The organism is Nodosilinea sp. FACHB-131 (assembly GCF_014695395.1).
Classification (GTDB): Bacteria; Cyanobacteriota; Cyanobacteriia; order Phormidesmidales; family Phormidesmidaceae; genus Nodosilinea.
This window is the reverse complement of sequence record NZ_JACJOF010000044.1, coordinates 1-57671: the sequence shown is the minus strand read 5'-3', so window position 1 is coordinate 57671 and position 57671 is coordinate 1. Positions and strand designations below refer to the sequence as shown.

49 protein-coding genes and 1 pseudogene (1 of these 50 running past the window's edge) are annotated in these 57671 nt (G+C 50.3%); 24 read left to right on the top strand and 26 right to left on the bottom strand.

Features of this window, described 5'->3' with window-relative positions:
• The 4 genes and pseudogenes from H6F75_RS27615 to H6F75_RS27600 form a co-directional block, all read left to right on the top strand.
• Positions 1-587, top strand: partial view of a lipoxygenase family protein gene (locus H6F75_RS27615; protein WP_190756597.1) — the 3' portion only. It extends 1330 nt beyond the left edge of the window; only the last 587 of its 1917 coding nucleotides appear in the window; its start codon lies off the left edge, out of view; it ends in the stop codon at positions 585-587.
• 71 nt (positions 588-658) lie between these two features.
• Positions 659-2002 (top strand): cytochrome 450, encoded by a 1344-nt coding sequence (locus tag H6F75_RS27610; RefSeq protein WP_190756595.1) that lies wholly within the window; start codon positions 659-661, stop codon positions 2000-2002.
• A 45-nt stretch (positions 2003-2047) separates the two neighbouring features.
• A complete protein-coding gene (locus H6F75_RS27605; RefSeq protein ID WP_190756593.1) occupies positions 2048-2911 on the top strand; it encodes an alpha/beta fold hydrolase in 864 nt (287 codons plus the stop codon).
• 331 nt (positions 2912-3242) lie between these two features.
• Positions 3243-4239, top strand: a pseudogene (locus H6F75_RS27600) (IS1 family transposase).
• An 87-nt stretch (positions 4240-4326) separates the two neighbouring features.
• Here H6F75_RS27600 and H6F75_RS27595 read toward each other — a convergent pair.
• From H6F75_RS27595 to H6F75_RS27560, 8 genes are all read right to left on the bottom strand, one after another.
• Positions 4327-6657 carry an N-acetylmuramoyl-L-alanine amidase gene (locus H6F75_RS27595; RefSeq protein WP_190756591.1) on the bottom strand — a complete coding sequence of 777 codons (2331 nt, stop codon included), beginning with the start codon at positions 6655-6657 and terminating at the stop codon, positions 4327-4329.
• 144 nt (positions 6658-6801) lie between these two features.
• Positions 6802-7458 (bottom strand): hypothetical protein, encoded by a 657-nt coding sequence (locus tag H6F75_RS27590; protein ID WP_190756589.1) that lies wholly within the window; start codon positions 7456-7458, stop codon positions 6802-6804.
• Positions 7459-8051: 593 nt separating this feature from the next.
• On the bottom strand, positions 8052-9020 hold the full coding sequence (locus H6F75_RS28370) for a pentapeptide repeat-containing protein (protein ID WP_242020402.1): 969 nt from the start codon (positions 9018-9020) through the stop codon (positions 8052-8054).
• Positions 9021-9977: 957 nt separating this feature from the next.
• Entirely contained in the window at positions 9978-10220 is a 243-nt protein-coding gene (locus H6F75_RS27580) for a hypothetical protein (protein ID WP_190756585.1), read from the bottom strand.
• Between the two features lie 164 nt (positions 10221-10384).
• Positions 10385-11806, bottom strand: coding sequence for a hypothetical protein (locus H6F75_RS27575; RefSeq protein WP_190756583.1), 1422 nt, complete (start codon positions 11804-11806; stop codon positions 10385-10387).
• A gap of 53 nt (positions 11807-11859) precedes the next feature.
• Positions 11860-12525: a hypothetical protein gene (locus H6F75_RS27570; RefSeq protein ID WP_190756581.1), complete on the bottom strand. Its 666-nt coding sequence runs from the start codon at positions 12523-12525 to the stop codon at positions 11860-11862.
• Between the two features lie 28 nt (positions 12526-12553).
• On the bottom strand, positions 12554-13024 hold the full coding sequence (locus tag H6F75_RS27565; protein ID WP_190756579.1) for a hypothetical protein: 471 nt from the start codon (positions 13022-13024) through the stop codon (positions 12554-12556).
• Between the two features lie 130 nt (positions 13025-13154).
• Positions 13155-13778 (bottom strand): hypothetical protein, encoded by a 624-nt coding sequence (locus H6F75_RS27560; RefSeq protein ID WP_190756578.1) that lies wholly within the window; start codon positions 13776-13778, stop codon positions 13155-13157.
• A 158-nt stretch (positions 13779-13936) separates the two neighbouring features.
• Here H6F75_RS27560 and H6F75_RS27555 point away from each other — a divergent pair, with 158 nt between their 5' ends.
• The 3 genes from H6F75_RS27555 (at position 13937) to H6F75_RS27545 (ending at position 16410) form a co-directional block, all read left to right on the top strand.
• Positions 13937-14110, top strand: a complete 174-nt coding sequence (locus tag H6F75_RS27555; RefSeq protein ID WP_190756577.1) for a hypothetical protein — start codon at positions 13937-13939, stop codon at positions 14108-14110.
• On the top strand, positions 14107-14415 hold the full coding sequence (locus H6F75_RS27550; protein WP_190756576.1) for a hypothetical protein: 309 nt from the start codon (positions 14107-14109) through the stop codon (positions 14413-14415). Before H6F75_RS27555 ends, H6F75_RS27550 begins: the two co-directional genes overlap by 4 nt.
• Before the next feature lie 348 nt (positions 14416-14763).
• A complete protein-coding gene (locus H6F75_RS27545; protein ID WP_190756574.1) occupies positions 14764-16410 on the top strand; it encodes a hypothetical protein in 1647 nt (548 codons plus the stop codon).
• Between the two features lie 114 nt (positions 16411-16524).
• Here the strand turns inward: H6F75_RS27545 and H6F75_RS27540 are convergent, their stop codons facing one another.
• From H6F75_RS27540 to H6F75_RS27525, 4 genes are all read right to left on the bottom strand, one after another.
• On the bottom strand, positions 16525-17595 hold the full coding sequence (locus H6F75_RS27540) for a PDDEXK nuclease domain-containing protein (protein WP_190756572.1): 1071 nt from the start codon (positions 17593-17595) through the stop codon (positions 16525-16527).
• A 296-nt stretch (positions 17596-17891) separates the two neighbouring features.
• Positions 17892-18155: a hypothetical protein gene (locus tag H6F75_RS27535; protein ID WP_242020401.1), complete on the bottom strand. Its 264-nt coding sequence runs from the start codon at positions 18153-18155 to the stop codon at positions 17892-17894.
• Positions 18148-18744, bottom strand: a complete 597-nt coding sequence (locus H6F75_RS27530; RefSeq protein ID WP_190756570.1) for a ParA family protein — start codon at positions 18742-18744, stop codon at positions 18148-18150. The genes H6F75_RS27535 and H6F75_RS27530 overlap by 8 nt, the downstream gene beginning before the upstream one ends.
• An 873-nt stretch (positions 18745-19617) precedes the next feature.
• Positions 19618-19764, bottom strand: coding sequence for a hypothetical protein (locus H6F75_RS27525; protein ID WP_242020400.1), 147 nt, complete (start codon positions 19762-19764; stop codon positions 19618-19620).
• A gap of 232 nt (positions 19765-19996) precedes the next feature.
• Between H6F75_RS27525 and H6F75_RS27520 the strand changes: the two genes are divergently transcribed.
• Entirely contained in the window at positions 19997-20545 is a 549-nt protein-coding gene (locus H6F75_RS27520) for a tyrosine-type recombinase/integrase (RefSeq protein ID WP_190756568.1), read from the top strand.
• A gap of 563 nt (positions 20546-21108) precedes the next feature.
• Positions 21109-21411 (top strand): thermonuclease family protein, encoded by a 303-nt coding sequence (locus tag H6F75_RS27515; RefSeq protein WP_347710722.1) that lies wholly within the window; start codon positions 21109-21111, stop codon positions 21409-21411.
• 726 nt (positions 21412-22137) lie between these two features.
• Here the strand turns inward: H6F75_RS27515 and H6F75_RS27510 are convergent.
• Positions 22138-22371, bottom strand: coding sequence for an NfeD family protein (locus H6F75_RS27510; RefSeq protein WP_190756566.1), 234 nt, complete (start codon positions 22369-22371; stop codon positions 22138-22140).
• Between the two features lie 451 nt (positions 22372-22822).
• Positions 22823-23266 carry a hypothetical protein gene (locus H6F75_RS27505; RefSeq protein WP_190756565.1) on the bottom strand — a complete coding sequence of 148 codons (444 nt, stop codon included), beginning with the start codon at positions 23264-23266 and terminating at the stop codon, positions 22823-22825.
• A gap of 271 nt (positions 23267-23537) precedes the next feature.
• Between H6F75_RS27505 and H6F75_RS27500 the strand changes: the two genes are divergently transcribed.
• Positions 23538-24128 carry a sigma-70 family RNA polymerase sigma factor gene (locus tag H6F75_RS27500; protein WP_190756564.1) on the top strand — a complete coding sequence of 197 codons (591 nt, stop codon included), beginning with the start codon at positions 23538-23540 and terminating at the stop codon, positions 24126-24128.
• A 335-nt stretch (positions 24129-24463) separates the two neighbouring features.
• On the opposite strand, the gene H6F75_RS27495 is transcribed toward H6F75_RS27500, so the two are convergent.
• Positions 24464-24655: a hypothetical protein gene (locus tag H6F75_RS27495; RefSeq protein ID WP_190756563.1), complete on the bottom strand. Its 192-nt coding sequence runs from the start codon at positions 24653-24655 to the stop codon at positions 24464-24466.
• Positions 24656-24671: 16 nt separating this feature from the next.
• On the opposite strand from H6F75_RS27495, the gene H6F75_RS29130 reads away from it, so the two are divergent.
• Entirely contained in the window at positions 24672-25865 is a 1194-nt protein-coding gene (locus tag H6F75_RS29130; RefSeq protein ID WP_242020399.1) for an NERD domain-containing protein/DEAD/DEAH box helicase, read from the top strand.
• Positions 25866-25916: 51 nt separating this feature from the next.
• The gene (locus tag H6F75_RS29125) at positions 25917-26528 is read left to right on the top strand and encodes a 3'-5' exonuclease (RefSeq protein WP_347710721.1); all 612 of its coding nucleotides are present in this window, start codon (positions 25917-25919) and stop codon (positions 26526-26528) included.
• A 405-nt stretch (positions 26529-26933) separates the two neighbouring features.
• Here the strand turns inward: H6F75_RS29125 and H6F75_RS27485 are convergent, their stop codons facing one another.
• The 7 genes from H6F75_RS27485 to H6F75_RS27455 all read right to left on the bottom strand — a co-directional run bounded on the left by H6F75_RS27485 (position 26934) and on the right by H6F75_RS27455 (position 32711).
• Entirely contained in the window at positions 26934-28343 is a 1410-nt protein-coding gene (locus H6F75_RS27485; RefSeq protein ID WP_190756561.1) for a hypothetical protein, read from the bottom strand.
• Between the two features lie 47 nt (positions 28344-28390).
• Positions 28391-28903 carry a hypothetical protein gene (locus H6F75_RS27480; RefSeq protein ID WP_190756559.1) on the bottom strand — a complete coding sequence of 171 codons (513 nt, stop codon included), beginning with the start codon at positions 28901-28903 and terminating at the stop codon, positions 28391-28393.
• A 159-nt stretch (positions 28904-29062) separates the two neighbouring features.
• Entirely contained in the window at positions 29063-30487 is a 1425-nt protein-coding gene (locus tag H6F75_RS27475) for a hypothetical protein (RefSeq protein WP_190756557.1), read from the bottom strand.
• A gap of 168 nt (positions 30488-30655) precedes the next feature.
• Positions 30656-31105 carry a hypothetical protein gene (locus H6F75_RS27470; protein ID WP_190756555.1) on the bottom strand — a complete coding sequence of 150 codons (450 nt, stop codon included), beginning with the start codon at positions 31103-31105 and terminating at the stop codon, positions 30656-30658.
• A gap of 287 nt (positions 31106-31392) precedes the next feature.
• The gene (locus H6F75_RS27465) at positions 31393-32019 is read right to left on the bottom strand and encodes a tyrosine-type recombinase/integrase (protein ID WP_190756553.1); all 627 of its coding nucleotides are present in this window, start codon (positions 32017-32019) and stop codon (positions 31393-31395) included.
• Between the two features lie 299 nt (positions 32020-32318).
• A complete protein-coding gene (locus H6F75_RS27460) occupies positions 32319-32459 on the bottom strand; it encodes a hypothetical protein (protein ID WP_190756549.1) in 141 nt (46 codons plus the stop codon).
• Between the two features lie 3 nt (positions 32460-32462).
• Positions 32463-32711 (bottom strand): hypothetical protein, encoded by a 249-nt coding sequence (locus tag H6F75_RS27455; protein WP_190756547.1) that lies wholly within the window; start codon positions 32709-32711, stop codon positions 32463-32465.
• Positions 32712-32927: 216 nt separating this feature from the next.
• On the opposite strand from H6F75_RS27455, the gene H6F75_RS27450 reads away from it, so the two are divergent.
• The 8 genes from H6F75_RS27450 to H6F75_RS27415 all read left to right on the top strand — a co-directional run bounded on the left by H6F75_RS27450 (position 32928) and on the right by H6F75_RS27415 (position 42965).
• Entirely contained in the window at positions 32928-33245 is a 318-nt protein-coding gene (locus tag H6F75_RS27450; RefSeq protein ID WP_190756545.1) for a hypothetical protein, read from the top strand.
• A gap of 249 nt (positions 33246-33494) precedes the next feature.
• Positions 33495-35501 carry a pentapeptide repeat-containing protein gene (locus H6F75_RS27445; protein ID WP_242020403.1) on the top strand — a complete coding sequence of 669 codons (2007 nt, stop codon included), beginning with the start codon at positions 33495-33497 and terminating at the stop codon, positions 35499-35501.
• 180 nt (positions 35502-35681) lie between these two features.
• The gene (locus H6F75_RS27440; protein WP_190756541.1) at positions 35682-35963 is read left to right on the top strand and encodes a hypothetical protein; all 282 of its coding nucleotides are present in this window, start codon (positions 35682-35684) and stop codon (positions 35961-35963) included.
• Between the two features lie 125 nt (positions 35964-36088).
• Complete coding sequence (locus H6F75_RS27435) at positions 36089-36895, top strand: hypothetical protein (protein ID WP_190756539.1); 807 nt, start codon at positions 36089-36091, stop codon at positions 36893-36895.
• A gap of 72 nt (positions 36896-36967) precedes the next feature.
• Positions 36968-39265: a pentapeptide repeat-containing protein gene (locus H6F75_RS27430; protein ID WP_190756537.1), complete on the top strand. Its 2298-nt coding sequence runs from the start codon at positions 36968-36970 to the stop codon at positions 39263-39265.
• Positions 39266-39826: 561 nt separating this feature from the next.
• Positions 39827-40171: a translesion error-prone DNA polymerase V autoproteolytic subunit gene (gene umuD / locus H6F75_RS27425; protein WP_242020397.1), complete on the top strand. Its 345-nt coding sequence runs from the start codon at positions 39827-39829 to the stop codon at positions 40169-40171.
• A 25-nt stretch (positions 40172-40196) separates the two neighbouring features.
• A complete protein-coding gene (locus H6F75_RS27420) occupies positions 40197-41438 on the top strand; it encodes a Y-family DNA polymerase (RefSeq protein WP_190756535.1) in 1242 nt (413 codons plus the stop codon).
• 63 nt (positions 41439-41501) lie between these two features.
• On the top strand, positions 41502-42965 hold the full coding sequence (locus H6F75_RS27415) for a pentapeptide repeat-containing protein (protein WP_242020396.1): 1464 nt from the start codon (positions 41502-41504) through the stop codon (positions 42963-42965).
• A gap of 609 nt (positions 42966-43574) precedes the next feature.
• Here H6F75_RS27415 and H6F75_RS27410 read toward each other — a convergent pair.
• From H6F75_RS27410 to H6F75_RS27400, 3 genes are all read right to left on the bottom strand, one after another.
• Positions 43575-43826: a hypothetical protein gene (locus H6F75_RS27410; RefSeq protein ID WP_190756533.1), complete on the bottom strand. Its 252-nt coding sequence runs from the start codon at positions 43824-43826 to the stop codon at positions 43575-43577.
• 56 nt (positions 43827-43882) lie between these two features.
• Positions 43883-45739, bottom strand: a complete 1857-nt coding sequence (locus H6F75_RS27405) for a hypothetical protein (RefSeq protein WP_190756531.1) — start codon at positions 45737-45739, stop codon at positions 43883-43885.
• A gap of 434 nt (positions 45740-46173) precedes the next feature.
• The gene (locus tag H6F75_RS27400) at positions 46174-46635 is read right to left on the bottom strand and encodes a hypothetical protein (protein ID WP_190756529.1); all 462 of its coding nucleotides are present in this window, start codon (positions 46633-46635) and stop codon (positions 46174-46176) included.
• Between the two features lie 576 nt (positions 46636-47211).
• On the opposite strand from H6F75_RS27400, the gene H6F75_RS27395 reads away from it, so the two are divergent.
• From H6F75_RS27395 to H6F75_RS27385, 3 genes are all read left to right on the top strand, one after another.
• Positions 47212-49203 carry a hypothetical protein gene (locus tag H6F75_RS27395; protein WP_190756527.1) on the top strand — a complete coding sequence of 664 codons (1992 nt, stop codon included), beginning with the start codon at positions 47212-47214 and terminating at the stop codon, positions 49201-49203.
• Positions 49204-49916: 713 nt separating this feature from the next.
• A complete protein-coding gene (locus H6F75_RS27390; protein ID WP_190756525.1) occupies positions 49917-50435 on the top strand; it encodes a hypothetical protein in 519 nt (172 codons plus the stop codon).
• A gap of 31 nt (positions 50436-50466) precedes the next feature.
• Positions 50467-52233 carry an AAA family ATPase gene (locus H6F75_RS27385; protein ID WP_190756523.1) on the top strand — a complete coding sequence of 589 codons (1767 nt, stop codon included), beginning with the start codon at positions 50467-50469 and terminating at the stop codon, positions 52231-52233.
• Positions 52234-52886: 653 nt separating this feature from the next.
• On the opposite strand, the gene H6F75_RS27380 is transcribed toward H6F75_RS27385, so the two are convergent.
• Positions 52887-56495, bottom strand: coding sequence for a WD40 repeat domain-containing protein (locus tag H6F75_RS27380; protein ID WP_190756521.1), 3609 nt, complete (start codon positions 56493-56495; stop codon positions 52887-52889).
• Between the two features lie 752 nt (positions 56496-57247).
• Between H6F75_RS27380 and H6F75_RS27375 the strand changes: the two genes are divergently transcribed.
• Positions 57248-57671: RICIN domain-containing protein (locus H6F75_RS27375; RefSeq protein WP_190756519.1), on the top strand; the 424-nt coding region annotated here is incomplete at its 3' end.

Sequence of the window (57671 nt, the reverse complement as noted above, 5' to 3'; positions counted from 1 at the left end):
AGTGGGTATCAAGCTACTTAAGTCTATTCTATACTGATGATACTTCTGTGCAAAACGATGCAGCAATTCAATCTTGGATTCAAGACTTGACAGCTCCTAATGGTGGTCAAATGACAGGCATTGGAGAAAAATTAACTGATGATGGTTTAGTAAGAATTCAAACTTTAACTTACTTAATTGAAGCCGTAACTCTGATTATTTTTACAGCCAGTGCAAACCATGCAGCGGTCAACTTTCCACAGGCATCGTTCATGACTTACATGCCAAATATGCCGTTAGCTGGCTATCGAGAAGCACCTAAGACAACGGTAGGGATTAGTGAGAAAGACTATCTTGATTTGTTGCCTCCCCTATGCCAGGCCGAAAGCCAAATGAATATGACCTATTTGCTGGGGTCAGTCTACTACACAAGGCTAGGTAATTATGGTGATTCATACTTTTCTGATAATCGTGTGAAAGACATCTTAAAAGTATTCCACAAACAACTTCTTGCTATCGAGTTAGAAATTGTTGCGAGGAATGAATCTCGTTCGACGGAATACAATGTTCTACGCCCGTCTAAAATTCCTCAGAGCATTAACATCTAAATTCTTTAAAGCATCACTAATGAAGCCGCACTTGATTGATTTCTTATTGCTATGGAGATTTGGCCGTGGTAATGAACAACATTCTAAATAATTTTCAGACTTGGGCCATTCAATATCCGGAAAAGGGTCTGAGTAAAACTATCCTGCCGTTAATTAGCTTATTTGAGGGTTTACTAGCTACCACCAATGCAACTTACCTACACTCCAAACGACAAAAATTTGGTTCTAACTTTTGCTGCTCCGGGCAAGTCGTGTTAGGGGATTTTGAAACGTTGAAAATTGCGCTCACCTCACCCCAGGCAAGGACTTGGCGGCTTGGCACCACATTACTTGATGCCAAGCATTCTCCCAATCAAGATGTTGGCGGACGCAACGTTTTTCTCCTGTCTCTCTCTGATCAAGCAGCGGGTGGCAGCACCGACCATGCAGCATTCAAAAAATGTATGCAGGATTATCTCCTCAACGAGACGGCCTCAGCCCGTCAACGAGATCCCATTGCCCGAGGATTGCTGGAAAAATTGGCGGCAGATTACAAAGCAATGCCCCACAGTCCCGGTGGCACGTTCTTCACAGATGAACACCGGGGTTTAATGCAGTTTATGATTCGATACCTGCACTACGTCATCTTTGGCTTAAACCCCGATGATGATGACTCGATGCGCCATTTGACCGATTTGTACTACACCCGCCTCGGTCCGACACATTACATAGCAAAGGTGGGTCGTTTACTAAAACAATTGAAATTGAAGGGGCATGGGGATATTTCCGACCTCATAGAGAAGGTCGCAACTCTTTACGAGCAGTCCCCCGTGTTGGCAAATTTTCAAGAGGCTCGACCGGAATATAACCACATGACGCGCCGTGAACTGGCAAAACTGATGACATCCATCATGAGTATTGCTGCTCTGCAAGGCCCGCTCCACATCGCTTATACGAGTATGGGCTTTCGACCTCTTCCAGCTTATGGCGATCGTACAACTGCCAATATTGACCTCACGCAAGAATGGGATACCTTAGACCTGGAAGACCGCCATGCTGTACGGCTGTTTCTCCTAGAATGTGCCCGATTGTGGGCTCCAGTCAATGCCACTCATCGGATTGCGACCGAGGCTTTCACCGTAACGATAGCAGGCAAGGCACAGACCTTTCCTGCAGGCACCAATATTCTAATCCCAATTGGTTTGGGGTTATTGGACGAGAGTATTTGGGGTTCTACCACCTACGAATTCAACGCTAATCGCGAAAACCTCTGTCCCTTTCATATGGGGTTTCACTCGGTCGGCGATCACAGTGCCGAACGCATCTGTCCTGGCAAAGAGGTAGCACTAGACATGCTCGTAGATATTCTCATTACGGTGGGCAAGGTTCGCCGCACGTTACCCCCTGCAACTGCCACGACGGGTCATGCAGCCTAGCTACGTTGGCGCAGTGATGACCTGAACCTAAATTAGAGGCTGAGTATGGAACCCGCTCCAATTGAGATCAGAGAATTGCAAGCGAATGGATACACCTTTCGGTGCCGAACCTGTCGCATAGACGATGCTGGCGAACCCGTGGTGTTACTTCACGGTTTTCCTGAGACCTCACATATGTGGACAGAGGTGATGCATTCTCTCGCGGCGAAGGGGTATCGGTGTCTAGCGCCGGATCAGCGGGGGTATAGCCCTGGTGCTAGACCCGCAGAGGTAGCTGAGTATGCGATCGATAAAATCGCCTCGGATGTAATCGCGCTGGCAGACCAGGTTGGATTCAAAAAATTCCATCTCGTAGCCCACGACTGGGGTGCCGGATGTGGCTGGACTGTTGTGCAACTGCATCCCGATCGCGTCCAAAGTTGGACGGCGCTATCCATTCCACACATGGCAGCCTTTGAGCAGGCCAAAAAAAATGACCCCGAGCAAAAAGGCAAAAGCTGGTACATGAGATTTTTCCAGCTTCCTTTCATTCCTGAATTGGCGTTTGGCATCATTGCAAGCATGCCAGTTCTCTTCTGGGCCAAATCTAAATCTGAAGAAATAGTGGACTACCAAACTATTTTTAGCAAGTTTGAAGGTCGCAAAGCCACCTTGAATTGGTATCGCGCCAATCGTGAGATACCAATTCCATATGGGGATATAAAGTTGACTACGCGCCTGATCTGGGGCAATAAAGATATTGCCGTGGCACGGGCGGGTGTGGAAGCAACCCAAGCTTATATGAAAGGGGAATATTCCTTGATTGAGTTAGATGCAGGACATACCCTTGTCCAGGAGAAATTTGAGGACGTTGAGCATGTAATTCTGGAGCATATTCAACGGCATTCGATCAAAATGGAATCCGAATAGATTACAACTAGGGAGAACGTAATCTATTTAAGAGGATAATCCTTTAATATAAGCAGCGCGGTGGGCTAGAACTTAGGGCACATCCTCCATCTTCTACTGAGCACGGATATTTGCATTCAGCGATCAATTTGCATAATTGCAGACCTGACATCACCGATGCAATCGCCCGTGCTGTAGGCTAGGTTGACGGAAAGCCTATCAGTTGTGATGCAGAGGTAATCTGCGGCGGGTGATGGGCAACTTTAGCACTTGAATTGCGCCATAAAAGCATACGGCACTGGTCTGTTAATCGATGAGAGCTAGAATACTGGCAGTGCAACGAGGTCACGCGATGGATTGTCCTCACTGCCAGAGCCAACAGGTTAGCAAAAACGGTCGAGAGCCTCGTTTAGACGGTACTCTCATGCAGCGGTATCGCTGTCGAGATTGCGGCAAGTAATTCAATGAACGGACAGGTACCCCAATGGCTCGATTACGAGCCCCCAGCTCAGTCGTGGCCTTTGCGCTCAATGTTCGTAGCGAAGGGATGGGAGTGCGAGCGACGGCACGGTCCTTTGGTAAATCACACTCCACGCTTCTGCGCTGGGAACAACGTCTCGCCGATACGGTGGACGCTTGGTCACCGCCTGCGCTTGAGGGTTGTGATGTCACGCTAGAAGGCGACGAAGTGTACACTCGCGTTGCCGAGAACCTTCCCCCCCGAGAGGTCTGAAGGATGGACGATTCATTTCATCGAACGCAGCAGTCGCTATTGGGTAGCGGCTCATGCCGGACACAAGGATGCCATCCTGTTCCAACAAGGCACCCAACAAGCTTGGCGGTGGGCTCAAGCCTGCCCTTACATTCGGTGGTTCACCGACGGTGAGCGATGCTACGCCAAGGCGTTGTGGGACTTGGCCAGCGTCTGTCTAGCGCGTCGCGATTATCCAAGTGGCTACCTGACTCGAAAAGTCTGGCGAGAAGGACTGGAAGTGGCAGTGAAGATCAAAGGGTCTCAAGGTCAACGTCGTGTCGTCTGGCTCAAGACGGAGCATCCGTTTACCGCCATCAGCCCAGCGGCGGAGGTTCATGCCAATCATAACGAGGCTCAAAATGCCGCTCTGAGGCGACGGTGTAGCGCCTATCGTCGGCGTCAAAACTTGTACGCCAAGACACGAGTGGCCTTGCAAAGAGCCTTAGATGCGCAGCGAATCATTCACAACTGGGTCAGATCGCATTGGGGGTTAAAGAAACGCACTACTCCAGCCATGGCGATAGGTCTATGCTCTAGACCCTTATCAACTCAGGAAATCCTTTGCATAAGAGGGTTTCGATGCATCTCCTCTTAACAGACCAGTGCCCTTACAGCTCCTATCGCCTGTTAACAAGCTATTGTCCGATGGCGATCGAGCTGTCTTCAAATATAACTAAACAGTTCAACCTAACTGCTTATCAATGAGTTGAGGATTGATGGAAATACGCTCACCATTTTTGCGGATGTAAGTATCTAAATCTACATGTAGAGGATATGCGTCTTGAACTAGGACTAGCTTCCCCTCCCGGAACTTAGTAGAGGAGCCACCCATAACGCCAATCGTTTGCCCTTGGTTAATCTTTTCTCCACGGCTGACAGATATTGAACGAAGATGAGCATACGCTTGATAAATAGCATAACTGACTCCCTCAAAGTTAAACTCAATATCTAATAGAATATGAACCCGGTTTCCATATCCTTTCTCAACACCGCGTTGAGTCACCGTGCCAGCATACCAAGCCCTAACTTGAGAATCATTAATCACGTAGTCTATACCGATATTTCGATTGGCGGGCGGCAAAGTTTTCAACGAATTATCTAAATAAATAGCTTTCAGTTCTCCTTTTTTACTATGAGCGGATGACAACTCCATAAACCCACCTGTAATCTTACCAGCACCCAAAATGGGATTTGAAAAGAATTGGTGAGTACCGGCCTCTGCTGAAATGAATTTTTCTGCAATCTTGAAATCAAAACCAATATTTCCATCATCGCTTGCAGCATCACTAGATGAAGTAGAAACAATGATGGTTTGCCCAGGAAATATTTTGTCAATTTCTGAGATATTTGGATTAAGTGCTTTCAGTTCGTCAACTGACATACCGTGGATAGTAGCAATCCGAAAGAATGTATCCCCCGGTTTTACAATATAGATACTGCGAGTGTCTTCATTAACCTTATCTGCATCATCACCAGGAGTCATGGGACGTTCAAAATGTTTGGCAACCCAAGCATTGAACATCTTTAGTTTTGAACTACTTCCATCATCTCCGAATAATTCTCCCGGACATCGAGTTGTATTTCCTGGAGCTTCTTTGTGAGCCAAAATATTAGCAGCAGGGATTTTGTATTCGGTCATTAACCAGCGTATCAAGGCAATTGATGATTTTTCTTGAGCTTGGGTAAATTTATCGCCTTTCTTAGCCACATGCTCAATGCCAATACTTTTAAGATTAAAATTTCCTGCATGCCAGGCTTTATCAGTATCTCTTACCATTTGATAAATATCACCATTTTTGTCAATGATGTAGTGAGCAGATACAGGACATTTTTTTCTAGGATCTGCTGGACAAGGTGGGGCTGGATTAAGAAAATGATTTATCGTACTTTGAACATTGCTTGCCGTTGTATAGTGAAGAACAATTGAATCAATGCCAGCACCAGCGCGACTACTGAAGTTTGGGCTTTCGATAAACTTTTCAATACTTGGCTTTTTCGGTGTTTCTCTAGACCCGTGATCGGGCTTCTTATTATTGTTTTTATTGTTGAAATCCCGCAAAGCATTCCGTGCATTCTCTAATGCTTTACGTACCTCATGCACCTTTTGGGTAGCCCTGTTTCCTGCAGAATCACCATCATAACGTCCCCTACCATCGGGCATCGGCACTGAGGCCCACTCTTCGGCTAATTCAATCTGTGCCTCATCCAGATCGTTGTTCTTACCCTTCAGGTAAGCCGCCAATTTAGGCCGTTTACTACCGAGTAGTAGGGCTATTGCTAAACGATCCTGATTCTCAGCGTTGAAAAGATCTTTTTCCGTCAATTCGGAATCCTTTAGTGCAATTGGCAAGGTCGTAGGGATGAACTGGGCGGCACCAACGGCATAGACCTTTTTATCTTTCTGCAACTGCATGATTTCAGCAATCGTGAGTTTTTGAAGCCCACCACGCCATCCGCCAGGTGAATCTCCTGCTCTACCTCGGTTATAGGAGTCGTAGCCACCTTCACCTGAGTAAATAAACTCAAGTAGAGGTTTAAGTGCTTGCAGAACCGATCCGGAATCTCCTGGCTGGACATTGCCATATCCTAGACCTTTAAGAGGCATGTCCCCTCTTGGTCGATCGGGTAGTGGAAGTATTGGAATCTGACGAAGAAAGGCATCCAACAATCGCACGTCTCCCATACGCGGATCGCCATCCTTCGGCTTATTCTTGCGTAGTTGGTCAAGAAATTGTTGTGCCCGATCGCAGGCCTGATCAATCGCCAAGTTCAAATCGAAATCATCCCCTGGCTGGACATTGCCGAGGCCTAGACCTTTAAGAGGCATGGCCCTTAATGGTCGATCGGGTAGTGGAGTAATTGGAAGCTGGCGAAGAAAAGTATCCAACAACCGCACGTCTCCTATACGCGGATCGCCATCCCTCGGCTTGTCCTTGCGTAGTTTGTCAAGAAATTGTTGTGCCCGATCGCAGGCCTGATCAATCGCTAAGTCCAAATCGAAGTTAGAACTCATCTTTCAACCCTCTAAGTATGTTGTTGAGCCAGAGGAACGATAGGTCGTCACAGATCGGGAGTAACTGGCCTCATAGAATCAATTGGAGACGGTGAATTTGAAAAAATGACAATTAAGAGAAGGAGATGCATTGTATCGACATTCTTACTCATCCCTCCATGTCTTACGTGGGACTGTAGATGCTGTGGATGGGATTATTAAGGGGGGAGAGGGCGGAGGTGGTTCTACTTGAGTGCTTCGCGATTCGGGTGGCTGAGTTAATAAAGCTATGGTTTCATCTTTGTTTTTACTGCCTGAAGACGAACCGAAGTAGTAGCTTAAAACTGTACTATATCCTGCAGTCAAGGCTCCTACTAATATGTTGATAAGGGCTGACGTATTAGGATCTCTTTGCGACTCCGATCTTGTTGGTCTAAAGATCATTGAGCAGAGTACCAGTGTGAAGGCCAGAACAACGAAGACACCTAAACCTGCAGCAAACCAATCCCTTGAGCCCGTAGCATTTGTTATGGCAACTTCGCGTGCACGTGCGTTAGCCCTATCAGCATGTTCGGCTTGCTCTATCTGAAGCTTGAGACCGAGTAGATATTGCTGATTATTTAATTCAAGTTCTCTGAGCCTGCTTGCCGCCTCGGGATCAGCTTGAACCTCCTTGGTTATGTCCTGCACCGAGTAATTGCTCGGAAGGCCCAAGGCATTGATTATCAGACTAATCGCCCCAGCGGCGAGTCCAGGAGGGCCACCAAGAACAGCCCCAAAGAGTGGCGCCCCAATCGATACGAGTTCCTGGATTGTTGCCATTCTTACCTCAAATCTTTAATGTATTGAACGTATGCTTGAACATGATGTCAATTGTGATGAATCTCTGCGTGGTTTTCCTATGCATGAAAAAGCTTTGCAGAGACTCAATATGTAAAGATGATTAATTCAGAAAGAGTTCAGCGGCCAGCTATCGTGGATAAAGAAAGATTGTAGGAGCGAGGGCCAAGGAGACAATTGTTTTGCACATCAATGTATTAACTTGTTCATTGAAAATATCATTTTTCCCCCTTTCATAAATTTTTGGTAGCAGATCTTTACGAATCTGTCAGATCTCAAACCTTAGGGGGAGGCGTTTGGTTTGCTGGGCTGGTACCCCCCTACTGGGCCATCAGCTTCTTTCATTAGTTACCCGGTGCGATCGAGCTTGCTGTAAAGTGGGTCGAAGAATGAGACCCAACATCACTCCTGGTAGCGCTAACAACTCAGTGGAGGCGGATGCTACGAGGATCACGGGTGCCCATTTTTTCTCAAAGATGTCGTCGCACCGCTCACCTCGCATAGCAGCATCAGCATGACGGCGCGGTATGTCGAGTAGGTGCAAGGCTTCCTCATGGGTCGGCCCACTCTTCCGTTTATGGATCAATCCCCAGTTCTTGGCAGTCGCGGTTGGGGTTAAGGGCGATGCCCTCCGGCAGGGTAGTTTGGCAGAGCTTAGCCGTCGTGAGCTGCTCTTGGGTTAGGAACTTTGCTCCTTCGAGGTTGGCTCTGACCAGGTTTGCCCCTTCGAGGTTGGCTCTGACCAGGTTCGCTCCTTCGAGGTTGGCTCTGTCTAGGTTCGCCCCTTCGAGGTTGGCGCTGGCCAGGAACGCCCATTGGAGGTTGGCGCTGGCCAGGGTCGCCTCTTGGAGATTGGCGCTGGCCAGGAACGCCCATTGGAGGTTGGCGTTGTACAGGGACGCCTCTTGAAGGTCGGCGCTGTCTAGGGTCGCCCATTGGAGGTTGGCGCTGTCTAGGGTCGCCCGTTGAAAGTTAGCGCTGTCTAGGGTCGCCCCTTGGAGGTTAGCTCTGGCCAGGAACACCCCTTGGAGGTTGGTGCTAACCAGGGTCGCCCCTTGGAGATTGGCGCTGTCTAGGGTTGCCCCTTGGAGGTTGGCTCTGGCCAGGAACGCCCCTTGGAGGTTGGTGCTAACCAGGGTCGCCCCTTGGAGGTTGGCTCTGTCTAGATTGCTGGATTGAAAATCCACGTTAGATAGGTTTATTCCATGAAGATCTAGGTCAGACAGATTTTGCCCTTTAAAGCTAATCACGGGTTCTGCTGACTCTTCTTTTATCCGTGATATGTCTGAAGCTGCCAGAAAAGCAATGAGTTGCGTTTTTCTAACATGGTCTAGTTCACGAAGTGCCGCCACCGTTCGCCCCCGAGCTAGGACGATGGCACCCTCATCAGGTGTTTCAGTTAAAAGTTTTCGCGTAAATGTAAGATCCTCAAGCTTGTCAAAGTACGCTTTGAGAACTGCATTTTGATTAGCTTCCCTTTGAATGTGTCCGGTAATAATGCTACCGGCAGCGGCTATAACCAGAGGAACCGCTAGTAGCTTCATCCATTCCATCTGGGGTAAGGAGAATAGGAACCACCTCGGGGTGTCCCATGCCAGGAATTTAAAGGCTTGTTGGGTAGGTTGCTTGAGCTTAATGAGCGGGCGATGGCTTACAAATAGCATCGTTCTGATTGGGTTGCGGACAATCTTCTCGGCCTTCGCCCAGTCGCTGTGTTCGTTCCCTGGTTGACTTAGCAGTAGCCGGTTGTGATAAAGCTCAAGGGCTACCCTCTCGATATCCTCTCGCTGCTTCTCTGCCTTAGGTTTTCGGGGCACCGCTTGCTATCCTTACGACTCCTCCATAGCTTCACCCGAAATTGGTCACATTTCAGGTGGCCACCGCGATCTCATCCACGACTTTAGCTAAAGCACCACCCTAAGCCATCTGGCCGATCGCGCCTCACCCTTGCGATCCCACCCTTCCCCAGTATGGAGTTGTATGGCGGTCTTGGCCGGCAAATGGTACAAGGCCCCTGCTGAATACCCATTCTCTAGGTGTCATTGGGCGGCAAATGGGCAAGGCCCAGGCGGTGGCTACGCCTCGGAGGGCCGCGCTCCCGAACCGTTTAGACATTACGCCATCGCTGTCGGGGCTAAATCCTCCTAAACCCCACTCATCAATTGGGTTAGCGATTTGACTGGCGGTACAGTCTCGATATGCCCTCTGCTACCGCTCCACAGACCAAGACCCATTTGGATGGTTACGAGGGGTTATGGCCAAGATGCTGGGGAGCAGTAGTGCGGCAGCGACAGTAACCAATAAAACGCCCTCAGCGATCGCCAGGGGCAGATGTGAAATTCCATTTACGCTAAATAGCTTACCCCTGCTACCACCCCCACTGACGAGGGCATCCTAGGCTAGTAGCGGGCAAAGTCCTGAATCGTAGATGCACCCTGAGACCTAACCCCCATCGGCACCGCTGGCCTATGGGGTTTTTGTTTGGTTTCTGCGAGATCGCGCTACAGCAGACTCAATTGCTGCACCCTGGGCTGTCCTACTTTATCGGGTATCGCTGGCCTCAGCTCGGTCAGGTAGCCTTTCCAATCAGCCCCAGAATCGACATCGACGTGACCATATTTGTAGCCGACCTTGCTCATCATACCAGTGCGACCATCGGGCAAGACAACGCGATCGCCATAGGCAAAATCGTGAGGGTTGAGCTGGTGCAATTCGAGTGGGGTGTAAGGGCATCGCCAGGTCATATTTGCTATTCCTAAATAGCTCAGACAGGTGTGTGACAGTCGGAGTGTAGGTGGTGTAGGTGAGGGGGTGTAGGTGAGGGGGTGTAGGTGAGGGGGTGTAGGTGTCGTAGGTGTCGTAGGTGAGGGCGCCTACACCTCTTTCTATGGCTCACCTACGCCTACACCTACGCTGTGCCAGTCGCCTGGTAGCGCTCGGTACTACCCTCATCCCATCGTTGAATTTGCCCTTCAGAAATTAACAGACAAAGCAAGTTTTTAACTTCGTCTGTCGATGCCCTGGGGTTATCCGTGGGACGGGTGCAAGCGTTGCGAATCTCCCTCGCCGTCTTAGCCTCGCCATGCCCCTTCAGGTAATCTAAAATCCTCACCCCTAAGGGTTTAGGCGCGGTCGTTTCCTGAGGCTGTTGCGGTGCGCTGGTGCCATTCTCAATAGGGCATTTCATTAAGGGCTTCAACGTCCCTTGAAACTCGGGTAAGACATCGTGGTAGATGTCCTCATCCTCACCCAGCCACAGTTGGAGATAGCGGTTAGGGTGGCTGAGAATGTCCTCCCGTTGCTCAAGGGTGAGCCGTAGCCCACCCATCTTTTCAATCACTGACAGGGCCAACCGCCGCTTACTTTTCAGAGGCAGAACCATCCTGAAATTTTGCTGCAATAGGTCGAGGTCAATACCCAACGGCCCCGCATTTTTGGTCTGAGCCAGCAGCACCCCATAGGCCGCGATCGCCGCCCCCTGGGTCGCAATCTCAACCTGTAGCCCGGCGAGAGCATCAGCCAGGCCTTTCACCTTGCTGCGCTTGGCGTAGGTCCGAATTTGAATCGCCTCATCAAAGACGAACCACTCCGGCTCAGTGTCGGTGCCCTCAGCATGGGCGGCCAGCTTCGCTCCCCAGTGAGCGAGCAACCATTGCAGTTGCTTCCCCTTCTCCTCCGGCGTGCCCCAGAGCACGTAGCCCTCCCAGTGGGCTGGCACCTGGTCGGTGGCCTTGGTGCTCACGTAGTTGACGCGAGCATGGCCATCGAGCAAGCAGCGCAGGGCATTGCTTTTGCCCTCCCGGCTACCCGCCAACAACAGGAAGTGGGGGCAGTCTGGGTCAAGTTGGATTGGGGCAAACGGCACCGGGACAGCATCACCCGATGAGGGGCTAGGTGTTGCTGCCTCCAGCGGCTTTGGGAGCAGTTGTGGCCGTGCCTTTGATTTACCCAGCAGCCCCAACGACTTGGCCAACGTTTCGGCCTCGTCTGAGAGGCGCAGTTCCCGCGCGATCGCCTGAGCAAGTTCTGCCTGTACCTGGTCAGCACCGACCTCGGCTTGGTAGTTACGCAGCTGCTTTTTATCCAACAGGTGGGCGATGAGCCCATCGCTGACGGCCTCGATTTGGTCGCTGTTGCGCTCATTCGCATCCCAGGCCAGGTAGAGGCCATAGGCCAGGGCGGCGAGGCCCGTGAGTGGATTCAGCAGGCTACCGAGCACGAGCCCACCGGCCAGGCCACCCCCAATATAGAGTTTGGGGTTATGCATCCCTTCGGCGGCATCCTCAGCGGTATCAATCCAGAGAGGGTGGGATTTGACTAAATTGCTCATGATGGTTTCCCCAAAACGTAAGGGGGCATCGTTGCCCCCGATTGCCGTGTTGTCTAACCGTGGGCACGTTTCAGGTAGTGCCATTGCAGGCCCAGAAACAAGATGAAGCGCACCATGAGTTCAAAGCAGAACAGCATGGTGACGATCAGCCCCACACTGCCCCAGTTGATCAGCCCCCATTGGCCCGTAAAAATCACAAACACCAGCTGCCCAAACCCGCCATCAACAGGCGGAAAGACGGTTAAGCAGATCAAGGTATCCACAAGATAGGCAACCAGGCTGGCCCGATTAGCGGTGCGGATGCTGAGCATGGGAAAGCGGTTGTACCATTCCTTTAGCCGCACGAGGGCGGGATCGTCGTCCTCATTCACCTGGAGTTGGTCGGCGGCATCGGCTTCAAGCGCAATCAAGCGCATCAGCTTGCGGTCGTGCTTCAGCAGAATCGGGTAAGCCTCGGCCGTCTGGATGAAGGCCCACAGCACGACCCCCACGGGAATAGAGATCAGGGCCAGGGCACGATTGCCAAAGAAGCCTACCAGGCCTTGCAGGTCAAAGATGTTGATTAAGGCTAGGGATACCGCTTTGCAGTAGGGCAGCATGTTGGCAGCCGCCACGACGCAGGCGACGCCGATCGCCAGCCAGTAGAGCAGCTGTCGCGCGGTCTTGGCCCCTGAGTTGGGGCTACGGGTGGAGCGTTTTTTAGTCTGATAAGTGGTCATGGGTTGAGCCTCTAAAGGTTTGCTGGGCTTAGTTTGAGGGCATGTAGTAGGCGGCCCCCTGGTACTGGTTCATGCGCCAGTCAACTAAGGACTTATTGCCGGTGAAGGCCATCTTTTGCGTGACGCCTGGGGTGCTGGGGTCGCGGTCGTCGTCGGTAATCACCCCGGTGTTGCCGTGGGCATCGCAGACGATGGAGCCCACCGGGATGGGTTGATTGGACGCGCTGTCTATGACTGGGAGGTTGAGCACGAGGGAGACGTAGCGCTGCTGGTCAACACTGACCACCGGGATGCAGCCGTCTTGATAGCGGGCGATCGCCACCTCGTTTTTTTGCGCCTGCTCCTGCTGGCTCAGGGTGAGCTCAGTCATGTCATCGCCGATGCGACTGGCCTCAGCGCGGGCGGTGGTGACTTTCGAGGCGAAGTTGCCGAGGTTGCTAACGCTGGGTATCGCGGTGCCAACAATGGCCAGGGCGAATACACCGTGGATTGGTTTCATAATGGTGGGGTCCGTTTACGTAATGGTTTTCGGGCAATGCCCCCAGCCCTGGTCTGCCAACCGGCTGGGGGTTTTTAGTGGGCAATGAAAAGCGCGATCGCAACCCCAGCCGTAGCCAAGGCCAACAAAATTAGGCGGCGGTGTCGGCCTCGGTGGGCTTTCCCAAGCTTTGCAGTTGCGCTAGGGCATCGGCTAAGGCGGTCGTTTCGTCGGTCTGCGCCTGGTCAATCTGTGCCGTTTGCAGGCGGTAGAGGCGCTGCTCTAGGGCTAATTCCTGCGCCTTGGCGGCGATCGCACCTTGGGCCTGCTTCGTGGCCCGTAGCCGCCGCTCACGAGCGGCCAGGTCATCGGCCAGTGCACCTTGAATTAGGTCGGCAGCCTGCAAAAACTGCTCAGCCACCGCCAACGGGTCATCAATCACCAGCGCCTCAGACTCTCGAAACTGTCCGAGGTCAACGGTCAGCCCTTGGTAATTGGGTAGGTCGATAGTCGTGCAGTGGTTGCCGGCATGGATAGTCAAGCCAGCCATATCGGGCGCAGCGGGTGCAGGCGTGGGGCAGAACTGCGCGAGCGCCGCTTCTACAGCAGCGGGGCTGAGTCCGTCGCTGGTGCTGTAGCCGTTGTCATTGAGCCAACGGCGCACGGAAGTTTTGGGTAGGTTGCCGTTCTCTTTGCAGAACGAGTGCAGGCTGACGGGTTCGGTCATAGCTGAAAAATCCTTTGAACCGTTGCGGGTACGGGGTAGGCGCGTCATGGCACGGCAAAGAGTGAGCCAACTAGGCCCGACCCTGTACCTATGCCGTTTCGCGTCTTGGCTCACTTATACTCAATTTGAGCTAAACTTGCAACCAATGGCTCAGATTCGGTGGATTGAGCCATAATCAGACCAAAGTGTTTTAATCGAGGTGATGAATGAGCAAAGCTGTGATGGCCCGCTACTCGCTAGAAATATCAGATGACGACAAAAAGCGGATCGAGTCTTGCCGCGATGACCTGAGCTGGAAAGAACTAAGCTTTGGCGCAAAGTTGCGAGTGCTGGTGTTTGAGCGGGTTGAGGCATTAGAAGGTAAGACCAGCAAATCATGAGCACCTCCAGCGACAAAGCTAAACGCGCCACGGTGCAGATCGGCACGCTGTCGGTCGATAGTTTTCAGCTGTCCGATGGCTCTTATCGAATAAGCCCAACCCAGATGGCTGAAAGCGTGGGCAAGCCTGAAATTAACGCCCGACGGTTTTTAGACTCAAGGGGCATCAAAGCTTTATGGAGCGAAGCTTATACGCCGGACAGTATTGAAGTGAATTCGCCAGAACAAGGGCATAGTCAGATTCAGATTCAGCACCTCCGCAACGCTGGACTAGAGCCCTGGCAGCTACCGCCAAGCGAGCGGTAACCACAGTTTTTTGTTGCACGTTAGGAGGCCGATACCCACCCTAAAACACCCATGAACCTAATTTTTAGCGTTTGCCTTGCCCGGTCTAGACACCTGTACTATGATCCTGGCCATGATTGACGCCCTGCTGGGTTGACCCCCTGGCGATCGCGTTAATCAGTGTTAAGCGTCCTGACCAGACCCTTAATAGGCAAAAAGAACCGGCAGCACATGCCACCGGCTCTTTAAAAAGCGAAAACCCGAGAGGACCAGTCCCGAGTCGCGCACTCAATTCTTATGCGGCTATGGTAACACCGGATCTCTCTCGGGGCAATACTCATTGCTCTTTTTTAGGAGAGAGAGGCCCCCATGACCGCATCGACAGGATGGGGCGAGGAGTCGCGTAAGGCTCCCCGTTCTGAACCCCTCCCCGCTGACCCCACGGGCCAGCGGCTGTGTGAACTCTTTGGCCACTACCCCTGGAACTTCATCCGCGCCGACGTGCCGGATGATGCCACCGCTAAAGCCGCCTGGACGACTGTTAAAGACTATCCGCTGCGGCCCCGGGTGCTCTGGAATCACTGGCAAGACGCCAACCAGCTGATCGGCGTCCGCTTTACCCACGACACCCGCTACGCCCTGCTCGACCTCGACGCCGGCGGCGACTACTGCACCGCCGACGGGGTGGCCCAGATCCGCGCTGCCCTAGAGACCATCGGCATTACCCGCACCCTGCTGCTGCGCTCTAGCTGGAGTGGTGGCCTGCACCTCTACCTCCCCTTTGCTGAGCGGGTCAACACCTTTAACCTGGCCGTCGCCCTCAAAGAATGCCTCAAAGCCCAGGGGTTTCGGCTCCAGGCTGGGCAACTCGAAATCTTCCCTAACGTCAAAGCCTACGGCGTTCAAGCCTTCATTGAATACATGGGGCACCGGCTACCGCTCCAGCCTGGCAGCGGCTCCTGCCTACTCGACGACGATCTCAACCCCATTGGCGACAGCCTAGCCCGGTTCTTCTGGCTCTGGGATGGCGCCGCTGGCCACCAAGACATGGACACCCTGTGCCATGCGATGAAGATTGGCCGCGACAACCACCGCAAGCGGCCCAAACGCCGCAGCCACCCCGTCGAGAGCTGGCGACACGACCTGGATCTGGAAATTACCGAAGGCTGGACCGCCTACGGGCAAACCAACCACCTGCTCAAAACCATCGCTTGTTACGGCCGTGTCTTCGAAGGCCTTCAGGGCCAAGCCCTGATCGACTACACCCTACGCATCGCCCTCACCTGCCCCGGCTACGAGCTGTACTGCCGCCACCCGCATGAGATCGAGCGCAAGGTCATCGCCTGGGCCAGAGCCGTCGAGGGCTACTACTGGCCTCTGGGCACTACCCCTACCCGCGACACCTGCCACCCCAAAAACAACCTGGTGCCCTTCAACCAGCGCCAGACCGAAGACGCTCAGCACCGCATTCGTGCTACCTACACCAACTTAGAGCAGGCGGGAGAGTTGCCTGAGCAGATTACAGCCAGAGCCAAAGCGATCGCCCAAGGAGCCAGAGTTAGCCAGCAGACCCTCTACAAGCACCTCCGCCTCTGGCACCCCGAGCATCAAAAGGGTGTAATCGCCCTGATAGCAAGCTTTCCAGCTCCTGAAGAGGTGACATCTGAAGCGATACCAGAATCGCTAGACCCCTTAGAAACTAAGGAATTACACCCCTCAGAGAGAGATATGAAGGGTGAGGCGCTTTGCGCCGGTGCGTTGGGGTCGGATATAAACTTTTTTTCTCCAAACAGGGGGGTACGGGGGGACTCATCCTCTTTTCCACAGGAAGCTGAGCCTGCTGCCTATGACCCAGCCCTGCATGAGCAGATTCAACACCAGATTAGGAGCCTGGGTTGGTCTGGGGAGGTGATCCGACAATTCATATCCGATCGATTTGAGGGCAAGCGCTGGTCTGAGCTGACGGACGAGGATCGGTTCCTACTGCTCTATCATCTGCGTGTGGTTGACAGGTAAATAAGGTAATTCAAATTAGAGGACCTAGGTACCTCAAACCCTTACCTTTAGATCTTTTCAGGGTGATCCAAACTACGTGAAAGATGGCGGTTACTCGCTATTAGCCTATCGGTGTCACAGAGGAGAGTTATCCTGCTCAGCCCCAATTTCCCTAATGGCTGCATCTAGTTCCATCTCCAACTGCTCAGCGGTGGGTAGGCATCCCTGTAAGGCTGGTGGCAGCTCTTCGCGCAGCTTGTAGGTGGCCACGCCAATAGGGTTCTGCACTGTGTCCAGGGCAAATTCAACGGTGGTGCGCTTCTTGGACTTGCACAAGATGATGCCAATGGTGGCTTCGTCCCGCTCGTCGCATAGCAGGTGGTTGACAGCGCTGATGTAGAAATTCATCTTGCCTGCGTACTCCGGCTTAAACTCCGTCACCTTGAGGTCTATGACCACGTAACGATGTAGCTTCAGGTGGTAGAACAGTAGGTCAATAAAGTATTCGTCGCCGTCTACCTCAAGCCGGTATTGGCTGCCCACAAAGGCAAACCCTACCCCCAGCTCTAGCAAAAAGTCACGGATGCGCTCTACCAGAGCCCGCTCTAGGTCACGCTCCTGCACATCATCAGCGAGGGCTAAAAACTCGAAGTTGTAGGGGTCTTTCAGCAGCTCGCGGCTCAGGTCTGACTGTTCAGGTGGCAGGGTGCGCTTGAAGTTAGTAATGGCACCGCCCTGGCGGGCAAACAGGTTGGTGTCGATCTGTAGATCTAGGATGTTGCGACTCCAGCCAAATTCAACAACCTTGCGGGCGTACCAGAGACGTTGTTCCGGGCTGTCGAGTTTGTTCAACAGTGTCTGATTGTGTCCCCAGGGAATTTGTCCTACGCCTTGTAGGACAAATTGCTCGTCTGGATAGGCCTCGGCAAATGCTCGCATATACATCAGGTTGGTTCGCGAGAAACCCTTCATATCCGGGAATTCCCGTTTCAAGTCTTTGGCCAAGCGCTCAATAACCTTACTGCCCCAACCTTCGACTTGTTGTCGTTTCAGAATCTCGCGCCCAATCTCCCAGTACAGCAAGATCAGCTCCTGGTTCACTGCTAAGGCTGCTTTGACTTGAGCCGTGCGAATCCGCTGCTTCAGCCCGTTTAGCAGCGCAAAGTAGTTCTCGTCGTCAGGGAATAGGGTAGGAGCTTTAGACATGAACGGAGAACTGCTTAAGTGATTAATTGATTAGCTGGTTAATAGGGGCGTGGCAGAGGGTGATCCACTTTTGGGCGATTGCGCTCCTAACTCCTATGCAGCCAGGGAAGAAGGGCGATCTAAATAAAGCTGGATCGTGTTGTAGACGATGCAGGGGTGTCTGTAGGCCGGAGGTTAAATAGGGTGTCCGAAATTTGAGCAGGGATGGGCTAGACTGCACTCCTAACAAAGGATTGAAGGTGACCGAAATCCAACGGGATTGGGTATAATGCTTAATCAGTTAATCAATTAGCTGATTAAGCATTGTTTTCCCGAACCCATTGTTCTAGAAGTTCGGATACCAGGTCTGAAAAGTCTTTATCATCATCCACCAGTAGACGCTTCACGCTCTTATTCAACTCGATGGGGATATATGCCCCTACCTGAATGTAGTTGGGGTCAGAGCGCTTACCGGTGGCTTTGCGCTGCCGTTTCTTGGGTTCCGTCTCCGGCGCTGGGGCTGCTTTTCCCTTTTCGCGTTTCTGGGCCAATCGGTCAAACATATTTGCGGCATCAGGCACGGCTTTCGATCTCCTTGGCTAACGATTCATACTCCCCCCAGGCGATGCGGCCAAAGCGATCGCCCGTTTCATACACAGGCACCCCGACCAGGGCCGCTTTCTCATAAGCGGTTAAGCGCCTAATCATTTGATTAAACACTGGAATGCTTAATCGGTTAAGCGTTTCTTTCGCTTGGGTGGCGGTGCCTTTTTTGCGGCTGTCGACCATCGTAAGCACCACGCCGTAGGAGGTCAGGTTCTGAAGGTTGTCGACGGTGGCCAGCAGAGCCTCTAGGGCCAGAGCGTCGGGGGTGGAAGGCAACACCAACAGATCGCAGCCTTCAGCCAATGCCTCTAGCTCGTCTTGGTCGGGATGGGCCTCAGTATCGACAACGACGTGCTCTTTGCCTCTGGAAGCTTTAGCCGCCGACATCAAGTCGCAGACCTGAAAGGGTAGTGTTCCTCGTTTTGACCAAGAGAGGGATGAGCGGTTGGGATCGCCATCAACCAGCAGAGTTTTGTCAGACTTTTTGGCAAAGTAGCAGGCTAAGTGTACAGCGGTGGTGGTTTTGCCAACTCCACCTTTGAAACCAGCAACAGTGATAATCATTTGCTTGTCCGATTAATCGGTTAAGCAGTCAGTCGACTAAGCGCTTGACTGGCTAGTCGAATTCTATCGCTTAATCGATGATTCGAATAAACGATTAATCAGTTAATTGCTTAATCGAATCAGCAGTCGGTCGATAACTGCCTTCGAGAAGGCTAATCTGGTGCTAGGCGAGCGGCTGCTTGTCCATACCATATCCGTGGGCAGCGTTGGATACCCTAGGTAGAGGTCACTTTCTGGTATGCGTTTTGATTAAGCGGCTAAATAGTTTAATGGTTAATCAGTTAATCGATTAACTGGTTGTTTGGAAGGGCGCCCGCCCCAAGCTGTACCTGTATTTCCTTGACCAGTGCTATTGGTCAAGGCGACTGTTTCGGCAGTTCGGGTGTAGACGGTGATAGATCATGAGAGGCTTGTTCCAAATCTGCTGCCGAAATCTCAGGGGTTGAGTCGCCCTCACCCAAATCCCCTGATCTCTAGGAGGCTAGCCATTCATCCTTATGATGGTCCGCAGAACTGTATCTAGACAAGCTCTATTGTTGAGACTGGTGGTGAGCCGCCACCAATACGCTGGGCTAGGGGTGCTACAAACTCAATGTCGGGGCATCCCCCACGAGCACTATTCCAGTACCTTATTCTGCTCGCTTAACGGGAGCCCGGGTTAAGTTTCAGGATAAATGCTTAATCGCTGAATCGCTTAAGCAAAACAGTTGCTCTTTTTGCTCCCTGACGGTGAGTTGCTTATCTGACTAATCAATTAATCGGCTAAGCAGATAATAAAAAATCCCGCTGGCAATAGTAGGGAGTTGGGAGGAGTGTAGAGGATGTCTGAGAGAAAGCTGACGGTTTAGCGAGCGTAGCGAACGCCGCGATAGATCAGTTGAGCGGGCTGCTGACGCTGGGCGACGGCAAATTGTCTCGGGCATAGAGCTGGTCTATGAAAGTAGCGGTTTCGCTGGTGGCGATCGCATCGATGACAGTGGCAGAGGTTTTGGAAGGTTGGCCGCGATAGGTGAGTTGCATAGCTAGGGCTCCTGGGTAATGGCTGGAATAATGAGGCAAAGGCGGCCGACTTTTGTCTCATTATTCCAGCCATGAGACGCCGCAACGAAAAATCAAGGGTTTCCGGCTGTCTCAGGTGAGACGTAGGCCGACCGCACGACCCAACACCCGGAAACCCTTATAAACTCGTGAATTTTACTGTACGAAATATTAATACTGTCTAGTAAAGCAAAGCAGGCACACGACTGATCCCATGAGCACTAACGGCCAGGCGAAAGTATTAACCCACGACGAAATTGCCCGGCTGTTTGCGGCGATGGACTCCCCCCGCGATCGAGCCCTGTTCGGCATCCTGCTCTACGGCGGGCTGCGGGTGAGCGAGGCGATCGCCCTGCGAACCGGCGACATCAAGGGGGCGGTGCTGGTGCTGCCCGCTAAGGCAACGAAGGGTAAGCTGGCCACCCGACAAATCGACCTTCACCCCAAACTGGCGTTGCTGTTGGCGGCCTATGACAACGGCGGAGCTGACTACCTGTTTCCGGGTCGGCATGGTTGTGGCCGGTTGGCGCGGTCGTCGGCAGATTGGCTGCTCGACCAGGCGCTGGCCTACGCTGGGCTGGATGGGCTGGGGATTAGCACCCACAGCTTCCGGCGTACGGCTCTCACCAACCTAAGCAATGCCGGGGTTCCCCTGCGGGTGATTCAGGAGATTAGTGGCCACCGGAGCTTGGCCAGCCTGCAGCGCTATCTGGAGGTGAGCCCGGAGCAGAAGAGGAAGGCGATCAACGCTTTATCGTATTAATCAACACTCCCTCCTTAAGGCGATGAGATCGCACCTCAACCCAGGGACAAAACTGAGTCTAATCACAAAAAAGCTCCTAGCAGCATAGCCAGAGGCTTTATGGAATGTTGTCATCGTTAGAATGAGCCCCGGCATCCCCTTCGACGGACTTAAATATGGTTGCCTCTATACTCATAGCCGCCATGCCTAACGCACCCTCCCACAGCCCGATAGGTTCACACAGATAGAGTCTGTAGCTGAATTCTTTTAACTCGATGCGGTAGTCAATGCCGTTATGAGTGAAATAGTGTTCTAGGCCTTAAAGTAGGTAGCTCCATCATGTCTAGACTCTGGTAACTGCTCTCACCTCTGGCCCTGGCCACCCTAGCGGCCTGCTCCACCGCCGTCGAGGTGCCCCAGGCCACCGGCACCAGCGCAATTACCACAGCAGTAGCCAGCCTCAACTTTCCCTCCGCGACGGTCATCTCTGTAGGCGATGGCGACACGATGAGGATCAACTACCAGGGGCAGACCGTAACCGTGCGTCTGGCCTGTATTGATGCTCCTGAGACCGATCAAGCACCCTGGGGCCAGCAGCTACCGCTCGCCTGCGCCAGCTCTCACCCAGAGACTCAACCATTCAGTTCAGAGAAGCGGATATCGATCGCTACGGGCGCACCGTGGCCGAGGTCTACGCCAATGGCCAGAACATCAACCTTCAGCTGGTGCAGGAGGGCTACGCCGTGGTCTATACCCAGTTCCTCCGCAGCTGCCCAGAGACAAGTAACGCCCTTCAAGCTGCCGAGGCCGAGGCCAGCCAGCAGCGGCTGAACTTCTGGAGCCAACCAAACCCAATCATGCCCTGTGACTTTCGCCGGAGCAATTGATTTGGCTGAGGCTTAAGTGGTGCGATCGCGGGCTAGTGCGATCGGGAAAGCTAAGCTCAAGATAAATGCACCTTAATAGTTGCCCCCGCCGAGTTTGGTAGCTACGGTGGGGGCTCTTTTTTATCTTCAGAATACTTTGTGGAACTTTCGCAGATATAAAGGACACGCCTTGGCCTACCCTCTAGGGTATGTGCACTCTTCGATAGCTTCGCTAGTATGGGTATATTCCATAAATCACATCTTCAAAAACCAATAATATGTTGGTAAAGGTGTTGAATTTACTTGAAAGTCTCAAGGCTTTAGATCAAAATAGAGCCACTGCTGGAGCAGAATTGGTCAGAAAAAAGTGAGCCTAATGGCTCACTAGCAGTGTGGTGATTCTGGATAACGAGTCTTGACCATCCCTGCTCCAGTAACTTACTTATGAAATTACTGGCTACGCAGACTTCAAACCCGCTAGAAACAGAACTATCAAGATTGTAGCTACAAACCCAAGGTATTTTTGACGCTTTAACATCAAAATGGACATATTACTTAATAAAATCATAGGTCCGTAGCAGAATATACATGTTAACCAAAGTTAAAGCCTGTGAAGTAGATTCACAGGCTTTAACTTTGGTGCTATTTAGGAACGGACGGCGGTGATCTTGGCATAGGTTTTCCCTTGAATGATGGAAGAAGATGAATTGAACAGTTTGGCGGTGATCTTGGCATTTTTTAATGAGGTTACAAACAACGCTTTACAACCTGAAAAATTCCTTCCCGCTTTATAACTTTGACCCGCTCACCTCTACCGATTGTCTCATTATTAATTTCTTTGGCAGGCCACCAAGAACTTTGATATTTGATTCTTCCTCCAACATCAGGCTTTATTTCATTCTCGACAAATCCCCATTGACTTCTGTTGAACAAATCATTCCCATTGCCGTCGATTCTTCTTTTTCGATGAACCTTAGTCATTGACAATCTCCATGAACTCCACTTACCTAACAATGCGTAAGCCTTCTTGAATGTGACATCTATGCTAATGTCACTTTGTCAATATCTAATTCATAAATATATGAAACTGGTTGAAGTGGATCTAATCCACTTCAACCAGTGACTAACCTATTCAACTTGGAGAAAATCATGCTTAAGCTATTTCAGAGCTTTCTTCAGGCCAATGAGAAAGCTAGCCAGATCGAAGACGAGAATATTGCCCTTGCAACTATATACTCGATGTTTCTCGGATTTACTATGACTCTATTGGTCATCCTAGCGATTGCCATTTAGACAGTCAGCAACAAAGCTTCTAAGGAAGGTTTATCTCTGTACGCCTTCCTTAGAAGTTATTTCGCTTTTATTATTCACTAATCAGCAAAAACGCTTACCTATTGAATACTTTCAGTAAGTAAGCCTGCATTCTGTTCAGCTAAGCTGTGCATTTCCTGCTCTTATCATTGGAATGGTCTTCCAGGTAAAATTGAACAAATCGCAAAAGATCTGCTGAATTATTCTTTTCCAATAATCTTTTAAACCTCAATGCATCACTACTCAACTCCATCTTTCTAAGTTCATAATCTCTCCTGCAACTATCATCTAGCCATCCTTGCCTATGTCCCAAGATATGATTTATCTCATCTATCCAAAAGCCAAGAGCATTATCTTCGGTGGCTTCTTCTAGAATTTCTTGGATTCGGTCATTCTGGGCCTCACTAGGCCGCTTTAGCATATTAAGTAAACCGTACTCAACAGCGACTGGATGCAGTTCAGAATTATCTATCCATCTCGTAATTTCACTGATATCTAAATCTGCAAACTCTTCATTCGATTCATTTGTATCACTTCCACCAAATTTTCGAAGACGTTGAGACATCTTCACAGCTCCTTTATTCAACGAATCACCACAGTGCAGAGTGTTCATAAGCAATTATGGACTCCTTAGGCACTAGCAGTAACCAATGAAGAAAGAGGGAGTTATGTGACATAAAGAGCACTACATCTCAAAAATAGTACTCACAAACTATAGAGCATCATTTGTGTCACAAACGGATCTATCCGTCATTGTCTTATATATCCCCTGCTGCCTATCTGTAAAAGGACGGTGATTCATGGTTAACATCCATACCAATGGGGGAGGTTAGGGTATGCCTAACTTCCAAAGAGAGTTCTATGAACTGACGGTGGCTCTCCAGCTACAGCTTTACATCTCTTTCTACCTGACCCTCATTTCCAAAAGCTCTGAAGCCTCTTCGGTATTTCCCTTCATACGCAGCAAGCTCCACCAGTTTGAGCTTTGGCCTCAGTATGATGAGACAGCGATTCTCCAAGAGGTCTTCATCAGGACAATTACCAAAATTTATGAAGGGCGTACCATAACGAATCCATCAGCATGGACATGCTCGGTTGCTTACCGGTACATACGGGAATTGAGCAGATGCCAGACTAGGTACACATATACCAGTGATGAGTACCTAGAGTCCCTAGCAGCCAACGAGGACGCTGATCGAGAGTTCCTTACAGACCAGATGCTCCGCGTCCGTTACGCATTTAAGCATCTTTCAACAGAGGAACGATTGATATTGAGCCTTAAGGTAATCCAGAAAAAGTCATGGGCCGAGATCCAATTTTTTTTAAAAGAGAAGGGTTATGGTGACTACAATCTCGATACCCTAAGGCAACGAAAGAAGCGAATCCTAGAAAAACTTCGAGGGATATTCCACAAATTAGAGACTTAAACTGACCTAAAAATGAGACTAAATCCATAAGCGATCGCGCCTCTGCGATCGCTTTCGCATTTATGGCTCCGTACCTACTATGCGATCGCTAGTCATCCAACCTGAGCAAGCTAAGCCCAAGGTAAATACACCCTGAATAGGTAGCCCCCGCCGATCTTGGGTAGCTACGATGGGGCTTTTTTGTGGCCATAAAAAGCCCGCCGGTTTCCAAACGGGGGTGTGGGTATAATTTGCTCCAGAGCAAAGACTTGGGCTGACCGACATAGCGATCGCCAATGAATGATGAGAGCGCCCCCATATAGAAGATTAACCCACTCCTATATGGGGGCACTCTTTTAGTTGGGGGCTTGTCTGGAACTCACACAGACCCCCATCCCGCCAAAGTAGCACAGCTCCCGAGGAGCGGCTAGGGTGCGATGGTCAAAGACCGGCCTTGGGCCAACGCCACCAATCACCCCAAGATTCTGTAAATCCATTGCACCATCACCGCCAAAGCCTTGCCCCAAGGGCATACTGAGGGCAATCATAGGGTTTTTTTAGGCCATGGCTACTCTCATCCCCTCTTACAGCAGCTGCGCCTCTCGCATGACTGGGGGAGAACGACGGCTAGCCCAGCGGCTCGAAGCAAAACTAGGGGATGACCACCTGCTCTGGTATGACGTACCCGTCGGACCCAAAGCACTGCACCCTGATTTCATCCTCCTGCACCCCTCACGGGGTCTCTTTGTGCTGGAGGTCAAAGACTGGAAGCTAGACATCATCAAGGCGGCGAACCCTGATGAGTTTGAAATCGAAACCCAATCAGGTCAGCGCAAGACTGTTGATAGTCCCCTTGTCCAGGCGCGAGATTACGTCCTGGCTATGTGCTCCCTGTTGGAGAAAGACCCGGAGCTAGTGCAGCCCTCAGGACGCTACCAGGGTAAGCTCATTTGCCCCTACGCCTATGGTGTGGTGCTGCCCAACATCACCCGCCGTCAGTTCGACTCACAACTGGCGCTGGGCCAGGTGATTCATGCCAACTTGGTCATCTGCAAAGACGAAATGACCGAGGTTGTAGACCCAGGGGCCTTTCAAGAGCAGCTCTGGGCCATGAGCCACTACAACTTTGGCACCACGCTAACCAACGAGCAGATCGATCGCATTCGCTGGCACCTATACCCAGAAATGCGAATCTCCGCCAAACAACTCTCTCTCTTCCCAAAGGAACCCGCCGACATCCTACAGACCGCTATCCCGCAGGTGCTCAAAGTCATGGACCTACAGCAGGAGCAGCTAGCCCGCAGCCTAGGTGAGGGCCACCGAGTGATTCATGGGGTCGCTGGTAGCGGCAAAACCCTGATTCTGGCCTACCGCTGTCAACACCTGGCCGAGGCCATGCAGACCGTATTGGTGCTGTGCTTCAACGTGGCGCTGGCTTCCCGGCTGCGATCGCTGATGGTAGAAAAGGGGCTCACTAAGCTAGTCACCGTCCGCCATTTCCATGGCTGGTGTATTGAAGTGCTGAAGCAGCACCAGCTGCCGCGCCCTGATCATCGACAATACAAAGGCGCTGAGTATATCCAACGGCTAGAGGCAGCGGTGGTGGCCGCCGTCGATGCTGGGAAGATTCCCACCGGGCAGTATGGAGCGGTGATGGTCGATGAGGGCCACGACTTTGCACCAGAGTGGTTAAAGCTGGTAGCCCAAATGGTGAACCCCTCTACCGATTCCCTGCTGGTGCTCTATGACGATGCCTAAAACCTCTACGGGAAACGGGCCAAGAAAGAATTCAGCTTCAAGAGCGTCGGTATCAAGGCCCAGGGCAGAACTACTATCCTCAAGCTCAACTACCGCAACACCGCCCAGGTGCTGATGCTGGCCTACGAGTTTGCTAAGGAGGTCATGCAGCCCACCAGCCCAGATGAGGACATGCCGCCGCTGGTGCAGCCCAACAGCGCCGGGCGCGAGGGGCCGATACCGGAGCTGGTGAAGTGCCGGAGCTATAGGGAAGAGGTGGATCACATCATCCAGAGAGCCCAGCAGCTCCAAGAGCGGGGCATCCCCTGGAATGAGATGGCGATTATCTACCGCGACAACTGGATGGGAGAGAAGGCGTTCCAGCAGCTCCAGCAGGCCGGGTTGCCCGTGGACTGGCTCAACCAGAGCAGCAGCAGCCGTAACTTTGACCATTCCACCCAAAGCATCAAGCTGATGACGATGCATGCGAGCAAGGGGCTAGAGTTCCCGGTGGTGTTCATCCCTGGGGTGGGCTATCTGCCGAATCGCTATAACGATGTGGCTGATGAGGCCCGGTTGCTCTATGTGGCCATGACCAGGGCGATCGAGGTGCTGGTGTTGAGCTGCGATCGTAGGTCGGTGTTTGCTGAGCGCCTGGATCGGGCGTTGGGGAAAGTGGGGTAAAGCGTGTTGAGGGATTTCCTCCTATCGGGTTAACTCAAGAAACAATTGCTATACCGTCCATTTAGCACCTGTACTCTGATGGGATGAGGAGTTGCAGTGCAAGACAACTACTTTAGGGCTTTTATGTTCGAGTATTCTGATGATTCTTATCTATCGCCTTACTTGACTTCCATTCTCGATAGAGCTTAAGGCAAGTCTCAACGAGGTTCAGGATTGTAGTGACAAAGGCAATCAACGTAATGAGTTCGAGCACTTGATCCTCCAGATAGGCTTCCTAACTATCTGAAGTTTATTTTTTGTCTGATTTGCCGAAAATGGAAAAATCCAGCCGGTTTTTTCCACCCCCCTTCCCTTTCCTCCACACATCTACCTACATGGGGTGCTGCAACTACGCTCGCATTAGGGCTACATCTTGTGTACGTAGCCAACGTACCCTGTTGTTCTAATTGCTTCAGATATCGCACGATTATATTTCTCGAAACCACCTGGAAAGGTCTCTTCAAGTAAGTCTCTTGCGATTTGGTTATATCGCTTGTAAGCAGGGGATTCCTCTGTTAAGGAGTCAATGCGGACTTCTTTTACTTCGGGCGGTGCTTTCACAATCACTTTTTGGGATGACTCCTCACTCTTCCATTGCCGAAGAGAGTCTCGAACTCTTTGTTTATCTACTGGACCGTTCTGGAGAGGCCAGGGACAATTTCCGTTACGAATGTCTTTTAACCCTGACATTAGCCAATCTAGAATATCATTTTCTTTCATACGAACAGATTGAAGTAGCCTAACTGCATTTGCAAGGCTGATTGACTCTATACGCTCCGCATTGATGTCAATAATCTCATCATCGGCTTGGCATAGATTCACTAAACAATCATAGTTGATATTCATGGCAATCAAATTGTAGCTCCAGCCATGCTTGTGCATTTGATAGTAATTGTATAGTAAGGAGTATTTGAGATGATTTAGATTTGTCCCTTGATGTTCTCTCAGTCGAGTGCGGAGAGCATCTATTTTGGGCCATGATGATCTCAACTCTTCTGCTGATGTTTCATCTCCAACCACTATTGAAAGTTCTATATTTCCCGAATTTTGCCTTAGGAATCTTGCGCTAAGATTTTCTGAAATAGGTATTAAATTGGTAGTATTTATGATCTTATTTCTCTTTTCTTTTTCCTTGTTAGTCTTCTCTTTCAATGCGGTTGAATCTGACAAATAAGAAAGCACTTTCAATGCGATTTGAACTGTTGTCAAAGACGATATCAAGTCTAGGTTTGATGTCTTTCTGCCATCTATTCGGGTAGTGCAAATGATGGGATCTGGTTGGCTTTTGCAAGCGCGAACTTGAATGTAATCAATCATTTGCTCCGGAAAGTGCTCTTCCCCCATGAGATATATCTCATAGACAAATCCATGATCTACATTTGTAAGCTCATACAGTTTAGCTAGAACACCTATTGTTTCTGGAAAAGGATTAGGACATCCTTCAAGCTCTATAAAGCACTGATCTTTTAGGCCTTCTTCTCCCTGCTCAATATAATTATTCCTTAATGGAAAATCTTCCATCTGATTTAATAAGGTGGTTATGTCTTCCAGTTCCTTTAGATTGCTGTAAGACTTCCAGTCAAAACTAGGGAGTAATAAAATTGAAGCATAGAGATTCCAAATGCGGGTATTAGAATCCAGCTTCTTCAACATAAATTCTTTGACAGCTTCTGGATCTGGAACAGAATCACATCCGGTAATTTTTTGGAGCAGCTTGAAGCGCAGCCTTCCCAATAGCGTTTTCTGATAGTGCTGAACTAGTGCTTGATTATCCATATCGCAATAGGTTTTTTACCATTGATTGGGAATGTGCTGTGGGATAATTAATCTGATTTTTTGAATAATTCGAGTTTTATATTTCTGAGATGGTGCTCATATTGAGATCGTTTGATCTGTAAGTATTTCGAGGCTGGGCATGTAGATATTTTAGCGTTTAAGATCGCTTCTATTTCTTGAGAGTTTAGAGAACCTGATTGATAAAGAGCTTCTGCTAATTCTGATACGAGTGGCCAATGTTCATCAATTATTTTATTAGTCAACTCTAACAACGGTTTATGAGATCCTTTTTTAAGTCTTAGTGTTTGATATTGAATCCAATCGTCAAGCCCACCATCAAATATTGACATTCCACAATCATCTTTGCATCCTATAAACTTATCCTCTGCTGAGGAGCCAGCGAAAGCGATACAGGCAAAGGTGCGTTTATCCAGTAAATCTTTTATAGATGTAAGGTCTATACAGGGAGAGTAATTGGTTTCTCCCTCAAACTTAATTTCTCCATTTTGTACTTCTCTGATATGGGAATCCGTAACCCTGTGGTTGAACAAGGCCAACATAAATATGTGTCCTGCTTCATGGTAAGCAGTTTCTTTTCGTTTTTTTTCTCGATAGCTTAAGGGGCACATCTAGGTGGACTCTAACTCCATTTTGGAGATAAATACTTGGCTACTTAGTGCCAGATCTTTTAAGATGAAACACTTAAACTTATTTTCGTTCTATGATCGAGTCTCCCTAATGTTAAGTCCCTTATGGAGACTTTGATGGATATAAACAGAACCCGTTGCTGGAAGAAGTAAATCTGCGTCTTCACAGCGAAATCTGGCAGTTCCCGCATTACCAAGCCGGACACCAATAATCGATGCATTAAAGAGACGTTTCATCAATTCATGTGAACTGTATTCTTGACAGAGATCTTTAGCTCTATCTTCAATAAGGGCCAGAAATTCATCTACAGAATCATAGCGATTTTGTGTTTGTCGTAATGATTCTATAAGATCATCAAAACCAGGAAAAAGGCGGCGATATTCTTGCTTAAGATCTTCTACCTTCCAACTACTGTATCGCTCTTCAGCTTCCCTAATGGTATCTTTAGAAATTTCTGTTGCATCAAATGTTGACCTTTTCTGACACTCTTGAAGAAACTGAATTACTTCTCGCGGCCTCAAGAAAGTGCGTTTCGCTATGTAATTAAAAGGCGCAATGCCACCTCGCATTTCTCCTTCCTCAAATATATCGTCAACAGATATATCTTTAGGAAGCCGAGCATTAACCATATCCTTTAAAAGCTCTGGATTCCAAATTATTTCTTCTTCAATTGCTCTATGTTTATCTTTATCATCAAATTGGAGACCTTGATAGATGTCTGACCGGAGAAAAGTAATTACATGAATACCCTTTCCTGTAGTCAATGAATATTTATCATTTATTTCTTTGGTTGCTTTAAGAAGACCAATCATTAAGCTTTTTGATACGTCTGAACCATCCCATGAGTCATCAAGGCGATCTATAGCGACGATAACACCAAGGTCATTACATACATCATTCGTCGCATCAAGGAGCAAATCAATAACTTGAGGGGTTAATATTTGTTGCTGTTTGTCACGCTCGAATCCAATACCAAACCCAAAAGCTTCAAGGTTGAATGCATTTAAGCCTTTTAATAACCTTCCTACCGTATTTGTTGGTGTTGGTGCATTCTCGCCAAAATTATTTATGACAAATTTGCGAATACGGTCTAGTGCCTTCTGAGCATTTTCTTTCAGCCTTTCAGGGGGCACGTCTAGCAAGACTGCTGCGGCATCAACCGCAATAGTAAATTTCCAAGCGTTAGCATGAGCCTGCTCCAAAAGTAAGCCTTGCTCTTGGTAATCTTTCATTGCACCCCAAGCATACTGGTCTGGCGTCATTAAGCTGACTCGAACACTTTCTTTATAGCGCTCGGTAGCCAACCGTGAGAGTTGAGTAAAGATTGCAGACTTGCCTGCTCCCTTTCGACCAAGAAAATGGGCACTACGAAAACTAAGGGCTTGGTTTACCTGTGGCGTGTCAATGAAGTATTCCGCTAACCTCCGGTCAGCCTCTGCATCAACTGTGCCAAAATCTAAGTCTTTGATAGTAAAACCTTTATCAGATAATTTCATTTTGATTTTATTGTCAGGTTGAAGAGTTTAATGTTGTTGTGAATAGGTTCGGCTGCATAACAACTCAAATCAGCGGCGGCAAGTAGCCTCAAGTTCAGCACTAGCAGCTTTCAAACGCCCGTCTGAATTTGAATTTTTGGGCTGATATCGGCACATGGATTATAGTTTTCATCCTCCAATCAATTTCAACAAAAGTACAAAAGCATATACAAAGCTAATGCAGAGGACTATCAAAGCATTGAAAGCAATTTGAGCTGCGGGATGACCAGGAATAATAATGTTTTTCAATTTCAAATCATCTGAGGAATCCCAAACCTTCATTGACTCTGACAAATGTAACATCTGGGCAATTTCTCTAGCTATTCGATTAGCCCGTTGCTGAAGCCTGAAGCCTCTATTGTGATAGTACACTACATGCCCAGCACCAAATACCCCAAGTGCCATTACAGCAAAAATGAAAGTAGGGGAATTTGCTGCATTGGTTAAGAGCCAAGCTGCAAGAGCTGTATTAATTCCAATGTAGAACTTGACAGCTTCATCACCCTGCTTGTGGAAGTAAGCTGAAGATTCGAGACTCTTTTCCCAAAACTTGACTGCTATACTAACCGGATCTTCCATATCTTGAACTTTCTTCTAACTTTCTTAGATGACAAGATTCTAGAGCGTCTCCCTGCTGATTATTAAAATACTTTTATAGCGGCCTATCTACCCAACAGGGCTTCGTACTGCCCTGTGCCCCCATCAACCGTGGAGCGAAGGGTAGTAGCAGAGTCTGCGTCTGCGATCGCGCCCTAGCTGATGCCCATCACTTCCCAAATCGCTTCCCCGCGCCCCTAACATGGCCCAACTGCTTCAACGTCATCCCAGCCCCACACCAAGTTGAAGTCGAGCAGGCTAAGCCTCCCCTACTCCGCAAAGAACCCCAATAACGCATCCCCCGCCGCCCGCTGCTCCAGATTCAGGTAGCTGGTCAACGACGCCAAACTCGCATGACCCGTAATCGCCATAATCTGACGCAGAGGAACCCCCGCATCATAGAGATGGGTAGCCAGCGATCGCCTAAAGGTATGGGTACTCACCCCCTCCAGCCCCAGCAGATCAGAGGCTTTCCGCAACGCCTTATCTACCGCTCGGGTGCTGATATGCTGCCGAGGGGGCCGTTCCCCCACTCGCGCAAAGTAATAGTCGCCATTGGCCTGGCGCTGAATGCGGTACTGCTTCACCGTCGCCCGTGTCCACTTCGCGGCTGGGAACAGATACCCCGAGCTGGGCATCTGCGCCTGGGCGATCGCCGCTTTGAGCCGGGGCACCATCACCACTTCTTTCGTGCGGTCGGTTTTATGCTGCCGCACCACCACCTGACCGGCGCTGATGTCTTCAATTTTGAGCGAGCACACTTCACTAATGCGGCTGCCGGTGTAGTAGGCCAGCTGAGCGATCAGACTATGGGGAAAATTCAGCTCAGCCCATAGCTGAGTCAACTGCTCCTGATTTAAGACCTCGGCCTGACCTTTACGGCTAACCTTTGGCATCCACGCCCCTCACCTGCGGCTATAGTTCCTATTCTTACAGAATACGAACTATGAATCCTTGATTTCACGTTGTTCTAGCGCTAATCAGCCAATTTGCCTATTCTTATTGAGAATTGTTCCTACATATCTCTACGTGTATTTTCGGAACTGATATACCCGCCTTGAGTCAAGCCTCCTTAAATCAATGTTTACAAACCTCACCCTAGCCGGTTGGCTCAGATCACCCGATTAGGTTTGGGGGGTGTTGTCTTACGTGAGACAACTATTTTCACCCGGTTAGGTTGATAGAATTAACCCGCTTAGGGGGTGGCCACCCCACCGACGATGTAGAGAGCTTTATCGCCTAGATCAATGCTAATCAACCGAACAATGCCAACGGCGCTGAGGCCAGCAATCAGGAAAGGGGTGCCGTCAATGTACTGCCGGTGGTCGGTGCTCATCTCTTACCCAATGCCCAGCAGTTCCTCATGCACTACCCGCTTAGCTAGGGCTGGGTTACCACCTACCCGCTGCTGGAGGTCAGCAAAGCGGCTGGGATTGATCGCTAGCCCTTGGTTAGTGGCTTCCTGATACATCACTGTGCGGATCTGGTCTGGGGTTAGGGGGTATAACTCCATCCTGGGCAGCTTTAGAAATACATCCTTTGCCGGGGGCCGATCCGCCAGCAGCAACAGTAGTCCGTCTGCTTTCAAGACATCCTCTAGCCAGTAACGCAGACTCGCCGGGAAGCGGTGGGCATCATCGACAATCAGCTCTGTAGCAGTTTAGTAGTATTCTCGAAGCTGCCTGAAGAGCCTGCTATCTTGGGAATAAAGAGAACAATGCTTGGCAACAAGGATTCATAGATACGGTTATTCAACCTGAAACTAAGCGCGTTTCCAGAAAGCTACGAACTTTGGAGGTAAAACATGAGTGACTTAGAGACAATACGATCTGTAGTTGATAAAAAGAACGATGAACTGGTCAATGCCTTTAAGAAAGTTCTTGAGAAGTACTCTATTCTAAATGTCCAAGTAACAGAAGTGCAGCTTGAGAAGAAAACCAGCCGGACAAGGGGTAGTACTGCGAGTATTCTCCAAGATTTCAACGAGATTCTCAAACAGAACAAACTCGAAGATTTCTATACTAGTGCCTTTACACTTGTTGAGGAGTCTCGTGAAGAACGTTGCAGCATAACAGTCAAAAAAAATGGGGTTTCGTTTACCATACACGTAGACTGCTCTTAGTAAAAGACGTCTAAAGTGAGCTATCTCTTGCTGTTCTATATAAAAATGAGTTTTACTTTTAATTGGTAATTAACTTTCTTAATACAAGACTCAATCTCAATGATGTTCATTCTAGTTGTTCCTTATGGGAATTAGGAAAGAGGGCTAAAGCATCAAATTGGCTGACAATTTATGCAATTTCTTGTATCAAAGTTAAATGTGTCAACGATAAGAGCTTAAGGAAAGTCGAAGGCTGATGACTTGAAAGATATGACGGGCTTTAATATTAAAAGTATTTCCTTTGCAGGTAAGAACCTGGTGGACGAGAAGTTCATTAAAGCAAGAGCAGGGATAAAACGTCCAATATACTTTCTTTGGATAATCACACTGTTTTTTTCATCTGCTTTATTGGGCGCTCTATTTCAGATAGGATTAGCGGCAGCAATTCCAAATCTTAGTTCCGAGCCAATCGATGCCTCAATCTTCTTTATTTTAATAATTACTCTTACTCTTACAACCTTCATTCGCGGCTTTCCAGCCGCGATGGTAACATCTTTACTCTTAGTAATTCTTTTTATTTTTCTCTCTACTATTCTTCTTGCTTCAGGCGTGCCGAACGCAGATCATTTTTTAGAAGGAGCCTTGACTGGACTAATCATACTTACTGTTTTGGGATTTGGCATTTTTTCTCTTGCAGTAACTGTAACTACCGCTAGTATATTGACTAGAAACTGGGCGGCCTCAGGAATTACATTTTCTGCTGTGGCTAGCGCTGTATTAACACGTAATATTCATCTAATTAGCATAGAAGCTCAAGCCGGAGTCATCATATCTTTAGCGGCAATATCTACAAGTGTTTATATTTCTGTAAGAGCCTTATCTGGGGATGAGACAGCGTTCCTTGTTCGCAAAATCTCTATTGCCCTTGCTGCGGTGGGAGGAACATCTTTCAAAAGCGCAAACCTTACGAATGCTGATTTCACCCAGGCCATTCTTAAAAACACCGACTTTAGAAATGCAAACTTGACACAAACTCGCTGGCATAGAGCAAAAGGACTAGAATTCGCTCGGCTAGGAAACACCTATTTGTCAGATCCAAAGATTCAAAAACTAGTAGTTGAGCTTGATGGACAATCTCAAAACTTTGATGGCTTGAATCTGATGGGAGTCAATCTTCAGAAAGCTAATCTCAAAAATGCCAGTTTCATTGGTACAAATCTAAACCAAGCAAACTTGAGATATGCAGATCTGTCGAATGCAATCCTGAGACAAGCTCAGTTGGAAAATGCCGATCTAAGAGGCGCAACTCTTACTGGAGCATGTATAGCAGACTGGCAAATTGGAAGTTCAACGAAGTTAGATAAAATCAATTGTGATTACGTTTTTCGAACTCTGAACGGGAATGAATTTTCTGCTCGCCTTCCCGTAGCCCCGAGTAGCACCTTTGCTCCTGGTGAGTTCACTCAGCGGTTCCAAATCTTAGCGAGTGCTCTCGAAACTATTGACCTGACGTTTACTGAAGGGATTGACTGGAAGGCGTTCTTTGCTTCATTTCAGGAGGTGCGATCGCAACACCCCAACAGTGACCTCTCTGTTCAGGGGTTGGAGAAAAAGGCAGAGGGCTTTGTGGTGCGGCTAGAGGTAAATCAGGAAGCTGACAAGGCCACTATTGAGACTCAGGTAAAACAGCGCTATTCAGAGCATCTTCAGCTAATAGAAATTCAGTATCGGCAGCAGCTCCACGCTAAGGACAGAGAGATCGAGATTTACAAACAGCAAAGTACTGACTTGCTTGAATTGGCTAAGCTAGCAGCGAGTAGACCCATCAAAGCAGAGGCAACCGCAATGGTAAACAACACCGAAGGCCCAAAATACAACCTCCAGGGCGCTCAGTTCGCCGGGGGCTTTGCTGAGACAGTAGAGGGTAACCAAATTGGCGGCGTCATCAACAACTATGGAGCCAGCCTCGAAGAGATCACCGACCTAATCGCAGCCCTACGTGAACAGGTTCAGACCTTTCCCCCAGAACAAAAAGACAATGCCCTCGACTTGATCGATGACATAGAAACCGATCTGAAGAAGCCTGAGCCAGACCCAGGCCGACTGGGGCGCAAGTTGAAACAGCTCGCTGCTGCTGGAACCGCCGCTGTTACCATTGCTGGCGGGGCAGCTACCTTCTCCGGCAACCTGAATGACTTCACTGGCAACGTGCTGGACCTAACCAACAAACTGGGTGTGCCAATCGAGCTAGTTCAGCCCAGCCAGGGAACCCCATAGCCCCAAAGCAGGAAAAAGTGTGACAGTTTGCTGTGCCAATCCACTAACTGCTCTCACACCAAAGGGATCAGCTGGCTGCTTTGCCGATAATTGGGCAGACCAGCAACCCCTGCTGCATTGAGGAAACGGCCATGCTGCACTGCCTCCTGCAACACCTAAGTCTTGTTCTTCTGACCCTGCGTGGATGGTGCCGGGAACAATGCTCAATATGTTTGCCCCTTTTTGCAGGCGGCACAGCCAGCTTGTGCGGCAAGCAGCGGCAATGCAGTTTTAACTGAGTACCGTGAGCTGCTGGCCGAGTACCGCCGACAGCTAGACGCCCAGCGCCAGCAGATCGAAGCATTGCAAACCATCATCCAAACCCTGAGCGAAACCCATGGCCCCAGGTATGACCTACGGGGTGCCCAATTCGCTGGCGGATTTGCAGAAACTGTTGAAGGCGACCAGATTGGTAGCTCCTAAACGCTCTAACTCCCTGTAGCAGCCATATCGTCTTCGGGCGATTGCGCTATGGGGAGTCTTTTTGCCTAAATCAGCCAGAGTATGATTGGGAGCAACGAAGAGTCTCAGCGGGGCAAAGAGAACTGATGACCGAGGCCAAACACCAGCTGTCGCCAGGCGAGCGGCTCACCCTGATCAAGACGCTGAATGCGCTTCCAGGCCCACAGTTTGATGAACTGATCTTCGCCCTTAACCCTCCCCCCGGCAATATCCCCAGTAACTCAGCCCCCCAAGGCGATCGCAGCGCATACCTTTTACAGTGGGTAGAAAGCCCCATTGGTCCTGGTTTAGCTGACCTAAAGGCTGTTCTGTCCAGCTTTCTCAGCTCTACAGGCACAGCCACATCACAACAAGCACCCCAGCAGCAGACCGTTGAAGCGTTGCTAGACATCATTAAAGCCCTGAGCCAGAACCAGGCTCCTAAGTATGACCTACGGGGTGCCCAATTCGCTGGGGGCTTTGCGGAGACTGTGCAGGGGAACCAGATTGGTGGCACTGTTCAGAACTTCCATGGTCCCGTTGGCAATGTCGCGGGCGCTAACTACGGCTCGATGACCGCCCACATCAACCAGAACAGCAACGACATTACCTACCTGCTGACAGCCTTACGTGAGGCGGCCCAGCAGTTCCCTGAGGAGCAGAAGGACGAGGCACTGATGGAGCTGGATGATTTGGAATCTGATTTGAAGGCCCCAAAGAAGCAAGAACCGAAGCGGATTGGGAAACGGCTACAACGCCTGATTGCAATGGGAACGGCGGCGAAGACGTTGGCCAGTGGGGCAGCAACATTCTCGGGGGACATTAATGAGTTCATAGGAAATGTGATGGAGCTAGCAGAGAAAGTAGGACTGTCGCAAGATGCAGTGCAGCTACAAAAAGAGATTACAGACTAAATAATGAAGGATTGTACGCCACCAAAGTAGTGACATATTCTCGCTCTAATTTTCTTATGCAATAAACTTTGTATGGCAAACAAGCAACATATCTCGATCCTCAACCAAGGTGTAGAGACTTGGAACAACTGGCGTCGTGAAAATCCTGATGAAATCCCCGACGTTAGTGGGTGGAAATTTATCAGGGGGAAAAATTTATCACGAATCAATCTATCAGGAGCAAACATTAAGGGAACGAACTTTTCGTTCACAATCCTAGAAGGCGCAGACTTTAGGGAAGCGAAAACTGGCATATCACTATTCTGGTCTCTATATTTTTTATTACTATCACTACTAACAGCTATAGTATTTTCAATACTCTCTATTTTATCCATCTATTCTATAATCAAATTCACAATACTACTCTACTATTTTAATATCATCACAATAGGAATATTCCTATTCATACTTTTTGTCTATTGTGCTTCAAGCAAGAAAGGTCATCTTAATTACATCACAAAAATATCTTTTTTAGTACCGTTATTTTTATTTTTATTTCTATCAATTAGCCCTTTCATAATAAGCAAAGCCGTTGGCAATGACTTAATTGCAGCAAGCATAACACTCTTTGTATTTGCAAATATAATTTCTTTTTTCAACGTAAGTATCACAATTTTTCTGTTTTTAATTAACGCACTTATAGGCTCTATACCTCTCGACGAATTTGAAAACAGGCAAATCTTAGACTTTATTTTTGAGATTCTGAAATCATTAATTTGCCAATCGGCAACGCGTTTTTACGGAGCTGACTTAACTGAAGCTGACTTTAGTTTTTCTGACTTAAAATTTTCCGATTTGAGACATTCAATTCTTACCCGAACTAAATTCATCAACTCTCAAAATCTTTACTGGACAAACAACAGGAATCCTACCTTAAAGGATCAAATTGCACGTCTTTTAATCACTCAGCAGGATATTAAAGCATTAGACAAATACAACGAATTTATCTACCCTGAAATTCAAAAGAATAGACATTTTACTCCCGATGAGCTAAAAAATTGGCAGAAAAAGTATGATATAGATTTTTCACTTGACGTACAGTACAATTTAACGAACATAAATTTATCTGGAGCTTATTTAAGGGGAGCAAATCTTGCAGGTGCTTATTTAGAGGGAGCAAACCTAAGCGAAGCAGATTTAAGCGGAGCCAACCTAAGCGAGGCTAATCTAAGCGAAGCAAATCTTAAAAAAACAAATTTGTCTAGAGCTTCTCTGAATAGGACAAACTTTAGTAAAGCCAATCTAAGTGACTGTGATTTATCACATGCAGATCTTAGATCTGTAATATTGAACGAGGCTAATCTTAGAAACGCCAAGTTAAGAGAAGCAAATCTTTTTAATTTACGCCTTAATTTCTTGAATATTAGCAATGCTGATTTGTTTGGTTCAAATTTTGCCAGAGTTCAAGCGTTAAACACTAACTTCAAAGATTCTATATTTACTGGTACATGTATCCAGGATTGGAACATCAATAGATACACAAATCTAGATGGAATTCAATGCGAGTTTTTTTATCAGTCTTACCTGGAAAATGATGATGGGAAATATTATTTTCAGGATCGTCGTCCTATCAACAATCAAGCGTTTTTCATATCCGATGAATTCACTATTTTAATGAGGAAGTCTTTAGAAACAATAGACATAATATTTAAAGATAGAATAAATTGGAAGGCATTTTCAAGTTCTTTTCAAGAATTACGGGATCAATACTCAGATCACCACATTGGTGTTCAGGGCATAGAGGAAAAAGGCGATGACTTTGTTGTAAGACTAGATATTGAGACTGAGGCTAGCGGAGCAGAGTTAGAACAGCTTAAAGGGGAAGTTGAAGCAGCCCAACAAGCCCTTTATTACAACCAGTCTCTCCTGATGATGCAACAGGGACAGATTGAAGTCTATAAAAGTAACATGATGGAAGTCGTTAAAATCTTAGCAGCGACGCCTAAGGTAAACCAAAACTTTCACGGTCCTACTGGCAACGTTGCGGGTACCAACACCGGCTCGATGACCGCCTCCATCAACCAGAACAGCAACGACATCAGCCGACTGCTAACGGCACTGCGGAATGCAGCCCAGCAGTTCCCTGAGGCCCAGAAGGACGAGGCACTAATGGAGCTGGATGATCTGGAATCAGACTTGAATGCCCCAGAGAAGCGGAAGCCGAAGCGGATTGGGAAGCGGCTACAACGGCTATTGGCGACGAGGACGGCAGCAGCCACCTTTGCCGGTGGGGCAGCGATTCTCTCGGGGGATATCAATGAGTTCACAGGCAATGTGCTAGAGCTGGCAGAAAGGGTTGGACTATCGCAAGATGCCGTACAGCCGAACTAAGAAAATTCTAAGACCCCCTGTTAAATCTACATCTATAGGCCCGTTAATTGGTTTAGAGCAATTCTGACCTGACTTCTTGAACTACACAAAAGCGACATGATGCGATCGCATCCTTGTCACATCAGCCTTGTAGTGTTCGGATGGGTCGATCCGTCTTTTTCGCATTCCCGAATACCTCTAGCACTGCATGGGAACCATTTACCATGGACAGCTTCTATCGGCCTGGATTTTCAGCTTTTTACTCACCCTGGCATAGGTACTGTAGTCGAGACAATTACACCATCGCAGAGAGGACGAGTGAGGTACTTATCTTCCTACTGGCCAGCTCGGCTCCACCAGGGAACTCCGCTCACCCAGCTCACCCCAGAGCAAACCGTTGTAGTGCTGGGACGGGAAGGCATGACCCTTCTGATTGGCTTGGAGCAAAGTGACAACTGTATAGTTCAAGCGTACTATTTAGCTTCGGTCAAGTTCTTGAAGGGTTCATTCCCCCATGCACCGCGAGTTTGAGCAGGTAAGGCGTGCCATCTACCACGGCAATCGTCTGAGGAGTTCCCTGCTTTGTTTATCGTCACCATCCCCGCTGGCTTTCCGTCGCCAGCAGAAGATTACGTCGAGGGGCCACTTGATCTAAACCGCCATCTAATCCCCCATCCCGCCGCTACCTTCTTTGTCAGGGTCAGCGGCGACTCCATGATTGGCGCAGGCATCCACAGCGGTGACCTGCTGATCGTGGATCGGTCTGTCACTGCAATCCATAACAAAGTCATCATCGCGGTGCTGAATGGTGACCTGACAGTTAAGCGGCTCTACCGAGTCGGGGGCATCCTGCGGCTGATGCCGGAGAACACAGCCTATCCCCCAATCGAATTTACCCAGGCACTGACTTTGAGGTGTGGGGCGTAGTGACGAAGGTAATCCACTTCCTCTGATGCCTCCCTGGATCGCCTTGGTAGACTGCAACAACTTCTACGTGTCCTGCGAGCGGGTATTCGATCCTCGCTTGCGGGATAAGCCAGTGGTGGTGCTCTCTAATAACGATGGTTGCGTGGTGGCCCGATCCAATGAGGTCAAGACCCTGGGCATTCCGATGGGTGCGCCGGTCTTTAAGCTGCGATCGCAGATTCAGGCCCACAACATCCAGGTCTATTCCTCCAACTACACCCTCTACGGCGACCTGTCGCGGCGGGTGATGCAGACCCTAGAGCAGTTCACGCCGGAAGTGGAGGTCTACTCCATTGATGAAGCGTTCCTGGGGCTCTCAGGGGATGTGGACGCGATCGCCACGCAGCTGCGGCAAACGGTGCAGCAGTGGACTGGCATACCTGTCTCGGTGGGGGTGGCCCCGACTAAAACCCTAGCTAAGGTAGCTAACCACATCGCCACAAAGAGCACCGGCGTCTGTGTCCTAGAAACCCCCTCGACGGTGCTGGCAGATCTGCCGGTGGGAGAGCTTTGGGGCATCGGTCACCGGCTCAGCGACCGCCTCCATCAGCAAGGTATTGAGACAGCTCTCCAGCTACGGGATGTAGAGCTGAGCTGGGTACGGCAGCAGATGGGCGTTGTTGGGGTGCGCCTGGTGCAAGAGCTACGGGGAATCTCCTGCCTGCCGCTAGATCTGTGCCCGGCCCCGCGCAAGAGCTGCTGTATGTCGCGGTCCTTTGGCAGACCAGTGACGGCGATCGCTGAGCTGAAAGAGGCGGTGGCCACTTATGCCGCGCGGGCTGCTGCCAAGGTCAGGCGAGATGAGCTGAAGGCCGGTGTCGTGACCGTCTTCATCACGACCAACCGCTTCAAGCCCAGTGAACCGCAGTATTCCAACTCTGCCGTGGTGCAGCTGCCCCAACCGGAGAATGACATGTTCACGCTAGTGCAGGCAGCGCTAAGAGCGGTGGAATGGCTTTACCGGCCTGGGTATCAGTACAAGAAAGCAGGGGTGTTGCTGACGGAGTTAAGCCCGGCCTCTGTGGTGCAGACAGACCTATTCAGCAACCTGGCCCAGCAGGAGAAGCGGGAGGCGCTGATGCGGACGGTGGATAGCCTGAATCGGCAGTTTGGGGTCGGGACAGTGTTCTATGCGGCTGAGGGAATTGAGAAGGGGTGGCAGATGCGGACAATGCTGAGGTCCCCAGGGTATACAACTCGGTGGGGGGATCTGCTGTTGGTGAGGTAAGGGGTAGCTGCGACCGCCCCCAGACTGCCCAGAGTATGATGGGCTCGAAACATCCAGACTGGCATGGTGGAGACAACCTCGGTGCGTGAAGAGAAGCCGAAGCTATCAGCAAAGGAGAGGCTGTGCCTAATTCAGACCATCAACGCGCTGCCACCATCCCAGTTCGATGAGCTTGTCTTTGCGCTAGATCCTCCCAAAGGGATTGTTGCCTCAAGCACCGCTCCCCAAGGGCAAAGGAGTAAGGAGTTGCTGGGTTGGTTAGAGGGCTCCAGCGGCCCTGGCCTGGCAGCAGTTGACGATGTTCTACAGATTCTCATTCCAAAGGCAACAAAAACAGCACCACCGCCTGTAGCTTTCGTCATAAGCGGCAAAACCAGCAGCTCGACTACCGCTGAACTTCAGGCCTTTGTAAAGCTACTCAGGAAAAAGACCGGAGACGATTCCATAGACATTGCATTTTTTCGGGAGGGCAGCATTAGAGTCATTTTAAATGGCTCACCAGAGGGGCTCACCAACCTCCAAGAGATGTTTGAGGCTGGGCAGCTTGAGCGGCTGGATATCCCTCCAGTAGAAGCAGTAGCCCCTGTTGACACTGACACTCAGGATGCTCGTAAGGCTCGACTCATTCAAACATTGAGGCTTCGAGGGCAATCTGTAAAAACCAAAAAGGTTCTCGAATCCGCCCACACCTTCACCATCGCAATCCTCAGTGCCCTTGACCGCACCCTCGACCGCGCCCGCACCCGCGTCAGCGCCCGCGCCCGCGTCAGTGCCCGCGTCCGTGTCAGCGCCCGCGTCCGCGCCGTCCTCCGAACGATCGCCATCCTTAGCGCGATCGCCATCTTCAGCACATTCCCCTCCGTCTTCGTCATCCTCAGCACCTCCGACCGCATCATCCTTATTGCAATCCTCATCGCCTTCATCGCCTTCCTCAGCACCTTTGCCCTCGTCGAAGTCCTCGCTCGCAACCTCGAACTCGAACTCACCCGCGCCCGCGAACTCGAACTCGACATTAACCGCATCCGCACCCGCGCCCGCGAACTCGAACTCGACATTAACCGCGCCCGCACCCGCGCCCGCGAACTCGAACTCGACATTAACCGCGCCCGCGAACTCAATACTACCCGCACCCATGACAGCGCCTTCGCCTTCGCCTTCGTCTTCGCCATCCGCGCCCGCGCATGCGACCTCACCCAAGACCTCGAAGTCACCCGCACCCGCACCCGTGACTTCAACATTACCCGCGCCCATGACAACGCCATTGCCATCGTCAAAGCCTTTGACCACAACTTCAGCCTTAGCAAAGCCGACCTTAGCGAAGCCGACCTTAGCGGGGCAAATCTCCGAGATACCAACTTGATAGGAGTTGACTTAACAGGAGCAGACCTTACCCACGCTGATTTAACAAGGACCATTTTCGGAGACAACCCAAGGCTCACAGAAGCGGATAAACGCGACCTGCAAAGCCGTGGAGCTCTCTTCCTAAACTCTCCTAGCTCAGACGTTCCCGCCCTGGTGCTGCGCTAGCAAATCCACTACCTCTTAGTCTTCACCCCCGCGATCACACTCAGAACCACCGCCACCGGCTGCCGCTCCGCAATCATCTTCTGCACCCGCGCGATCGCCCCACCGGCACATAAACCTGATGCCGTTGGTACTTGGCCTGGCCGTCCCGCTTCACCGCCTCATCCCAGCAGCAGAAATAGCTTGTTGTAAGTTTCTCGCGCTTGGTATTCCCCTGCCTCTCTTTTATCCACCCAACGGCCTTCCGCTTGGGGCTGTGAGGGCGTTTACTGGGCTGGGCGACAAAAGGTACGTTCGGGGTCACTTCCGGCAGTTCTAGGGCCATCTGAGCGAAGGTAGACGATCGCACCTCATTTCCCCTAAAACAAACCGGCTCCGGCCGAGGTCACCCTGGGTTCTCCAGCCAGTAGGGTTTGACCTCCGGCAGCCGGGCCAGCTGTATCCCTTTGAGCGTTGCCCTTTTGCCCTCAAAAAAATACAGGGTGTTTACCCCCTAAGCGTCAGCGCCTTAAATCTGCTGAGGTACAGCGGTTAGAAGTCAGGGGGTTTTGGTGTTACCGTTGGGCACCTCAATTCCAGAAATAGCTATTTCTGGAATTGAGGTGCTTCTTCCTAATCCACAAACAGAGCGACATAGCCTCGCCGTTGTCGTTGCTGATTAATAAGCTCAAAGCGGGTGCATGCCTCCTCATAGCTGAAATAAGCTTCTTCCCTCAACCGGCGGCGACCCACCCACAAGCCACCCCACTCAGAGATCATGAGCCAAGTGCCGAAGAGGTCTTGCTCTACCCGGCAAATGTAGTAGCGACTATCCTTTTGCCATCTCTGGCTGCGCCAGCGCTCCAGGTCGTAGGTTAACGTCATCTTGCCGCCTCCCCATTTGTTGGAATCCTTCTAGCCTTTGCGTCTAAAGCTTTTTACTAAGCAGACGAGATCTGGCGAGAGCTAGGTTTGGTTTCGCATAGCCCCTGTTGCTCCCTCACGCGTTGCAGCGTTCGCAGCTGCTCTGTAAGCTGCTTTGGCGTATCAGCAGTAACCTCTGCTCCTGGCACCAACGCCAGCTGAGTCAACCTATAGGATTCAGTAAGTCCCTTCGTCGCGAGGGAACTTACCCCCTCGGCTAATCGAGGAAATGCGGTCCGACCGGCCAGCCGGACCGCCTCCCGGCGACGATAAGAGATCACTGTTTCCACGAGCAAGGTTACCGGAGGCTTTAGGGGCATCCTAGGGAGGTGGTCAGCCCCCTTATCGGGCTCAAATTTTATTTTTTTCGGGACGAGGTGTTCTTTAAAGCCTTGAAAGCATTGTTTTCTGGTTGAAGAAAATGGATCTCTCAAGCTAAAACTAACTTTCTGATCCTCCTGATCAACTAGGACAGGGGGAGCAAGCTTCATTAGGGGGCGGGTGTAAAATTTCTCGAAACCCTTGTTTAGCAAAGGTTTGAGGCCATCTTCTGAAAAATAGGCTGAAAAGGGCGCAAATTCCTTGGTACTCATCTCCGATGAGGCAGCCTCTTGAGCCTGTGGCTCAAGGACAGCAGAAGTGGCGGCAACCAAAAATTTGGGGTGCCAACGCTGTTTGTACCCGTCTTTGTAGAGAGTCTTGCTGCTAATCCCGGCTTCTTGCTCAAGTATCTTCGCTCGCTCAGTAATCGTTTCAGGAAAACGGTTCTCCTGCCGCAGTCGGTTGACAGCCGTAGTCAACCTTTTCAACGCCTCTGCAGCCTTGAGTAAGTTTTTATTGACCTCAGATTCCTCTCCATCTGGTCGTTGAGTGTTTCCCTGGTAAGGTTTGTAAAGTTTCTCTGCCGACCTTGCCCAGTCTCTGGCCCGCTTCTCAATCTCGTGTTGATGACCACAATGCTTTGCATAACCGGGGCTTCTGCGAACCCGATCAACAATATACTGAACTAACGCTGACCCAGTTAAGCCTCGACAAGTCCGGCCAAACCATGCGAATCGGCCAAGCAAGTAGTTGGTTTGCCCTGGGCCCGTCCAACCTTCTCCAGTATCAACTGCAGTTTGAACAGTCTGCTTTGAGCGCCAGAAAGACGACGAGTGCTGAGATTTACGTTCCTGGTCAAATAGCTCGCGCTCTGTAGCCAGTGCCTCGTTAAGCGTTTCAATATCCTGACCTGCAGCCGCAGCAGTCCAGCGGTTACTAAAGACCTTCAAGTCGTTTCCAACAGGGTTGAAGTCGTCGTTTAACATAAAAGACCCAGAACCAGGCTGTAGCGGTAGCCGATGCGCTCTGTAGCGGCCTGGTTTGCCCTTATGGATGTACTTCTTGACGTTTGGGAAGATTTCTAAAACTCCCAATTCGATCACGAAACCTTGCCTCTGCAGCGTTGCCCTTAGCGCAACTGCAAGATTAAAGGTGCTGACTGGCTTGGGTAACGAAAGCCAGAGGTGTAGCCCTCCACTATTGCTAGAGCGAATCAAGACTGTCCGAACTATACCAATTGTTTCTAAGGCAGCCCTAATTCGCCTTATGCCTTCGGGGTTGCGGTAGAAGCTGTCAGTATCGATATCCAGCAGCGCGTAGTTGGTCTCTTTTCCAAAACTTACGCCAATGCTGTGTTTAGGGCTGCGCCAAAGCCGACACAATTCAGGCGGAGTCAACTGGTGACGCATGGTTCGCCACTGCGGCTTCTGACCTCGGCCAATCCCTTCAGATGCCTTAATCCAGTCCCAGCGATGCTGAAGAAACAGTTGCTGAATGATGGGAATGGGTGTATCGAGGCCTATGTTAGGCGAGGAGGAACTTGCTAGCGCCATCTATAAACACAGCCAAGTACTGGTGTTCTTATGGCAAGGTATTATAAGCCGTTGTTCTGAATTTGGCACTTCTAGCAAAGAAACTCACTGCATTGCCAAGCAAGTGGTACTGCTAAAGAAGCAGTACCACTTGCTTGGCAACGGGCATGCTCCGAAACTGGCTTTGGCGTGCTAGCCGCGCATTCCTTGGGGATGTGAATCATGCTCTATGTGCACCTCTGCAAGGCAGCGGCCGTGGCGCTCGACGACGTCAAACATTTGAGGATCGTTAGCTTTGGCAGCTAGCTGCTTCAATCTGCGCTTTGTGGTGGGTGTAAAGGATGAAAAAACTCCGTTGAGTGCAAAGACAGCAGTATGAGAGTGAAGCGCAAGAGTCTTTCCCTACCTCTGCAAATTTTGAGATATAGCTATATCTCAAAATTTACTTCGGTCCTCTATCCACGACGTCCTGGATAAGGACAACCATCTTCGTACAACTCAGCAAGACAGCGGCAGTGACGCTCCACCACATCAGACATGGATGGCTTGACCTCAGGCTCAGTAGCCTTGACTGCTAACTCCTGCAGTATGCGCTTGGTGTCGGGAGTAACGCATAAATTCAGTGCTTCCTTACGCTCTTCGTAGTAGATTGATTGTCCTCGCAAGGCTTTGCTGCCCTCACGCCTACTGCCATGGCCTAGAGGCCCTAAACCACACTGAATCTGGTTCATGGCCGTGGCAAACTCCTCAATAATCTCTGACATTGACGTCTTCCGCAGGTGAGCCACCAGGCCCAGATAGTAGCGAGAGCGGGGTGTCACGCTGAGGTTGAGGCGAATTTTTGCCTCTTTATACTGAGTGGGACGCCCTCGCCGAGCGACGCCTTGAGTCGTTGACTTGATACCGGAGCCAGACATGAGTTGTCTCTGTGACAGCTAGAACTAATAATAATGCCTAGTTCTGGGAATGGGGTGATGTATGAATGCTTGAAAAAAAGCCGCAATGGCTGAAGATTTAGAAATTAGTGCACCTTCAACCTGAAAGGCAATTCACACATAGCTTTAGCTTATACGCAACAAATTGCCTTGCTTAGGGTGTTATTTGGGTCAATAAGGCTTATAACACCTTCTGAAGTTTATTTTTAATATGTGAAAGTAGCTAGCTCCCTTTATTTAAGACCTTATTTTTGCTGATCAATCTATAATTTATTCTCCGAAATGCCTGATTAGTAAAGATTGTAGAGCTAAAAAGTAATTATTTATGTCAAACGTTAAAAATAATAAAGCTGAAAAAACTCGTGGTAAAACTCAAAATCTTTTAGGGAAAAAGGCTTAGCTAATGCGCAATATATCAGTCTTACAACGAGAGAAAGACAAATAGACTAGTGCTAATGTATTATAAGGAGGTAGTGCAGCGGTGTCGCCTACATAAGTAAGGCTAATAACTCAGCTCGTGCGCATGTAAATCTCAGACCTACAGATAGGATTCTTGAAGTGAAAAACCAATATCACCTTGAAAAGGGCAGGAGTTTCGGTAGTGCTTTCCGGGCATACTTGGCGGACCTGGTGCGTCGGATGGATGTCGGCGATGTGTCTAGCAATGCAGTCTCGCTAGCTCGAACAGCGGTGTTAACCTACGCTGTACCTGGTTTAGGCGGGCCGGTTCGTGCGGGGAAACGGACGACGACTCGCGACATTGAGACGGCTACCGAATTCCTAGATTCTCTTTCTCTTGATCACGTTAGGAATGTGTCGCAGGCCCAAGACCGTTACTTCAAACAGGTACAAGTGCCTGCGGATGTGCGCAAGACGAACCGGTATCAGGCGAAGCTGTTCAGCAATTGGGTGACTGACCAAGGGCTGATCGTAGGGGATGGCCAGGAGACGAATGAGCCGGCCAAGCCGGCTGCAAAGATCTATCGTCACTCATCCCGTGATGCCCATGCTCAAGGCAAGCCCCGTACACGTGACATTAGGTTGACCGAGCGAATTCGACGCGATGATTTCGGTCTCCGTTCCGAAGAAGTCAATGCAGAATTGAGCCAACAGATGGCGGCCCTGGCTCAGTTTGAGAAGAATTATCTCGGTCACAGACTAGTAACAGTCAATAACTATGCGTCGTTTATCTACCGGGTTCTGGGGTGGCAGTATCACTTTAAGCGCGTTCCACTAGAGGAACTATCGCTCAAGGGCATTATCCCCTATGTCCCGCTTCGAGTCTCGCTGGAGGAGATTCAGACGAAACATTCTGATCCGGAAGAGGTGATGACTAAGTTTCTGCTTCGCCAGCAGATGGCTAAGCAAATGGCAGAACAAAAAGCTTTAGAGGCTGAGCGATTGATAGAAGATTACTGTGCCTTTTACCAGGACTCGCCACGGACGCAGGTCACAACGATACAGGCCCTAATTGTCGTCGCTAAATTCTTCTATTTTCGCGATACTGGGAATACAACCTCAAGGTCTGGGTATAGCGATATACCCATGGTTTGTCGGCTGCGGCAAAAAATGTCTGCCGTGAATAAGATATGTAAGTCAAAACCTAAGGCGATTCCCTATGCTAAGCGGAGTGTCCCTTGGGAGACCATCCCAGAAGTGTTTAAGAAGCAGCAGGAAAAGGTCGAGAATGCTTACTATTCTCAGGTATTTGAAAGGAAAAAAGGACCACCCAAAGTATCTAGACAACGTCGCGAGCCATCTGCGATCGCAGTTGATTTGCAGAAGTTGCTAGTTCTTGGATTTTTTTGCTTCCTCCCGCCAGATCGTAATAGAACGGTCTCAGAATTGGAGGTAAATCGTACTCTCGTACGTGGAACATTTAAGAATGGAATCCTGATTCCGATGGAGGATATGGCTTCTCCTGAAAAGGCTAAGTGGTTTATCAACCTGGGTCCTGAGGACTATAAAACGGGGCCGGTCTATCAAGAATACTGTGCGCCGGTAGACGATATTCAATTGACAAATGGAAAAACGTTCTATGGCTATATCCAGCTTTGGCTAGATGATTATCGCCCTTTGTTTAAGCCCAATCACAACCGACTGTTTGTTAAAGTTAAAACGACGATGGGGGCGACTCCTGGCGAGCCCATTACCTACCGAAATATGACGAGCTGGGTAAAGTACTTATTTGTGAAATACACAGGTGTTCCTGTTGTACCTCAGTCGCTTAGGAAAATGTATGTCACATTTTTGAAGAATTCTAATGCCTCAGAAGCTGAGCTTGAGGCTGCTGCTCGGGCCATGCATCACAGCCGCGCTATGCAAGCTGCACAGTATGATGAGCAAGAACTTCAGGACAAGTTAGCCCCTATCCTAGCATTCAACCAGCGATTGCTGTCACAGGCTTTCGATGCCTCGGATAAACAGGCCTTACCTCTGACGGCTGACGGTCAGCTCAAGTTATGCGACTTGTCCGATGGTCAACTCAAGGAGCTGATGCAATTTCTGCGTGCTGAACATCGGCGACGCAGTCAGGGAAAGGTTGCCTGATGCGTTGTTGGTTGAGTGGTGCTTGGCGAGAGTTATCAAAGTAAGTTCAAAAGCCAGCGTTGGGTTGGGGCTTGTGTACCCTAAGCAAATATGCTCTGTGACAGTGGCCACCTTGAGTGGCTTAAATGTGGCCTATATTAGCTTGTGCCAGTTCCCCCAACGCCTGATGTCTTCGTTCATTATTCTCTCTACCTTGAGTCTTAGCCCAGGGGCCTGAATTCAAGACCTGGCCAGTGTTTTAACCTAAATTTCGTCAATGGAGTGGTTGCGGCGCGGGGCAGCTAAACCAGGACTCAGAGTTATTTCACTGGGCGTCTTCCTTCGCAACCAACTCATGGTTCTGCCACAGGTGTTCCACTGAATATAGGGCTGCTTCGTCCGGTAATAATGTTTCAGCCGAATTGCATCGCGCACCTAGTCAAGCAAGCGCCTTGGTAGAGTTGAACCATCCATGAGTAATTCTATACTAGCCATAAGGGAATCTTAAGTTGTCTGTTCCCTCAGTCGTCAGAGATTTATACTGAAATTTTCTATATAAGATTCTATATTCGGCATTTATACTGAAAATTTTCCACCTGAGTTCCCTATGAAGGTGTTTAGGCAGACAGATTTCCACCTAAGATCCTGCATGGAAGCATTAGGCAGAAATTTTCCCTGTAAGTAAGAGTTAGACTTCATTGGGATGATCAGCAAGTCCAACAGGAGTAGGCATTATGAATGAAGAATTTGAAATCATACAGAGAGATTTTATGGAAAAACAAAGTGATTTACAAAAAACTGCTGACATCCTTTCTAAAACTGCTGAAGTAAAAGGGAGAGTGGCTGTAATTTCGAAAGTAATAACAATTGTTCTAGGAGCATTCATTGCTACTCAAGCTGTTGCTACCCAGCTTTATGGCAAGGCTAATCAGAACGTAAGTGTAATTTATTCAGTTGCTGGTCTCCTTGTAGCTACTATTGGGGGAGTTGAAGCAGCATTCAAAAACGAAACTAAGGCAGGTGAACTAAGCGTGCTTGCAGTTCAATGCCAATCCTCGATCTGGCAAATTAATACGGAATGGTCAAAGTCTGTTGAAATAGCCAAAGATGAAATTAAGATTCAAGCAGCAGTCAGTATTTTAGAGCGTCAAAGCACAACATTAGTAGATATACACTCACGTGCTGCACAAGCTGGCATTAATATCGCATTTGTGATTAGGGAATTGAAATTGGAAACTTGGCGTGATGCCTAACAAGTGCGTTGCAGCAGAATAAATACAGCTCTTGGGTAATTTAATAATATCCGCACCTGCTGAACGCAGCCGTTGGGCAAAAATCAGACGTGTTGAGGGGCTGACGACATTGATTCCCCGTGCTTGGATTGGACAGATCACCTTCAGCGACGGTACTTCGCTCCGGTTCAGCAAGAGCGACATCGTACTTATCGTCGGCCCAAACAACGCTGGGAAAAGCGCCGCCCTACGTGCGATCCGCGATAAGCTCTCGCAGAACTTGCGGAGTCCGGTGATCAGCGATGTTGACCCAACACGGGAGGGCACGCCCGATGAAGTCATCGACTGGCTGGAGTCGTTCACGCGGAAACACGATGCACAGGCTCCCGACCCCGTGTTTCAGGCGTTTGGTGTCGGTGTACAGGGCAGCCAGGCTCGCGGCTATTGGCAGCAAGGCAGCGCATTCCTTCAGAACCTGTCGCGCTTCTTTTGCCACCTTCTGACTGCTGACGAGAGACTTCTGGCGGCGAATCCGGCCCAGAGTATCGCCATCGTCCGCGAGCCGCCCGTCCATCCGGTACACTACCTGCTCCGCGACGATCGTCTGGAAGAGAAGCTCAGTGCGCAGTTCCGAAAAGCATTCGGGGTAGACCTAGTCGTCAATCGCGTCGCTGGAAGCCAGGTACCGCTTCACGTTGGGCTGCGTCCGACACCGTCCGAAGGCCAGGATCGACTTAGCTACGACTACGTGCAAGCGCTTGAGCAGCTTCCCCAGCTTCACCTACAGGGTGACGGCATGAGAAGCTTCGCCGGTGTGCTGCTCTACACCTCGGTCGGGCGCGAAAGCATTCTGCTCATTGACGAGCCAGAGGCCTTCCTCCACCCGCCACAAGCACGCCTGCTCGGCCGGATGCTGGTTGCGGACAAACCCGAGTTACGCCAGCTGTTCATCGCCACGCACAGCGGCGACATACTTCGGGGGGTCCTCGATGCTGGGAGCGCAAGTGTTCGCGTAGTGCGCATCCGCAGGAGCGGTGAGGTAAACAGGGTATGTCAGCTTGACAATGAGAAGATTGCAGAACTCTGGGGCGATCCTCTGCTTCGATACTCGAACATCCTCGACGGCCTGTTTCACGAGAAGGTGATTGTTTGCGAGGCTGACTCCGATGCGCGCTTCTACTCAGCCATTGCAGACGCCATCGTCGAGACCGCAGGGGCCGGTACTCGACGCCCTGACGTGATGTTCACCCACTGCGGAGGCAAGGACCGCCTCGCAGTCGTCGTGCGTGCACTTCGCGAGGTTGACGTGCCCGTGGCGGTGGCGGTGGACTTCGACGTCCTCAACAACGATCAACCCCTCAGGGCAATCGTCGAAGCCGCTGGCGGGGATTGGAGTGCTGTGCAGCCCAACTGGAACCAGGTAAAGGCAGCCGTGGACTCGAAAAAGTCCGAGTTGAGTGCTGACGAGGTTCGATCGGAGATCGAGGGCATCCTTTCTAGAGTCTCGGGAATGTCGTTCCCGAAGTCAGCGCGAGATGCCATTCAGAAGACGTTCCGTCGCTCATCGCCGTGGGCAACAGCTAAGGAGGTCGGACGGACATTCGTACCTGCTGGGCAGTCTACCCAAGCATACGAGCGTCTTCTCGCCACCCTTCAAGGTTGGGGGATCTTCGTGGTCGAAGTCGGAGAGCTGGAAAGTTTCGTGCGCAGCGTTGGAAACCACGGACCGAAGTGGGTGAACGAGGTGCTCAAGAAGGATCTCGGCAACGATTCGGAGCTTGAACCCGCTCGGCAGTACGTTGCGAAGCTGCTCGGGTAGCTGAGGGCTATTGTCCACTCGGACAACCGCCAGTTCCAAGTGAGGTGAACGGACTACACCGAGGGACGTGGCTAGTGTTGCCCAACGAGGTATTGCAGCTGGCAAAGCGGCTCGGCATCCCGGCGTAGCTCACAGGTCCAAGATAGCCGCATTGCAGCTGAACTTGAGCGTTAGACCTCCTGCAATCAACCTGTTCCCTGAAATATCAACTTTGAACGAGCAGAATGACGCTGCTGGGAGGTAGCTAAGGTGACATCGATTAAGCTGAGTGCCCAAAGGCCTTAACCTGCTGAAGGCTTGTGGGTCGAGTAGTTGCCTGCGCGCGCAATTAGCCAATCTGGCTCAACCCCACACCCGTACTCACAAAAGAGCTGCCAAGAGAGGCTGTGATGCTGCTTTGCGGCGCGGGGCAACTAGCCAATGCCACTGTATGGCTTGATCGGGTTTCTCCCAGGTGCCGAGCCCTTAGCTTTCCTTCCATTGGCCTGAAATGGTCTCAGGTGAATGGGAGGGTAAAGATAATTGGTGCGATCGCGGCTGGAGTTAAAGGGTTGGCTATACTCAGCGGGCCAGAGTCATGACGGCCAGCTATGGTTTTATGGGGCGACCATAGGCAAGAATTTTGGGGAGAAGACTACGCCCCTGAATATAGATTATGACCCATCATTATCCTTGCCACCTAAAGCTTTGAGGGTAGATTTTTGGGCTTCGGTGAGACCGATTGCACCTTCAAACCTCATGCCCTCGTAAGGGCGATCGCACTGCTGCGTCTTCAGACAGGCCCCTGTTTCAGCAGACCAATATCGAATTGTTTCATCTTGCCCCGCACTAAGCAAAATCGAGGACTCTAGGTCATATTGCAGTGACCAGACCCAACCTTGATGTCCGGTCAGCGTTGCCGTACAATAGCCTGTCTCTGGGTCCCAGACGTTGATGGTTTTGTCTGCACCACCGCTGTACAGGGTGCTGCCATTAGGGCTAAACGTTAGAGAGAGCACTGGGGCAGAATGGCTCGCTAGAGTTTTCTGCCTCTCGCCCGTAGCAATATTCCAAACCTGAATGGTGCCATCGTCGCCGCCAGTCACCAGATAGCGTGAGTCAGGACTAAAGGTGACGGCCCACACCCGGTTGAGATGGGCCTGCAAAGTGTGGCGACATTGGCCTGTCGGTACATCCCAAAGTTTTATGGTCTGGTTGTAGCCGCCGCTGACCAACCATTGACCGTCTGGGCTAAAGGCAACGGCTAAAACGGAACTGTTATGACCTTGGAGAGTTTGATGGCATTCCCCTGTAGTCACATTCCATAGTTTGACCGTTTGGTCGTAGCTAGCGCTGGCCAGCAGGTGCCCCTGGGGATGGAAGCCGATCCCCCAGACCCAACTTTGGTGTCCCTGGAGAGTTTGCAGCAGATGCCCAGTGTCGGAGTTCCACAGTTTGATGGTGCGATCGGTGCCCGCACTGGCCAGCAGATGCCCCGTGGGGCTGAAGTCTACCGAGAGCACCCGGCCTTGATGGCCCCGCAGCACCCGGAAAGGATCTGCCTGGGATGCTGTGGCGTCTGTTGCACGAGCAGTAGCGCCATTAAAGTCAAAGAGTTTGATGGTTTGATCTTCATGGGCGCTAGCTAGTAAACCCTGGGATGAATGTAGAGCGATCGCATAAATAGTATTGCTATAGCCTTGCAGAGTCTTGGTACAATAGCCGGTTTCTAGCTCCCAGAGGCGGGCGGTGTAGTCCTCTCCGCCGCTAGCCAACACCCGCTCCTGGGGGTGAAAGGCCACGGCCCAAACCAGGTTGGTATGCTTCTGAAGAGTTTGCCAGCAGTCGCCAGTGGTCATATCCCACAGCTTGATGGTCTGATCGTAGCTGGCGCTAGCCAAACACTTGCTATCGGCACTAAAGGCGACCGAGGTGACGGTTTTGTAATGCCCAGTCAGCGTATCTAAGCAAGCGCCAGTATTCACATCCCAGAGCTTGATGGTGTGGTCGAAGCTTGCGCTGGCTAGGGTTTCACCGTTAGGGCTGAGGGCGATCGCGCGAATCCAGCCCTGGTGCTCTTGCCACACCGAGCGGCAGGTGCCAGTGGTTAGATCCCAGGTTCTTACGGCGCTGTCTTCCCCAGCACTGAAGAGGGTTTGGCCATCGTGCTGAAATACTACGCTCCACACGCAAGCCTCATGGCCGTGCAACACCTGGCGGCATTCTCCCGTCGCCACCTCCCATATCCGTACGGTTTGGTCGCCGCTGGCGCTGGCCAGCAGGGTGCCATCGGGGCTAAAGGCAACGGCGGTGACAATGCCCCTATGCTCCGCCAAAATTCGCAGACATTCCCCTGAGTCCAGATCCCACAGCCGCACCTGGTGATCTTGGCCGCCGCTAGCCAGAATGGGGTGCACCGGGCTAAAGGCTACTTGCCAAACCCAGCTATTGTGCCCCTTAAAGAGTGCCAGCTGTTGGCCATCGACAATGCGCCACAGTTGAACGCCGCCCGTGGTGTCGCTGGCCGCCAGGGTTTGCCCATTGGGGCTAAAGGCCACCGAGGTGATACCCCCAAAGGTCGCGGCAAAGGCGCACTGGGCAAACTCCGCCGCTGCAAAATTAACCCGGTGCAGATTGATGTCTTGCAGATAGGCTTGACGAATGCTCAACCCCGAAAAGTCGTAGCCGGTGAGGTCGGTTTCGAGCTGGCGGTAGAGATTTAGCAGGGTGCCGCCACCATAGCCAGAGGCAGCGATAGGCTGGGTTTTGAGTTTAGCTAGGATGCGATCGAGCTTGTGCTCAACCTGTTTGCTCGACCCGAGGCGCAGAATGAGGCGATCGACCACGGGCTTCAAAATTAGCCGAATTTGGCTATCGCGAATGTAGTCTTTGACCTGGGCTTTGATCAGAGCATGACTGCTCAGCAGTTGAGGGGCCTCGGCCACAATTTCATCGCTTACCTGGTCAATCAACTGTTCAGTTAGGCATTCCATCACCACCGGCTGTAGGGTAAAGCCCGCTGCTGTGCACTCCAGCAGGCCGCGCCAGCGCAGCGACTCCAGCGACTCCAGCACCGTGCGCTGGGACACGGTGGGAATGATGTCGATGAGCAGTTGGTCGCAGGTGACCGGTTCGCGATTGACGGCGAGCCAGTACATGATCTGCTGCTCGGTGGGGGATAGGCGATCGCATTGCTGTTGCAGCAAAGTGCCCATACCGCTAAAGACGCTACTGCCTTGGGCCAGAAACCGGGTAATGCTGCCCGCAAACACATCGTTTATCGAAGTGGCCGCAATTTTGAGCGCTAGGGGGTTGCCCCGGTAGTGGGCTACCAGGCAATCGAGGTCTGGTGTGTCTGCCGCTAAGCCCTTGGCCGCAACTATCTGGCGGCCTGTGTAGGCATCGACCCCCAGTAGTGGCAGGGTACGCACGGGCAACAGTTCCCCTTCTTGGGTGGCGATCTCCTGGGGTTTTTCGCGGGTGGTGATGAGCACACAGCTCTGGTGGGCGATTTCGCCGAGCCGCTTGAGCAGTTCGCCGTAGTCTGCGTAGCCGCTGCGGTAGGTGCCCGCCCGCTGGGCTCCTTGCAGCACCGTCTCAAAGTTATCGAGCACCACCAGGGCGCGGGTGGTCCGCAGGTGCTCAATCAAGACAGAGATTTGGCCGCTAACGGTTTCGGGCAGAGGGCGGTCGCCCTGATCAGCTGGGGCCAAAAAGCGAATCAGCGCAGTTAATAGGTCGGCTAGGGGAGGTGCATCTCGTAGCGATCGCCAGATCACCGCCTCAAAGTCATCCTGCACCTGCTCGGCAAGCTTGACTGAAATCGAGGTTTTGCCCATGCCGCCCATGCCCAGCAGCGTCACCAGGCGGCAGCGCTGGCCTGCCCCATTTTCAACAGACTCGCCCACAATCCACCGCCGCAGGGTAGCTAGCTCCTCAGCGCGTCCGTAAAAAATAGAGACATCAATGGCATCACCCCAATCGACTCGCCGGGGTGTGGCGGTTGGGGTGAGCAGGTTTGGCCCTTCAGCCTTACACGCCTCACGTTTGAGCACGCCCTGGAGGTTAAGCTTGGTGACTTTGACCCCATACACCTCCGACAGAGTTTGCCACAGCTTAGCGCCAGTGTCTTTGATGTAGCCGGGGTCGTAGCCCGAAGTCCTAGCAATCTCGGTGTACGATCGCCCTTCCCACGCCTGACGAAAGACCAGAGCTTGAATTTTGGTGAGCTGGCCTTGGGCGATGACTTTTTCGACGAGGGTAATCGCTTCTTCAACGGTCATAAGGTTGTGTTTCAGGATAAGGAGTTACAACTTGGCATGCGGTGCTTAACTCTTTGCCACCATTCCCGGATGTGCTGAGGTTGTAGATACCGTGTTATTCACCGTCAAAACCGCAAAATCCTGACTGTTCCCTCATTAGAGAACGGTTTTTTGTCCGGCTCATTGCCGCTATACCAAACTTTCTAATTCTTCATCTGTCCTTTACCTGACTTTCTTATGACTTTTTGCCGACTGACAAGGGCAATCCCTTTGATTAAGATTCACCTATAGGTCGAGAAAAGCTTTTAAGATATTATTTCAATCAATATTAATTAGATTATTTAACAAGTCGAACTAGATTTTATTTGCGGTAATACAACTGGAAAGCCTGTTGTTTCTGTATTTTGCAGAGGGCATTCTCTACGACAACTCCTAATTACTCCGTCATAACCTTTGGGAGCACACCAGAATTATGAATTCTAAGCAAGCGATGGAATCTAACAACGCCCATGCACGCCAATCGCCGAGAGGTTACCTATAGGTGAAGATTATCGGCGGCGGGTGATGGGCAGTGTTAGACCGCTAGGTTAACTTTCAGGGCGCAATCGAAAAGTCATAGCTGGAGTGCGTTTCTAAAGGGATTATGCATCGCCTATCGTATGAAATCGCGAAATTGATGACGTAGCACATCTGACTTTGTCCGACTGACGAAGCAGGTGTATAGGGCTTAGCCTATATTTAGAAAAATCAATATTTTATGAAAGGATAATTGTATGAGATTCTCTGCCAAATTTCTGACTAGTTTGCTTCTCGTGCTCTCTGGTCTCACAGGTTCGCTTCTTTTTAGTAAACAACCAAGTGAGGCGCAAAGTACTCGTGGAAGATTTCTTGTAAATACACTATCTGGGAAGTGCATTGATGTAGATGGAATCCCAGGGACTAACAACGCAGCTAAGCTGCAACTCTTTGATTGTGAATTTTCTGGTCGAGATCCGTTTCAAGGTAGGACTACGGATCAACGTTGGGAATTAACCAGTGACGGATTTATCAGGAACACACTATCTGGGAAGTGCATTGATGTAGATGGAATCCCAGGGACTAACAACGCAGCTAAGCTGCAACTCTTTGATTGTGAATTTTCTGGTCGAGATCCGTTTCAAGGTAGGACTACGGATCAACGTTGGGAATTAACCAGTG

What these genes read in the sequence shown, in the direction of transcription:
- H6F75_RS27610 (WP_190756595.1), top strand. Translation starts at nt 659, where the DNA reads ATGAACAACATTCTAAATAATTTTCAGACTTGGGCCATTCAATATCCG.
- H6F75_RS27605 (WP_190756593.1), top strand. Translation starts at nt 2,048, where the DNA reads ATGGAACCCGCTCCAATTGAGATCAGAGAATTGCAAGCGAATGGATAC.
- H6F75_RS27595 (WP_190756591.1), bottom strand. Translation starts at nt 6,657, where the DNA reads ATGAGTTCTAACTTCGATTTGGACTTAGCGATTGATCAGGCCTGCGAT.
- H6F75_RS27590 (WP_190756589.1), bottom strand. Translation starts at nt 7,458, where the DNA reads ATGGCAACAATCCAGGAACTCGTATCGATTGGGGCGCCACTCTTTGGG.
- H6F75_RS28370 (WP_242020402.1), bottom strand. Translation starts at nt 9,020, where the DNA reads ATGAAGCTACTAGCGGTTCCTCTGGTTATAGCCGCTGCCGGTAGCATT.
- H6F75_RS27580 (WP_190756585.1), bottom strand. Translation starts at nt 10,220, where the DNA reads ATGACCTGGCGATGCCCTTACACCCCACTCGAATTGCACCAGCTCAAC.
- H6F75_RS27575 (WP_190756583.1), bottom strand. Translation starts at nt 11,806, where the DNA reads ATGAGCAATTTAGTCAAATCCCACCCTCTCTGGATTGATACCGCTGAG.
- H6F75_RS27570 (WP_190756581.1), bottom strand. Translation starts at nt 12,525, where the DNA reads ATGACCACTTATCAGACTAAAAAACGCTCCACCCGTAGCCCCAACTCA.
- H6F75_RS27565 (WP_190756579.1), bottom strand. Translation starts at nt 13,024, where the DNA reads ATGAAACCAATCCACGGTGTATTCGCCCTGGCCATTGTTGGCACCGCG.
- H6F75_RS27560 (WP_190756578.1), bottom strand. Translation starts at nt 13,778, where the DNA reads ATGACGCGCCTACCCCGTACCCGCAACGGTTCAAAGGATTTTTCAGCT.
- H6F75_RS27555 (WP_190756577.1), top strand. Translation starts at nt 13,937, where the DNA reads ATGAGCAAAGCTGTGATGGCCCGCTACTCGCTAGAAATATCAGATGAC.
- H6F75_RS27550 (WP_190756576.1), top strand. Translation starts at nt 14,107, where the DNA reads ATGAGCACCTCCAGCGACAAAGCTAAACGCGCCACGGTGCAGATCGGC.
- H6F75_RS27545 (WP_190756574.1), top strand. Translation starts at nt 14,764, where the DNA reads ATGACCGCATCGACAGGATGGGGCGAGGAGTCGCGTAAGGCTCCCCGT.
- H6F75_RS27540 (WP_190756572.1), bottom strand. Translation starts at nt 17,595, where the DNA reads ATGTCTAAAGCTCCTACCCTATTCCCTGACGACGAGAACTACTTTGCG.
- H6F75_RS27530 (WP_190756570.1), bottom strand. Translation starts at nt 18,744, where the DNA reads ATGATTATCACTGTTGCTGGTTTCAAAGGTGGAGTTGGCAAAACCACC.
- H6F75_RS27525 (WP_242020400.1), bottom strand. Translation starts at nt 19,764, where the DNA reads ATGCAACTCACCTATCGCGGCCAACCTTCCAAAACCTCTGCCACTGTC.
- H6F75_RS27520 (WP_190756568.1), top strand. Translation starts at nt 19,997, where the DNA reads ATGAGCACTAACGGCCAGGCGAAAGTATTAACCCACGACGAAATTGCC.
- H6F75_RS27510 (WP_190756566.1), bottom strand. Translation starts at nt 22,371, where the DNA reads ATGACTAAGGTTCATCGAAAAAGAAGAATCGACGGCAATGGGAATGAT.
- H6F75_RS27505 (WP_190756565.1), bottom strand. Translation starts at nt 23,266, where the DNA reads ATGTCTCAACGTCTTCGAAAATTTGGTGGAAGTGATACAAATGAATCG.
- H6F75_RS27500 (WP_190756564.1), top strand. Translation starts at nt 23,538, where the DNA reads ATGCCTAACTTCCAAAGAGAGTTCTATGAACTGACGGTGGCTCTCCAG.
- H6F75_RS27495 (WP_190756563.1), bottom strand. Translation starts at nt 24,655, where the DNA reads ATGATTGCCCTCAGTATGCCCTTGGGGCAAGGCTTTGGCGGTGATGGT.
- H6F75_RS29130 (WP_242020399.1), top strand. Translation starts at nt 24,672, where the DNA reads ATGGCTACTCTCATCCCCTCTTACAGCAGCTGCGCCTCTCGCATGACT.
- H6F75_RS27485 (WP_190756561.1), bottom strand. Translation starts at nt 28,343, where the DNA reads ATGGATAATCAAGCACTAGTTCAGCACTATCAGAAAACGCTATTGGGA.
- H6F75_RS27480 (WP_190756559.1), bottom strand. Translation starts at nt 28,903, where the DNA reads ATGTTGGCCTTGTTCAACCACAGGGTTACGGATTCCCATATCAGAGAA.
- H6F75_RS27475 (WP_190756557.1), bottom strand. Translation starts at nt 30,487, where the DNA reads ATGAAATTATCTGATAAAGGTTTTACTATCAAAGACTTAGATTTTGGC.
- H6F75_RS27470 (WP_190756555.1), bottom strand. Translation starts at nt 31,105, where the DNA reads ATGGAAGATCCGGTTAGTATAGCAGTCAAGTTTTGGGAAAAGAGTCTC.
- H6F75_RS27465 (WP_190756553.1), bottom strand. Translation starts at nt 32,019, where the DNA reads ATGCCAAAGGTTAGCCGTAAAGGTCAGGCCGAGGTCTTAAATCAGGAG.
- H6F75_RS27460 (WP_190756549.1), bottom strand. Translation starts at nt 32,459, where the DNA reads ATGAGCACCGACCACCGGCAGTACATTGACGGCACCCCTTTCCTGATT.
- H6F75_RS27450 (WP_190756545.1), top strand. Translation starts at nt 32,928, where the DNA reads ATGAGTGACTTAGAGACAATACGATCTGTAGTTGATAAAAAGAACGAT.
- H6F75_RS27445 (WP_242020403.1), top strand. Translation starts at nt 33,495, where the DNA reads ATGACGGGCTTTAATATTAAAAGTATTTCCTTTGCAGGTAAGAACCTG.
- H6F75_RS27435 (WP_190756539.1), top strand. Translation starts at nt 36,089, where the DNA reads ATGACCGAGGCCAAACACCAGCTGTCGCCAGGCGAGCGGCTCACCCTG.
- H6F75_RS27430 (WP_190756537.1), top strand. Translation starts at nt 36,968, where the DNA reads ATGGCAAACAAGCAACATATCTCGATCCTCAACCAAGGTGTAGAGACT.
- H6F75_RS27420 (WP_190756535.1), top strand. Translation starts at nt 40,197, where the DNA reads ATGCCTCCCTGGATCGCCTTGGTAGACTGCAACAACTTCTACGTGTCC.
- H6F75_RS27415 (WP_242020396.1), top strand. Translation starts at nt 41,502, where the DNA reads ATGGTGGAGACAACCTCGGTGCGTGAAGAGAAGCCGAAGCTATCAGCA.
- H6F75_RS27410 (WP_190756533.1), bottom strand. Translation starts at nt 43,826, where the DNA reads ATGACGTTAACCTACGACCTGGAGCGCTGGCGCAGCCAGAGATGGCAA.
- H6F75_RS27405 (WP_190756531.1), bottom strand. Translation starts at nt 45,739, where the DNA reads ATGGCGCTAGCAAGTTCCTCCTCGCCTAACATAGGCCTCGATACACCC.
- H6F75_RS27400 (WP_190756529.1), bottom strand. Translation starts at nt 46,635, where the DNA reads ATGTCTGGCTCCGGTATCAAGTCAACGACTCAAGGCGTCGCTCGGCGA.
- H6F75_RS27390 (WP_190756525.1), top strand. Translation starts at nt 49,917, where the DNA reads ATGAATGAAGAATTTGAAATCATACAGAGAGATTTTATGGAAAAACAA.
- H6F75_RS27380 (WP_190756521.1), bottom strand. Translation starts at nt 56,495, where the DNA reads ATGACCGTTGAAGAAGCGATTACCCTCGTCGAAAAAGTCATCGCCCAA.